This is a genomic window from Granulicoccus phenolivorans DSM 17626 = NBRC 107789 = JCM 15570 (genome assembly GCF_000423085.1).
Classification (GTDB): domain Bacteria; phylum Actinomycetota; class Actinomycetes; order Propionibacteriales; family Propionibacteriaceae; genus Granulicoccus; species Granulicoccus phenolivorans.
The window spans coordinates 114,476-171,779 of the sequence record NZ_AUHH01000009.1 but is presented as its reverse complement, the minus strand read 5'-3'; the positions used below and the strand labels follow the sequence as shown (position 1 = coordinate 171,779).

The 57,304-nt window shown below is 69.5% G+C and carries 51 protein-coding genes and 1 tRNA gene (1 of these 52 only partly in view); 24 read left to right on the top strand and 28 right to left on the bottom strand.

Annotated elements, in window-relative coordinates:
* Nucleotides 1-233: 233 nt before the first annotated feature.
* Nucleotides 234-932 carry a Fic family protein gene (locus G531_RS20555; protein WP_211221769.1) on the bottom strand — a complete coding sequence of 233 codons (699 nt, stop codon included), beginning with the start codon at nt 930-932 and terminating at the stop codon, nt 234-236.
* 16 nt (nt 933-948) lie between these two features.
* Between G531_RS20555 and G531_RS0105015 the strand changes: the two genes are divergently transcribed.
* Together G531_RS0105015 and G531_RS0105010 are read left to right on the top strand one after the other, a co-directional pair.
* The gene (locus tag G531_RS0105015; RefSeq protein WP_051215060.1) at nt 949-1,707 is read left to right on the top strand and encodes a class I SAM-dependent methyltransferase; all 759 of its coding nucleotides are present in this window, start codon (nt 949-951) and stop codon (nt 1,705-1,707) included.
* Between the two features lie 29 nt (nt 1,708-1,736).
* Complete coding sequence (locus G531_RS0105010) at nt 1,737-2,288, top strand: DinB family protein (RefSeq protein WP_026926406.1); 552 nt, start codon at nt 1,737-1,739, stop codon at nt 2,286-2,288.
* A gap of 10 nt (nt 2,289-2,298) precedes the next feature.
* On the opposite strand, the gene G531_RS0105005 is transcribed toward G531_RS0105010, so the two are convergent.
* From G531_RS0105005 to G531_RS20540, 5 genes are read right to left on the bottom strand one after another with little or no spacing between them, the layout of a single operon-like run.
* Entirely contained in the window at nt 2,299-3,522 is a 1,224-nt protein-coding gene (locus G531_RS0105005) for a VWA domain-containing protein (RefSeq protein ID WP_051215059.1), read from the bottom strand.
* Nucleotides 3,519-5,951, bottom strand: a complete 2,433-nt coding sequence (locus G531_RS20550) for a DUF5682 family protein (RefSeq protein WP_245630424.1) — start codon at nt 5,949-5,951, stop codon at nt 3,519-3,521. The genes G531_RS0105005 and G531_RS20550 overlap by 4 nt, the downstream gene beginning before the upstream one ends.
* Nucleotides 5,948-7,051 (bottom strand): ATP-binding protein, encoded by a 1,104-nt coding sequence (locus G531_RS0104995; RefSeq protein ID WP_026926404.1) that lies wholly within the window; start codon nt 7,049-7,051, stop codon nt 5,948-5,950. Before G531_RS0104995 ends, G531_RS20550 begins: the two co-directional genes overlap by 4 nt.
* Nucleotides 7,048-8,562, bottom strand: coding sequence for a DUF5691 domain-containing protein (locus G531_RS24390; RefSeq protein ID WP_026926403.1), 1,515 nt, complete (start codon nt 8,560-8,562; stop codon nt 7,048-7,050). Before G531_RS24390 ends, G531_RS0104995 begins: the two co-directional genes overlap by 4 nt.
* Entirely contained in the window at nt 8,562-9,872 is a 1,311-nt protein-coding gene (locus G531_RS20540; RefSeq protein WP_145978584.1) for an SWIM zinc finger family protein, read from the bottom strand. Before G531_RS20540 ends, G531_RS24390 begins: the two co-directional genes overlap by 1 nt.
* A 156-nt stretch (nt 9,873-10,028) precedes the next feature.
* On the opposite strand from G531_RS20540, the gene acs reads away from it, so the two are divergent.
* From acs to dprE2, 5 genes are all read left to right on the top strand, one after another.
* Nucleotides 10,029-11,954: an acetate--CoA ligase gene (gene acs / locus G531_RS0104980; protein WP_026926402.1), complete on the top strand. Its 1,926-nt coding sequence runs from the start codon at nt 10,029-10,031 to the stop codon at nt 11,952-11,954.
* A 708-nt stretch (nt 11,955-12,662) separates the two neighbouring features.
* Nucleotides 12,663-13,982 (top strand): Na+/H+ antiporter NhaA, encoded by a 1,320-nt coding sequence (nhaA, locus tag G531_RS20535; RefSeq protein WP_081683830.1) that lies wholly within the window; start codon nt 12,663-12,665, stop codon nt 13,980-13,982.
* 148 nt (nt 13,983-14,130) lie between these two features.
* Complete coding sequence (locus G531_RS20530; RefSeq protein WP_051215057.1) at nt 14,131-14,583, top strand: phage holin family protein; 453 nt, start codon at nt 14,131-14,133, stop codon at nt 14,581-14,583.
* A 13-nt stretch (nt 14,584-14,596) separates the two neighbouring features.
* Nucleotides 14,597-16,048, top strand: coding sequence for a decaprenylphosphoryl-beta-D-ribose oxidase (gene dprE1 / locus G531_RS0104965; protein ID WP_026926401.1), 1,452 nt, complete (start codon nt 14,597-14,599; stop codon nt 16,046-16,048).
* A gap of 7 nt (nt 16,049-16,055) precedes the next feature.
* Entirely contained in the window at nt 16,056-16,814 is a 759-nt protein-coding gene (gene dprE2, locus G531_RS0104960; protein WP_026926400.1) for a decaprenylphospho-beta-D-erythro-pentofuranosid-2-ulose 2-reductase, read from the top strand.
* A 73-nt stretch (nt 16,815-16,887) separates the two neighbouring features.
* On the opposite strand, the gene G531_RS20525 is transcribed toward dprE2, so the two are convergent.
* The 4 genes from G531_RS20525 to G531_RS26875 form a co-directional block, all read right to left on the bottom strand.
* Nucleotides 16,888-17,319, bottom strand: a complete 432-nt coding sequence (locus G531_RS20525) for a GNAT family N-acetyltransferase (RefSeq protein ID WP_051215056.1) — start codon at nt 17,317-17,319, stop codon at nt 16,888-16,890.
* Between the two features lie 93 nt (nt 17,320-17,412).
* Nucleotides 17,413-18,228: an alpha/beta fold hydrolase gene (locus tag G531_RS24385; RefSeq protein ID WP_051215055.1), complete on the bottom strand. Its 816-nt coding sequence runs from the start codon at nt 18,226-18,228 to the stop codon at nt 17,413-17,415.
* Between the two features lie 137 nt (nt 18,229-18,365).
* Nucleotides 18,366-18,764: an alpha/beta fold hydrolase gene (locus G531_RS0104945; RefSeq protein ID WP_026926399.1), complete on the bottom strand. Its 399-nt coding sequence runs from the start codon at nt 18,762-18,764 to the stop codon at nt 18,366-18,368.
* Nucleotides 18,765-18,871: 107 nt separating this feature from the next.
* Nucleotides 18,872-20,470: an HD domain-containing phosphohydrolase gene (locus tag G531_RS26875; RefSeq protein ID WP_035757464.1), complete on the bottom strand. Its 1,599-nt coding sequence runs from the start codon at nt 20,468-20,470 to the stop codon at nt 18,872-18,874.
* A 317-nt stretch (nt 20,471-20,787) separates the two neighbouring features.
* Between G531_RS26875 and G531_RS26390 the strand changes: the two genes are divergently transcribed.
* Together G531_RS26390 and G531_RS0104930 are read left to right on the top strand one after the other, a co-directional pair.
* Complete coding sequence (locus tag G531_RS26390) at nt 20,788-21,936, top strand: GmrSD restriction endonuclease domain-containing protein (protein WP_051215053.1); 1,149 nt, start codon at nt 20,788-20,790, stop codon at nt 21,934-21,936.
* 64 nt (nt 21,937-22,000) lie between these two features.
* Nucleotides 22,001-24,166, top strand: coding sequence for a RecQ family ATP-dependent DNA helicase (locus G531_RS0104930; RefSeq protein WP_026926398.1), 2,166 nt, complete (start codon nt 22,001-22,003; stop codon nt 24,164-24,166).
* Between the two features lie 10 nt (nt 24,167-24,176).
* On the opposite strand, the gene G531_RS0104925 is transcribed toward G531_RS0104930, so the two are convergent.
* The 4 genes from G531_RS0104925 to nth form a co-directional block, all read right to left on the bottom strand.
* Complete coding sequence (locus G531_RS0104925; RefSeq protein ID WP_026926397.1) at nt 24,177-25,916, bottom strand: glycerol-3-phosphate dehydrogenase/oxidase; 1,740 nt, start codon at nt 25,914-25,916, stop codon at nt 24,177-24,179.
* Between the two features lie 126 nt (nt 25,917-26,042).
* Complete coding sequence (locus G531_RS20505; RefSeq protein WP_081683828.1) at nt 26,043-26,744, bottom strand: NUDIX hydrolase; 702 nt, start codon at nt 26,742-26,744, stop codon at nt 26,043-26,045.
* Nucleotides 26,741-27,388: a TlpA family protein disulfide reductase gene (locus G531_RS20500; RefSeq protein WP_026926396.1), complete on the bottom strand. Its 648-nt coding sequence runs from the start codon at nt 27,386-27,388 to the stop codon at nt 26,741-26,743. Before G531_RS20500 ends, G531_RS20505 begins: the two co-directional genes overlap by 4 nt.
* Nucleotides 27,385-28,113 carry an endonuclease III gene (nth, locus tag G531_RS0104910; protein ID WP_026926395.1) on the bottom strand — a complete coding sequence of 243 codons (729 nt, stop codon included), beginning with the start codon at nt 28,111-28,113 and terminating at the stop codon, nt 27,385-27,387. Before nth ends, G531_RS20500 begins: the two co-directional genes overlap by 4 nt.
* 123 nt (nt 28,114-28,236) lie before the next feature.
* Between nth and G531_RS0104905 the strand changes: the two genes are divergently transcribed.
* A complete protein-coding gene (locus G531_RS0104905; protein ID WP_373277282.1) occupies nt 28,237-28,920 on the top strand; it encodes a Crp/Fnr family transcriptional regulator in 684 nt (227 codons plus the stop codon).
* Nucleotides 28,921-28,942: 22 nt separating this feature from the next.
* Here G531_RS0104905 and G531_RS20495 read toward each other — a convergent pair whose 3' ends face one another.
* The 3 genes from G531_RS20495 to sp36 are packed head-to-tail and all read right to left on the bottom strand — an operon-like array spanning nt 28,943 to nt 30,403.
* Complete coding sequence (locus tag G531_RS20495) at nt 28,943-29,785, bottom strand: MBL fold metallo-hydrolase (protein ID WP_051215052.1); 843 nt, start codon at nt 29,783-29,785, stop codon at nt 28,943-28,945.
* A complete protein-coding gene (locus G531_RS0104895; protein WP_026926393.1) occupies nt 29,778-30,248 on the bottom strand; it encodes a RidA family protein in 471 nt (156 codons plus the stop codon). The genes G531_RS20495 and G531_RS0104895 overlap by 8 nt, the downstream gene beginning before the upstream one ends.
* Nucleotides 30,245-30,403, bottom strand: coding sequence for a Sp36 family protein (sp36, locus tag G531_RS26090; RefSeq protein WP_145978582.1), 159 nt, complete (start codon nt 30,401-30,403; stop codon nt 30,245-30,247). Before sp36 ends, G531_RS0104895 begins: the two co-directional genes overlap by 4 nt.
* Before the next feature lie 122 nt (nt 30,404-30,525).
* Between sp36 and G531_RS0104885 the strand changes: the two genes are divergently transcribed.
* Both G531_RS0104885 and G531_RS0104880 read left to right on the top strand, forming a co-directional pair.
* Complete coding sequence (locus G531_RS0104885) at nt 30,526-31,500, top strand: ArsA-related P-loop ATPase (protein WP_026926392.1); 975 nt, start codon at nt 30,526-30,528, stop codon at nt 31,498-31,500.
* Nucleotides 31,497-32,648, top strand: a complete 1,152-nt coding sequence (locus G531_RS0104880) for an ArsA family ATPase (protein ID WP_035757462.1) — start codon at nt 31,497-31,499, stop codon at nt 32,646-32,648. The genes G531_RS0104885 and G531_RS0104880 overlap by 4 nt, the downstream gene beginning before the upstream one ends.
* On the opposite strand, the gene G531_RS0104875 is transcribed toward G531_RS0104880, so the two are convergent.
* Entirely contained in the window at nt 32,607-32,906 is a 300-nt protein-coding gene (locus G531_RS0104875; RefSeq protein WP_026926390.1) for a WhiB family transcriptional regulator, read from the bottom strand. The two genes, G531_RS0104880 and G531_RS0104875, sit on opposite strands and share 42 nt — an antisense overlap.
* A gap of 238 nt (nt 32,907-33,144) precedes the next feature.
* On the opposite strand from G531_RS0104875, the gene G531_RS20490 reads away from it, so the two are divergent.
* From G531_RS20490 to G531_RS0104860, 3 genes are all read left to right on the top strand, one after another.
* Nucleotides 33,145-35,805, top strand: coding sequence for a transglycosylase domain-containing protein (locus G531_RS20490; protein WP_081683825.1), 2,661 nt, complete (start codon nt 33,145-33,147; stop codon nt 35,803-35,805).
* Nucleotides 35,802-36,731: a metallophosphoesterase gene (locus G531_RS0104865; RefSeq protein WP_026926389.1), complete on the top strand. Its 930-nt coding sequence runs from the start codon at nt 35,802-35,804 to the stop codon at nt 36,729-36,731. Before G531_RS20490 ends, G531_RS0104865 begins: the two co-directional genes overlap by 4 nt.
* A gap of 707 nt (nt 36,732-37,438) precedes the next feature.
* Nucleotides 37,439-37,515 (top strand) — tRNA-Pro (locus G531_RS0104860).
* Between the two features lie 280 nt (nt 37,516-37,795).
* Here the strand turns inward: G531_RS0104860 and G531_RS0104855 are convergent.
* The gene (locus tag G531_RS0104855) at nt 37,796-39,226 is read right to left on the bottom strand and encodes an aldehyde dehydrogenase family protein (protein ID WP_026926388.1); all 1,431 of its coding nucleotides are present in this window, start codon (nt 39,224-39,226) and stop codon (nt 37,796-37,798) included.
* Nucleotides 39,223-40,437 carry a CaiB/BaiF CoA transferase family protein gene (locus tag G531_RS20485; RefSeq protein WP_051215051.1) on the bottom strand — a complete coding sequence of 405 codons (1,215 nt, stop codon included), beginning with the start codon at nt 40,435-40,437 and terminating at the stop codon, nt 39,223-39,225. The genes G531_RS0104855 and G531_RS20485 overlap by 4 nt, the downstream gene beginning before the upstream one ends.
* A gap of 149 nt (nt 40,438-40,586) precedes the next feature.
* Between G531_RS20485 and G531_RS0104845 the strand changes: the two genes are divergently transcribed.
* The 7 genes from G531_RS0104845 (at nt 40,587) to G531_RS0104815 (ending at nt 46,790) form a co-directional block, all read left to right on the top strand.
* A complete protein-coding gene (locus tag G531_RS0104845) occupies nt 40,587-41,444 on the top strand; it encodes a fumarylacetoacetate hydrolase family protein (protein WP_026926387.1) in 858 nt (285 codons plus the stop codon).
* The gene (locus G531_RS0104840) at nt 41,441-42,052 is read left to right on the top strand and encodes an amino acid synthesis family protein (RefSeq protein ID WP_051215050.1); all 612 of its coding nucleotides are present in this window, start codon (nt 41,441-41,443) and stop codon (nt 42,050-42,052) included. The genes G531_RS0104845 and G531_RS0104840 overlap by 4 nt, the downstream gene beginning before the upstream one ends.
* Nucleotides 42,053-42,098: 46 nt before the next feature.
* Complete coding sequence (locus G531_RS0104835) at nt 42,099-42,629, top strand: VOC family protein (RefSeq protein ID WP_026926385.1); 531 nt, start codon at nt 42,099-42,101, stop codon at nt 42,627-42,629.
* Nucleotides 42,626-44,248, top strand: a complete 1,623-nt coding sequence (locus tag G531_RS0104830; RefSeq protein ID WP_026926384.1) for a bifunctional 3-(3-hydroxy-phenyl)propionate/3-hydroxycinnamic acid hydroxylase — start codon at nt 42,626-42,628, stop codon at nt 44,246-44,248. Before G531_RS0104835 ends, G531_RS0104830 begins: the two co-directional genes overlap by 4 nt.
* Before the next feature lie 109 nt (nt 44,249-44,357).
* Nucleotides 44,358-44,867: a cupin domain-containing protein gene (locus G531_RS0104825; RefSeq protein ID WP_026926383.1), complete on the top strand. Its 510-nt coding sequence runs from the start codon at nt 44,358-44,360 to the stop codon at nt 44,865-44,867.
* A gap of 46 nt (nt 44,868-44,913) precedes the next feature.
* On the top strand, nt 44,914-46,029 hold the full coding sequence (locus tag G531_RS0104820; protein ID WP_026926382.1) for an alcohol dehydrogenase catalytic domain-containing protein: 1,116 nt from the start codon (nt 44,914-44,916) through the stop codon (nt 46,027-46,029).
* Nucleotides 46,030-46,094: 65 nt separating this feature from the next.
* Nucleotides 46,095-46,790: a GntR family transcriptional regulator gene (locus G531_RS0104815; RefSeq protein WP_035757452.1), complete on the top strand. Its 696-nt coding sequence runs from the start codon at nt 46,095-46,097 to the stop codon at nt 46,788-46,790.
* A 15-nt stretch (nt 46,791-46,805) separates the two neighbouring features.
* Here G531_RS0104815 and G531_RS0104810 read toward each other — a convergent pair whose 3' ends face one another.
* A complete protein-coding gene (locus G531_RS0104810) occupies nt 46,806-47,378 on the bottom strand; it encodes a YdeI/OmpD-associated family protein (RefSeq protein ID WP_026926380.1) in 573 nt (190 codons plus the stop codon).
* 150 nt (nt 47,379-47,528) lie between these two features.
* Between G531_RS0104810 and G531_RS0104805 the strand changes: the two genes are divergently transcribed.
* A complete protein-coding gene (locus G531_RS0104805; protein WP_081683823.1) occupies nt 47,529-48,212 on the top strand; it encodes a Crp/Fnr family transcriptional regulator in 684 nt (227 codons plus the stop codon).
* On the opposite strand, the gene G531_RS20480 is transcribed toward G531_RS0104805, so the two are convergent.
* Nucleotides 48,152-50,107 (bottom strand): heavy metal translocating P-type ATPase, encoded by a 1,956-nt coding sequence (locus G531_RS20480; protein WP_035757450.1) that lies wholly within the window; start codon nt 50,105-50,107, stop codon nt 48,152-48,154. The genes G531_RS0104805 and G531_RS20480 overlap by 61 nt on opposite strands.
* Before the next feature lie 53 nt (nt 50,108-50,160).
* Complete coding sequence (locus G531_RS0104795) at nt 50,161-50,397, bottom strand: heavy-metal-associated domain-containing protein (RefSeq protein ID WP_026926378.1); 237 nt, start codon at nt 50,395-50,397, stop codon at nt 50,161-50,163.
* A gap of 158 nt (nt 50,398-50,555) precedes the next feature.
* On the opposite strand from G531_RS0104795, the gene G531_RS0104790 reads away from it, so the two are divergent.
* Complete coding sequence (locus G531_RS0104790; protein WP_026926377.1) at nt 50,556-51,038, top strand: hypothetical protein; 483 nt, start codon at nt 50,556-50,558, stop codon at nt 51,036-51,038.
* A gap of 88 nt (nt 51,039-51,126) precedes the next feature.
* Here G531_RS0104790 and G531_RS0104785 read toward each other — a convergent pair whose 3' ends face one another.
* From G531_RS0104785 to ileS, 5 genes are all read right to left on the bottom strand, one after another.
* The gene (locus G531_RS0104785) at nt 51,127-52,404 is read right to left on the bottom strand and encodes an aspartate kinase (protein ID WP_026926376.1); all 1,278 of its coding nucleotides are present in this window, start codon (nt 52,402-52,404) and stop codon (nt 51,127-51,129) included.
* A 139-nt stretch (nt 52,405-52,543) separates the two neighbouring features.
* Nucleotides 52,544-52,906 carry a VOC family protein gene (locus tag G531_RS0104780; RefSeq protein ID WP_026926375.1) on the bottom strand — a complete coding sequence of 121 codons (363 nt, stop codon included), beginning with the start codon at nt 52,904-52,906 and terminating at the stop codon, nt 52,544-52,546.
* A 51-nt stretch (nt 52,907-52,957) separates the two neighbouring features.
* Complete coding sequence (locus tag G531_RS0104775) at nt 52,958-53,707, bottom strand: hypothetical protein (RefSeq protein ID WP_026926374.1); 750 nt, start codon at nt 53,705-53,707, stop codon at nt 52,958-52,960.
* 2 nt (nt 53,708-53,709) lie between these two features.
* A complete protein-coding gene (locus G531_RS0104770; RefSeq protein ID WP_060929981.1) occupies nt 53,710-54,651 on the bottom strand; it encodes a glycerophosphoryl diester phosphodiesterase membrane domain-containing protein in 942 nt (313 codons plus the stop codon).
* 191 nt (nt 54,652-54,842) lie between these two features.
* On the bottom strand, nt 54,843-57,304 hold the 3' portion of the coding sequence (gene ileS / locus G531_RS0104765) for an isoleucine--tRNA ligase (protein WP_026926372.1). The gene runs 682 nt beyond the window's last position; only the last 2,462 of its 3,144 coding nucleotides appear in the window; its start codon lies beyond the right edge, outside the window; it ends in the stop codon at nt 54,843-54,845.

Genomic DNA, 57,304 nt, shown 5'->3' with positions numbered 1-57,304 from the left:
GCTCGCAGGTCCGGATCCGGCCCGCGGCCCCTGCAGCACCCGCGCCACCGAACTCAACCCGCGCCACCGAACTCAACCCGCGCGATCGCCGGCAGTGGCGCCATGAGCGCCCCGACCTGATACCCGCCGCCAATGACAGGGAGCCGGCACCAGTTTGCACAACAGCCCCATTTCGGCCCCGCGTCGGCAACGATGCCGAATGCGACGGATCAGGTCCGGTCAGGTGACCGCGCTCAGCCGGCCAGCGGGGAAACCTCCACGCCATAGGTGAGCGCCTGCGCACAGTGCAGGATCCAGCCCCGCACCCCGTTCACGTCGCCGGTCGCGTAGCCCTGCAGTGCCCGGGCGTACCCGCGTCCGGCCGCCCGGTGTCCGGCCTCGGGGACCAGGATCGCCCGCGGGTCGATCCCCCCGGCGATCAGCACCGCATGCTCGACGGCCCGCGCGATGATCCCGTCCCCGGCCCCGAACGGTTCGATCGTGGCCACCTCGGCGTGCGCGATCGCAGCCACCACCACCGGCGACGCCTGGGTCGATCCGCTCAGCAGCTGGTTCAGTCCCGAGATCCGGGCGGCGGCCTCCGGGCGTACCCGACCCAACTCCGGATCGGGCACCCAGCCCTGCCCGAGCAGGGCATGCATCCGGGCCAGCGCCTGTCCCGGCGCGGTCCGGATCAACCCGGCCAGGTCGAACAACTCGGTGGACAGCCGGATCGCCGCGGCCTGCCAGCCGCCCTCGGGCGCCGGCGCGGCAAGATCGTCCTCGATGGCGGCGCTGGCCCGGGCCCCGGCCAGCAGGGCCTTGGCGGAGATCTCGGCCGGGATCACCTTGCGCCCCCGGTCGCGCTGGATCACATCGGCGGCATCGCGGGCGGCGGTCACCGCCGAGGGCACGCCCTCCAGAGTGGCCAACGCGGAAAGTGGGTCATTCACACCTAGAGTGTGCCGCATGAGTTTCCACCAGCCCGCCGCCTCGGTATATCCGGTACGCGCGGTCGACTGGCTGGTGGAGGAGCCGGACCGGGTCTGCGATGTCGGATCCGGCTCCGGTCAACTGGCGGCCATGCTGGCCGGACGTGGCCACCTGGTGCACACCGTCGATGCCGATCCCGCCCGGGCCCCGCGCCTGGCCGCCCGGCTCGGTCACGACACGCATGTGATCGCCCGCGCCGAGGCGCTGCCGTTCGCCAGTGGCACCTTCGGGGCCGTCACGGTGCAGCACGCCCTCCGCGGTTTCGCCCCCGGGCTGGCTCTGGCCGAGTTCTCCCGGGTGCTGCGACCCGGTGGCCGGATCGGGGTCATCTTCCACAGCCGCGACGACTCGGTGCCGTGGGTGAAACGGCTCGCCGAGCGGTTGCAGCGCGCCGATCCGACCGCGATGCGCGGCGACTACGGACAGGACGCCTGGCCACTGCTGGCCGAATCTCCCTACTTCACCGACGCCGAGGAACGGATCTTCCGGGACTGGAAGCCGATCACCCGCGCCGGACTGCAGCACCTGGTCGCCCACCGGCCGGCCGTCGGCGCCCTGCGCAACGCCGAGCGGAGCGAGCTGTTGGCCGATATCGGCGACGTGTACGACTCGGTGTCCCGCGGCGGGCAGCCGTTGCTGTTGCCCTTCCAGGCGGTCTGCTGGCGCGCGGTCGCCGACCACCGCGAGCTGGACTTCCCGGTCCCCGACTCCGACGGCCTGCGCATCCACGTCTGACCGGCCGCGCCCGGGGCTACTATCGGCAGATGACCGACCCGGAAGCGACCACCCCCGCCCGCCACGACGCCAAGGACTGGACGGTGGTGATCAGCGACGGCTGTGCCGAGTGCGGCTTCGACGCAGATTTCGAGCGCGCCGGGACCGGTGCCTTCCTGCGGGCGTCCATCGAGCGGTTGGCCGGTGCCCTGCGCCGCGACGACCTGCGCCCCGATGACCTGCGCCGGCGGCCCGCTCTCGGCATCTGGTCGCCGCTGGAGTACGCCGGGCACATCCTCGGGGTGGCCGAGGTGTTCACCGCCCGGGTCGAGCGGATGCTGACCGAGGACGACCCCGTCTTCGCCGACTGGGACGGGGAGGCAGCCGCGGTCGCCGACAACTACAACGGCCAGGATCCGGCCGAGGTGGCCCGGCGCTTCGCCGCGGTGGCCGCCCGGGCAGCCGACCGCTACGACACCGTGGCGCCCGATCAGTGGGACCGACCCGCACGGCGCAGCGACGGGATGGTCTTCACCCTGGCGACGTTCACCGCCTACTTCCGGCACGAGATCGAGCACCACCTGCACGACCTCGGCGCCTGAGCAGGCCCGTTCAGTTCAGGCCGTGCTCGCGATCGGACTCGTACCGATCGGCCCAGGCCATCAGGTTGTCCCCGTTCAGCGCCGCCGCCAGCAGGTCCGGGAACGCGTCCGGCGTACAGGCGAAGGAGGGGACGCCGAGTTCGACCAGCTGGGCCGCCAGTTCCCGGTCGTACGCCGGGGCGCCGGAGTCACTCAGCGCGAGCAGTGTCACCGCCTGGACGCCGGCGGCGCGCAGTTCGGCCATCCGGGCCAGCAACTGCTCGGCCACCCCGCCCTCGTACAGGTCGGAGATGAGCACGAACACCGTGTCGCGGGGGCTGGTGATCAGCCCCTGGCAGTACGCGACCGCGGCATTGATGTCGGTCCCGCCACCCAACTGCGTACTGAACAACACCTCGATCGGGTCGACCAGTTGCTCGGTCAGGTCCGCCACCTGGGTGTCGAAGACCACCATTGAGGTCCGCGCGGCCCGGATCGAGGCGAGCACCGCCCCGAAGATCGCGGAGTAGACCACCGAATCGGCCATCGACCCGGACTGGTCGACGGCGAGCACGAAATGTTTGCGGACCGCGGGGACGCGCCGGCCGTAGCCGATCAGGCGCTGCGGGACCACGGTCCGGTACTCGGGCAGGTAGTTCTTCAGATTGGCCGCGATCGTCCGGTTCCAGTCGATATCGCCGGGCCGTGGCCGGGTGACCCGGGCCGCCCGGTGCAGGGCCCCGCGGACCGCGGCCCGGGTCTGCTCCCCGATCCGCTTCTCCACCTGGGCGACGACCTTGCCGACCACCATCCGCGCGGTCTGCCGACTGGTCTCCGACAGGGTCGAGGACAGGCCGATCAGGGCGCTGACCAGCGCAACGTCGGGCTCGATGGTGTCGGCGACCTCGGGTTCCAGCAGCAACTGGGTCAGATTGTGTCGCTTGATGGCATCGGTCTGCAGCACATTGACTACCGTCGAGGGGAAGTAGGTCCGGATGTCCCCGAGCCAACGGCTCAGCCGCGGCGCCGAACTGCCCAGGCCGCCGCGGCCCTTGGTGGCCCGGGCATCGCTGTCGTAGAGATCGCCGAGCGCCCGGTTCATCGTCGCGTCGGCCGGGTTCAGGCTCACCCCGGTCCCGTCGGCGTCGTCGGAGGCCGAGCCGAGCAGCAGCTTCCACCGGCGCAGCCGCTCCGCAGTCGCATCGGACGCGGCGGGATCGGACGCAGGCTGATCGGAGGCAGGGTGATCGCTCATGGGTTCTCCTCACCGGTACCGGCGGTCTGCAGCAGGCGTACGGTCGCCAGCGCGGCCGCGGCCAGGTCGAAATCGAGGTGCTCGGCGAGCGTCGGTGCCGCCGGGGCGCCGATGCTGCGTACCCGGTCGATGATGTTGTTGCGTTCGGCTCGCTCGAAGGCCCCGAAGGTACGCCGCAGCAGGGCGACGATGTCGAGGAAGTCCTCCTCGGCCAGGCCGGCGACCCACCGGTCCAGCACCGGCAGCAGTTCCTGGTGGTGGATCAACAGCAGGGCCCCACCGGAGAGGAACCCTTCGATCCAGTGCGCCTTCGCCAGCGGACTCGGCCCGTGGGACAGCGCTCGGGAGAGCCGGTCCGCCGCGTCCTGGACGTCGATCCGGCCACTGTCCAACAGGATCCGAGTCAACCGGCCGCTGAGCAGCCCGTGCACATCGGCGCGCTCGGACAGGGCCAGGAGTTGATCGCTCCACTCCTGTTCGGCACCGTCGGCGGGCAGCAGCGCGAGCACCGCCTGAACCCCGTCGATGCTCTGCTTCGCCGCGGCGGCGGCCTCGTCGCCCAGGCCGCCGACCGCCGCCGGCAGGCCCGCGCACACCCGCAGCAGCAGGGCCCGGGCCACCGCACCCAGGGCGGTGGTATCGGTGCCGCGGACGTCGCCGTAGCGCTGGGCGCGCACCAGCGGCGGGATCGCGTCCATCAGCTGGTAGACGTCGCTCTGGTGGGCGGCCAGCTCATCGAGGGTACGCAGCAGCGGATCCAGCGCGTCGGGCAGGTCGGCGGTCAGCGCCTCCTCGATCCGGCCGGTCACCGCGGCCAGGGAGTCCGCGCTCCGGACCAGTTTCGCGGTGGCGGCATCGGCCACGGTCGCGCCCCACACCGAGGCGGTGATCACGTCGACGCTGAAGGCGGGGTCCCAGGCGAGCACCCAGCCCTCCTTGAAGGTGCCCAGGCCGCCGGTCTCCTCCGGGTTGCCCCAGGCGATCCCGAGGATGCGCAGCCGGCGCAGCAGTTGCGACTTGCCCCGGTCGTTCTCCTTGCGCAGGTCGAGTTGGATCGAGCGCGGCGTCGGGTCCTGCTTGAGCCGCAGCCGTTTGATCGTGGCCCGCAGATCGGCCTCCAGCGGGACGGCGGTCGCGGTTTCGGGGACCGTTCCCAGGGCCTCGCCGCGGACCAGGTCGGTGGTGACCAGACCGAGGACCTCCGCCGATCCGTCGCACATCACCGATCGGGTCGCCTCGGTGACCTCGTCCAGCCCGGGCAGCGGGCGTCCGCGCAGCGTGGCGAGGGTATTGGTGAGCCGGACGGCCTCGATCACGTGCGCGGAGGAGATCGGCAGATCGTGCGCGCGCAGGGTTCCCGCGACCCGGATCAGCCAGCGTTCGATCACCCGGTCGCCGGCGCCGAACAGGTGGGCGTACCACCCCGGTGACTCGATCCCGGCGCCGTACCCGGACTGCAGCCGCAGCCGGCCGTGGGTCCACGGCACCCAGGTGGTCGCGATCTTGCGCTTGGGCAGGCCCTTGAGCAGGGCGTTGTCCGCGCCGACCTTCGGGAGTTTGCCGGTGAGGGCCGGTGCGTGCCAGGCGCCGCAGATCACCGCGATCCGGGCCGCGTCGGTCTTCAGGGCGGTCCGCAGCACCTTCCGCATGTATGCCTCCCGGCGGGCCTCCTCCGCCTCGGCGTACGCATCCCGCTCCCGGATCCCGGCGGCGCGCAGTTCGGCCATCGCCTCGGTGATCGCCTCGAAGGGATCCCCGTCGGTGCGGGATTCGATCACGTCGTCCCACCAGCGTTCGGGGTCGTCGTACCCGGCGGCCCGGGCCAGCACCGCGATCGGGTCGGTCCGGATCGGGGCGCCGGGTTCGGGGGCGCCGGGTTCGGGGGTGTCGGCCGCCGGCGTGGTCGGCGCCGGCTCGGCCCCCGCTTCAGCGTCACCCGCTTCCGCGTCGCCCGATTCCGCGTCGTCGTCCCCGTCGCCGGATTCCTCGCCCCCGGACTCCCCGTCCTCGCCGAGGAAGGCCGCCAACAGCTCCTGTTTGCGCTCGGCCTGCAGGGCCAGGGTGTGCGTGGCCGGCAGATCCATGAATCGCACCGGGACCGCGGCCTCGACCGCCCAGCGCAGGGCCTGCCACTCCGGGGAGAACTCCGCGAAGGGCCAGAACGCCGAGAGCCGGGGCTGGTCGGCGGCATACGCCAGCAGCGCGACCGGCGGGCGCAGGTCGGGGTCGGCGACCAGCGGCACCAGGGCGTCGGCCTCCGGCGGTCCCTCGATCAGGACCAGTTCGGGCCGATATTCGGCCAGGGCGGCGCGGACCGCACGCGCCGAGCCCGGACCGTGGTGCCGGATGCCGAGGACGCGCACCCGCGCCACCTCCGCTGCGCCGGGCGGAGCGGCGTCCCCGGGCAGGGTGGGGTTCGGCTCGCTCACCCGGAGACCTCGCGGGAGGCGCGATAGAAGTCCTTCCAGTCCGGCCGCTGCCGCACCACGGCCTCCAGATATTCCTTCCAGACCACCTGATCGGCGACCGGGTCCTTGACCACCGAGCCGACGATGCCGGCGGCGACATCGGCGGCGCGCAGGGTGCCGTCCCCGAAGTGGGTGGCCAGCGCGATCCCGTTGGTGATCACCGAGATCGCCTCGGCGGTGGACAGCGTGCCCGAGGGTGACTTCAGCGAGGTCCGCCCGTCGGTGGTCACCCCGCTGCGCAGTTCCCGGAAGATGGTGACCACCCGCCGGATCTCATCGGCGGCCCGGTCGGCCGGGGGCAGTTCCAGCGAGCGGCCCAGGTCGGCCACCCGTCCGGCGACGATGCGGACCTCGTCCTCGTAGCTGTCGGGCAGCGGGAGCACCACCGTGTTGAACCGGCGGCGCAACGCCGAGGACAGTTCGTTCACGCCGCGGTCCCGGTCGTTCGCGGTCGCGATCAGGTTGAACCCGCGCTCGGCCTGTACCTCGGTGTTCAGTTCCGGGATCGGGAGAGTCTTCTCCGACAGGACCGTGATCAGCGCGTCCTGGACATCGGAGGGGATCCGGGTGAGCTCCTCCAGCCGAGCGATCCGACCCTCGGCCATCGCGGTCATGATCGGGGAGGCCACCAGGGCCGCCGTCGACGGCCCCTCGGCCAGCAGCCGGGCGTAGTTCCAGCCGTAGCGCACCGCCTCCTCCGGGGTACCCGCGGTGCCCTGCACCAGCAGCGTGGAATCACCGGAAATCGCGGCGGCCAGATGTTCGGAGACCCACGACTTCGCGGTGCCCGGCACGCCCAGCAGCAGCAGCGCCCGATCGGTCGCCAGGGTCGCCACCGCGACCTCGATCAGGCGTCGGTTGCCGACATATTTGGTGCTCACCTCGAACCCGTCGGGCAGCGTACCGCCGACCAGATAGGTGACCACCGCCCACGGGGACAGCTTCCAGTTCGTGGGTCGGGGCCGGTCGTCGACGGTGGCCAGTCGGGCCAGTTCGGTGGCGTACGCCTGCTCGGCGTGCGGGCGCAGCAACTGATCGGTACCGGACGAGGTGGCGGTCATGGCAACTCCTTGAGCAGGGCAACACGTAATTCCAGGGTGGTGGCGGTGTCCAACAGGACCGCGGCCGAGTGGGTGTCCACCGCGGCGATCCGGCGCAGCGCGGCGGCATAGGTGGCTGCTTCGCCGATCGGGAAGCGGGTCTGCCCGGTGTGGGCGAGCTGGGTCACCAGCGGGCTGTGCCGCCCGTTGGGGGCGCGGACCAGCTGATCCAGAAAGCGCAGCATGCCGACGGCGAACTCGTCGTCCCACTGCTTCGGGATCATCGACAGCACCGACGTCGGACGGGAGCCGGCCAGCCGGATGTCCCAGCGCCGCAGCAGGACCGCACTCGGGACCAGGTCGGCCAGGCCCTCGGTCGGGGCCTCGGCCTCCAGCAGTGCGGCGGCCACGGTGGCATCGCGGTAGCGCAGGGCGGCCCTGGCCAGCGGGGCCCGCTGCGGCCCGGTGCCGGTCATCGCGGCCCCCCAGTCGGCGCGGACCAGATCGGTGGCGGTGTAGCCGAGCGCGGGCCAGGCGGCCGGCGGGATCCAGCCCAGGAGTCGGCGTACCTGTTGGCCGGCCGGATCCGAGCCGCGGGCCGGTTTCAGCCCGTCGCGGGCCAGCCGCTGCCGGTCCTCCTCGGTGTCGGCGGTGATTTCGGTGATCGTCACGGAGCCCGGCTGTCGCCGCAGGAAGCTGGTGGGGGTGTAGGTGATCGCGACCCGGGCCCGGGCCAGTAGCCGTCCAACGAAGGCCGAGTCCGGCAGCCCGGCGAGCAGCTCGCGCGCGACGTCGGCCACCGTCGTGGAGCCGCCGTCCAGGACGGACTCGAGAAAGGCCTCGTCGGCGGGGCCGAGCCCGGTCGCGAGCGCCCCGAGCAGTCGGGCCCGCTCCTCGGTTCCGTGCGTGTCGAAGTCGGCCTGCAGCAGGTCCCGGGCCGCGCCCGGATCCCGGCTGCGCAGCGCGGTGAGGTACGCCACCCGTTGGCTCGGCGTGCCGTACTCCCACACCGCGGGATCGGCCGCCTGCTCCGGCGGCGTTACCGGCACCCAGGCGGGGTTCAGCGCGACCAGGTGATGTCCGGCCTCCCCTAGCACCGGGGCCAGGTGTTCGCGCAGCGTTCGGTCGAAGATGGCGCGATCGAGCAGGGCGGGCAGCAGGGCCGGGGGCAGCCGATAGCCACGCTCCCCCAGCCGGGACAGCGCCTCCACCAGCAACTCGTTCACGATCCCGGCCCGCTGCCGGAAGAGTTGCCGGAACGCCCCCAGGTAGCGCGGCGAGGGCAGCGACCGGGTCTCGGCGGCAACCGGCGGCGGATCCGGTAGCTCATTGGCCGGCAGGGTGTGCCCGGTGGCTCGTCGGGCCACCGTGTACGCCGCCGCGGCCGCCAGCAGCGCCGGCCCGGGATCGGCACCGGTAGGGGCACTGCCGAACTCGGCCGGCAGCCGGTCCAGCGCCACCGGCCGATTGCCCGGGCCGACGGTCGCTGCCGCGGTCAGGTCCGCGAAGGTGGTCACCCGGTCGGGGTTCATCACGGCGCCGCCTCCTCGGTGTCCTCGGCCGGGATTGCTGTGACGCCCAGCGGACGCAGCCCGTCGGGGCTCCACTCCCCCGAGACGCCGGCCTCCCGGCCGAGGGTATGGGCGTACAGACTCCACAGTTCGGCGTCCTCGCCGAGCAGTTCGATCCCGGCGCCGCTGTGATCGCGCAGCACCCAGGCGTCCTCGGCCCGCAGGATCCGGCCGCGGACGGCAACCGGCCACAGGTCCAGCCACGGATCCTGCGCCAGGGCCGCGGCATACCCCGCTCGGGCGCCGGCCAGATCGGTCAGGACCGGCGGCAGCGGCGGCACCCGGGGCGCCTCGTCGTAGCTCTGCCCGATCAGCGCCCGCAGGGCCGGCCGCGCAGGATAGAAGTGCAGGTCGGCCACGAACACCAGCCCGGGATACAGCGTGGTGTCGAAGGAATTGCCGGGGCTGAAGATCAGCACCAGCGCGTACCGGCCGGTGTGCTGACCGCGGATCCAGACCCGACGGGTGTTGATCCGATCCCCGGCCAGATCGTGCAGCCCGAAGACCACCCAGTGGTCGCGTACGCCGGGGGTGGCCAGCACCGATTCCTTGTCGACGGTCAGCCCGACCCGGGCGTCCAGGGTGGCGCGCAGTTCCGCGGAGAGCCGGTCGCGGCCCCGCCAGGCGCCGGCGAGCAGGTGCAGCAGGGAGAGTTCCTCCAGCAGGCGCTCCTCGCGCTGCGGGCCGGGCAGGATCTGCTGGGGCAGGTCGCGCAGCCGGTTCGCCACCGCGGGCGCCTGGGCGTCGACCATCCGGGCGGCCACCAGTTCGAGCCGGCGATCGGTCAGCGTGGCCAGGCCCGCGGTGATCTGGTCGCCCAGCCAGCGTTCGAGTTCGAGCATTCCGTCCCCGATGCGCTCCAGTCGCTGCCGGGTCCGCCGGGCTGCCGCCGCCATCTGGGCCTCGGTCCGCTCGGCCGGCGCGGCGGCCGCCGGCTCGGCGGACGTGCGGCGCCGGGCGTGCTCGGCGGCGAACCCGGTCACCTCACCGGTTTCGGAGATCTGTCCCTGGGCCCACAGGACCAGCAGCCCGATCGCATGCTTGCAGGGGACCTTCCGCGACGGGCAGGAACACCGGTAGTCCGGCTTCCGGGTGTCGATCATCACCTGGTACGGCGTACGCCCGGACCCCCGGCACTCTCCCCAGACCAGCGCGTCGGAACTGCCCAGGTTGCTCCACGGCCCCGGCGTGGCCAGCTTCCGCCCGTCCACCTGCACCTGGGAATCGGGGGCCGCGGCCAGCACGCGATCGACGCTCCATCGCTCGGCCACGGTCAGTGTTCAGCGCTCCCCATGCCGGCCACCCTACAAGCGCCCGGGTTCCGGCCAGCGCCTGCGACGGGGGGATCCCTTGGGCACTTCTCCCGCACCGCTGGGACCCGGCCGATAAAGTGACGCCCACCAGGCAGCTGACACGAAGGAGTGACCATGGCTGACGACTCGACGACATTCCCGCCCCCCGCGGAGCTTGCCGCCAATGCGAACTTCACCAAGGACATGTACGACCGCGCCCAGGCCGATCCGCTGGCGTTCTGGACCGAGCAGGCGAACCGGCTCAGTTGGGCCACCGCGCCGACCCAGACGCTGGATGAGTCCAATCCGCCCTTCTACAAGTGGTACGCCGACGGCACCCTGAACGCGGCGTACAACTGCCTGGATCGCCATGTCGAGGCCGGCAACGGGGACCGGGTCGCCTTCTACTGGGAGGGCGACCCCGGCGACACCCGGACGATCACCTATGCCCAGCTGACCGAGGAGGTCTGCAAGGCGGCGAATGCGCTGACCGAACTGGGCGTGAAGTCCGGCGACCGGGTGGCGCTCTACCTGCCGATGATCCCCGAAGCGGTGGTGGCGATGCTGGCCTGCGCCCGGCTCGGGGCGATGCATGTGGTCGTGTTCGCCGGCTTCTCCGCCGATGCGCTCGCGGCCCGGATCAACGACTGTGACTGCCAGGTGGTCATCACCGCCGACGGTCAGTACCGCCGTGGCAAGCCCGCCCCGCTGAAGGCCGCGGTCGACAAGGCCCTGGAGCACACCCCCGGCGTCCGCAGCACGATCGTGGTGCAGCGCACCGGCGAGGACGTCGCGATGGCCGAGGGCCGCGACGTGTGGTGGCACGACGTGGTCGGCCGCCAGTCCGGCGAGCACAAGTACGAGGTCTTCCCCGCCGAGCACCCGCTGTACGTCATGTACACCTCCGGGTCCACCGGCAAGCCCAAGGGCATCCTGCACACCACCGGTGGCTACCTGGTCGGCACGTCGTTCACCCACTGGGCCAGCTTCGACCTCAAGGCCGAGACCGACGTGTTCTGGACCGCCGCGGACATCGGCTGGGTGACCGGGCACTCGTACCTGGTCTATGCGCCGCTGGTCAACGGGGCCACCTCGGTGATGTACGAGGGCACCCCGGATTCGCCGCATCAGGGTCGCTGGTGGGAGCTGATCGACAAGTACAAGGTGAGCATCCTGTACTGCGCGCCGACCGCGATCCGTACCTTCATGAAGTGGGGCGAACAGGTTCCGGCCAAGTACGACCTCTCCTCGCTGCGGGTGCTCGGATCGGTCGGTGAGCCGATCAACCCCGAGGCGTACCTGTGGTACCGGCACAACATCGGCCACGACAACTGCCCGGTGGTCGACACCTGGTGGCAAACCGAGACCGGCATGCACATGATCGCGCCGCTGCCCGGCATCGAGAACGGCAAGCCCGGCGCCGCGATGCGGCCGATCCCGGGTACCTCGATCAAGGTCGTCAACGACGAGGGCCACGAGCTCACCGACGATTCCACCGGCTACCTGATCATCGACAAGCCGTGGCCGGCGATGCTGCGTACGCTGTGGGGCGACGATCAGCGCTACGTCGATACCTACTGGTCGCGGTTCCCGGGCAAGTACTTTGCCGGCGACGGCGCCAAGGTGGACGCCGACGGGGACATCTGGCTGCTCGGGCGCGTCGACGACGTGATGAACGTGTCGGGTCACCGGCTGTCGACCACCGAGATCGAATCGGCGCTGGTCGGGCACCCGTGGGTGGCCGAGTCGGCGGTCGTGGGTGCCGCCGATGAGACCACCGGCCAGGCCATCGTGGCGTTCGTGATCCTGCGCGGCGGGGCCGCCGACGGGATCGACGCCGACGAGGTGATCCAGACCCTGCGTACCCATGTCGCCCAGGAGATCTCCCCGATCGCCCGGCCGCGGCAGCTGATGGTGGTCCCCGAACTCCCGAAGACCCGTTCGGGCAAGATCATGCGGCGGTTGCTGCGCGACCTGGCCGAGAACCGGGAACTGGGTGACGTCACCACGCTGACCGACGCCACCGTGGTCACCCTGATCCAGGACAACATGCGCAAGTGACCCCGGCGTCACCCGGGCGCGGACGGACGAGGCCGGTCACCACCTGTGGTGACCGGCCTCGCGGTGTCCCGGGGCTGCGCGCGTCGGAAGTGCCTGTCCTGTCTCTTCCCGCGACGGAATCCGGCGGCCAGTTGCTTCCTGCGATGGAATCCCGCGCCCGAACGCTTCCCGCGACGGGAAACTTCACGAAGCACCCGTTCTGGTCATCCCGCACGTGGTGCAGCAGGTGCAGGAACTCAATGTCATCGCTGGATGGGCCCAAGAGTCGCGGGTAGCCCCCGGCCACCGGGTAAGGGTCACTCGCCGCGGCAGGAGCCGTCGTCCGAGCCGCGTACCGCCGCAGCGCCACAGGTCACCGAGGGCAGCCACGCACGCGGCGCCGCTCACTCAGCGTCGCCCCACACGACTCAGCGATGCTCACCTTCTCCCGCACCCGCAGCACCACCCGCGAGTTGACGCGGCCCGCCGCTGAATGGCGCGAAGCATCGCGGGACGGGCACCCGGCACGGAAGCTGTCGCAGGAAGCGCTGCGGACCCCCAACCGCCACCCTCATCCGACACCCCGGAACACTCGGCGACATTTCGCAAAAAGGGTCTCCCGGCCCTGCCCGGACCGGCTAGCATGACCCTCGCAGCGCTGCAGTGGCGCGATGGTGTGCCGGGAAGCCTGGTCGGCGAAGAATGTTGCCTGCCCTGAGGGAGTCCCGAATGAACGACACGTCCGACCCGCGCACCCCGGAGGAAACCCCCGGTCCGGACCAGCACCCCGGCGCCCCCAACCCCGCCGGCCAGCCTCCCGCAGCCGCGCCGCAAAGCGGTCCGCGGACCTCCCGGGCCAGGGTTGTCGAGGTCTTCCGGCTGGATCCGGAGACCCGCTACCTGCTGCCGGACATTCTGCGCCAGGAAACCGTCGGCGGCCTGATCATGCTCGCCGCGACGGTGGTGGCGCTGCTGTGGGCCAATCTCGGCGGCAGTTCGTACGAGGCGGTGCGTACCTTCCAGATCGGCCCGCTGGACATCCAGCACTGGGCCGCCGACGGGCTGTTGGCGGTCTTCTTCTTCGTCTCCGGCCTGGAGCTCAAACGCGAGTTCGTGTCGGGGTCCCTGTCCCGGCCGGCGGAGGCGCTGGTCCCGATCATCTCCGCGGTGTGCGGGATGATCGTCCCGGCGATCATCTACGTGAGCATCAACAGCGCCCTGCCCGGCGGCAACACCCACGGCTGGGCCATTCCGATGGCCACCGACATCGCCTTCGCGGTCGCGATCCTGGCCGCGGTGGGCTCCGGACTCCCGGCCAGCCTCCGCGCGTTCCTGCTGACCCTGGCGATCGTCGACGACCTGGGGGCGATCGTGGTGATTGCGGTGGTGTTCACCACTGACCTCAACTTCGTCTGGCTCGGCCTCGCCGCCGCCGGTGCGCTGATCTGGTGGGGGTTGCAGCGTCGCCGGATCGAGGGCTGGTGGTGGTACGTCCCGCTGTTCATCCTCACCTGGTGGGCCCTGCACCAGTCCGGCGTCCATGCCACGATCGCCGGCGTGGCGCTGGGTCTGCTGTCCCGCTCCGACAAGGCGGATCCGGCCGATCCGGTGGACCGGTGGGAGCACTTCATGCGACCGATCTCGGCCGGGTTCGTGGTCCCGGTCTTCGCGCTGACCGCCGCCGGGGTCGCGATCAATCCGGCCGCCCTGCAGCTCATCTTCACCACTCCGATCGGGCTGGGGATCGTCTGCGGCCTGGTGTTCGGCAAGCCGATCGGGATCTTCTTCGGCGCCCGGCTGACCACGCTGCTGACCAGAGCCCGACTGGCCGCCGATCTGCGCTGGAGTGAACTGTTCTCGATGAGTGTGCTCGCCGGGGTCGGCTTCACGGTGTCCCTGTTCGTCTCCGAGCTCGCGTTCGTCGGGCATCCCGAGATCATCGAGGAAGCGAAGGCAGCGGTGCTCACCGGGTCGGTGATCGCCGCCTGCCTGGCCACCGTCGGGCTGCGGCGCCGGTTGCGTACGCGCCGCCGGGAGACCCCGAACTGAGCGGATCCATAATCTGATCGTGACCATCCCCCGGGTTGCATGCGTGTCCCCGGCGCGGTTGGCTAGGCTCAGCACGGATGGGCGAAGTCCACCAGCAGACGCGCGGAGTCCACCAGCAGACGCTCAGGGCAGCAAAGAGGAGACCACGATGGCTCAGATGGCCAGTGTGAACGAGATCATCAAACTCATCACCGAGGACGTCAAGGTTCTGGTTCGTGACGAGGTCGAGCTGGCCAAGGCCGATCTGATCCCCTCGGCGAAGAAGGCCGGGATCGGCGCGGGCATGTTCGGCGCGGCCGGCTACTTCGCCATGTGCGGGCTGGCCCTGTGGGGGATGGCCGGGGGCTTCGGGTTCGGCCAGTTGTTCGGTGGCGCCAGCGGCGGCATCGCGCTGGGCTTCCTGATCATGGGCCTGGTGCTGTTCGTGATCGCCGGCCTGCTCGCCTTCCTCGGCAAGACGTCGATCTCGAAGGCCAAGGGCCCTCAGGCCGCGATCGATCAGGGCAAGGGCACCGTCGAGGACGTCAAGCTCGCCGTCACCCGCGCCAATGTGAACGCCCAGTCCCACGAGTTGGAGCTGCGGAACTTCGATCAGAACTGATCGGGCGCCCGCGATGTCCGATCATTCCCAGGACGTGGTGAAGTCTCCGGCCGGCCTGCCCTACACCCGCGAAGTGCGGCGGCTCAGTGGCTGGGGTCGGGCCGGGGGTACCACCGCCGAGGTGCTGACGACCCCGAGTGTGGAGTTGATCGCCGACGCGGTGGCCCGGGTCGCCGATCAGAACTCCGACAAGCCCGCCCACCTGCGTCGTGGCGTGATCGCGCGCGGCCTGGGCCGCTCCTACGGCGATGTCGCGCAGAACTCCGGCGGCCTGGTCATCGACATGACGGCCCTGCGCCGGATCCACCGGATCGATGCCGAGAGTGCCCTGGTCGATCTGGATGCCGGGGTCGATCTGGAGACGCTGATGAAGGCGGCGCTGCCGTTCGGGCTGTGGGTACCGGTGCTGCCGGGCACCCGGCAGGTCACCATCGGCGGGGCGATCGCCAACGACATCCACGGCAAGAACCACCACAGCGCGGGATCCTTCGGCAACCACGTCCGCGAACTGGACCTGCTGGTCGCCGACGGCCGGGTGCTGACGCTGCGGCCCGACGGCTCCCCCGATGACCCGGACGGGTCGATCTTCTGGAGCACCATCGGCGGGATGGGTCTGACCGGGATCATCCTGCGGGCCACGATCGCGATGACCCGCACCGAAACGGCGTACTTCATTGCCGACGGGGTGCAGACCGCCACCCTGGACGAGACGATCGCGGTGCACAGCGACGGCTCGGAGGCGAACTACACCTATTCCAGTGCCTGGTTCGATGCGATCTCCCCGGAGCCCAAACTGGGCCGGGCCTCGATCTCCCGCGGCCGGCTGGCGACCTTCGACGAGTTGCCGGCGAAGCTGAAGCAGAACCCGCTGGGGTTCAATGCACCGACCCTGGTCACCCTGCCGGACATCTTCCCGGAGGGGCTGGCGAACAAGTTCACCTTCTCCGCGATCGGCGAGGTCTATTACCGGATGGGCGGCAACTACACCGGCAAGGTGCAGAATTTGTCGCAGTTCTACCACATGCTCGATCTGTTCGGGGAGTGGAACCGGGCGTACGGGCGCACCGGCGGGTTCGTGCAGTATCAGACCGTCGTGCCCCGCGATGCCGTGGAGCCGTTCAAGGATGTGATCCGGGCGATCCAGGCCTCGGGACACTATTCCTTCCTGAATGTGTTCAAGCTCTTCGGCGAAGGCAATCGCGCCCCGCTCAGCTTCCCGATGGAGGGCTGGAACGTCTGCGTGGACTTCCCGATCAAGCCGGGGCTGGGCGAGTTCTGCAACGAACTCGACCGCCGGATCATGGAGTTCGGCGGCCGGGTCTACAGCGCCAAGGACTCCCGGGTCAGTGCCGCGAACTTCCACCAGATGTATCCGCGGATCGATGAATTCCTCGCGGTTCGGCGCCGGATCGATCCGCACGCGGTGTTCGCCTCGGACATGGCCCGCCGCCTCGAACTGATTTAGGAGCAGTGTGATCAACGCCGTCGGAACCCCGCAGAAGATCCTGGTCCTGGGCGGATCCTCCGAGATCGGTCTGGCCATCGCCGCCGAGTTCTGCAAGCAGCAACCGATGACCGTCCTGCTGGCGGGCCTGCCCACCGATCCGGCCCGGGCGGCGTCGATCGCCGCGTTGGAGGCGGCCGGGGCGAGCGTACGCTGGCTCGACTTCGACGCCACCGCCTTCGACACCCATCCGGCGGTGATCGACGCGGCCTGGGCGGACGGCGATGTCGACGTGGCCATCGTGGCGTTCGGGATCATGGGCGAGCAGGACAAGGTCTGGCAGGATCAGCGCAGCGCGGTGCTGGAGGCGCAGGTCAACTACACCGGGGCGGTCTCGGTCGGTGTCCTGCTCGGTCAGCGGATGAAGGACCAGGGCTTCGGGCAGATCATTGCGATGAGTTCGGCCGCCGGTGAGCGGGTGCGCCGGTCCAACTTCGTGTACGGCTCCACCAAGGCCGGGTTGGACGGTTTCTACCGCAATCTCGGGGAGGCGCTGGCCGAGTACGGCCCGCGGGTGTTGGTGATCCGGCCGGGGCAGGTGCGTACGCGCATGTCGGCCGGGGTCAAGGAGGCGCCGCTGACCGTCGACAAGGAAGAGGTCGCCCGGCTGGCGGTCGACGCGGTGGCGAAGAAGAAGTCGCTGATCTGGGCGCCACCGGCGTTCCAGTGGGTGATGGTCGCGCTCAAGCTGATTCCGCAGCCGATCTTCCGCAAGCTGCCGATCTGACCGTCGTTCCGGGTGCAGCAGAACGCTGCCGGCACCCCCGAAACCTTGGCTGACTGAGCCGGGTCGATTTCTGCTACACCGGAAACGACGGTGCCGGGTCGATCAGGTCCCGGTGCTCGGCCGCGAGTCGGGAACCGGCGGTGATCTCGGTGATCGAGCGCCGCCGCGCCCAGTCCCGAACCCCGGCCAGCAGGGCCGCCTCGATCCCCTGATCCCGGGACTCCGACGGCACGAACAGCAGTTGCACGATCAGCGCCGAGCTGTCCTCCCGGCCGGGCCACGGCAGGGCGCGGACCCGAGAGCCGTGCACGATCCCGGCATGCCGACCGGCGTACTCGGCGAACCAGATCGGGGACTGGTCACGCCGCAGCTTCCATTCGTCGGCGAATCGATCGAGGAAGCGTGGCTCGTGGGGGGCGTTCTGGTCGCGGGCTGCCTGCAGCGTCAGCGCGGCCACCAGCAGCGCGTCGGCCGGGGCGGCCAACTTGATCACCGGCTTGGTCACACGGCCTCCTGTTTGCTCCCCACCATTGTGCGCGATTCCGGCGGCCGGCGGGCGCCGCAGCCCGAACCGGCCGCACCGGTGTCGCGCCGGGCCTCAGCGGTTGCTCTCCGTCCTCGCTCGGCAGGCGGCCCGGACGGCGGTCTCGAACGTGTCCGGCTGGTCGAAATGCAGAGCATGACCGGCTCCCGGGATCGGGACCAGTTCGGCCTGCGGGAGCAGCCGCATGAGCCGGTCGGTCCCGCCGACGATGTCCGGATGGGTCAGCTCGCCGAGCAGGCAGGTGACCGGGCAGGCGATGGCCCCGATCATCTCCGGGGTGAGGTACTCACCGGTGCCGCCCTGGAGGTCGGCCATCACCGCCGGCGCCGAGTCCCGCATCGCGACCTGCACGGCCGGAGCCATGTCGTCGTAGGCGTTGCCGCCGGTGGTCCGGCTGGACGCCCAGCGGAAGAAGTGCTCGCCCGCCTCGGTGACCCGCCCGCTCCCGGCCAGCTCTTGCACGGTGCCGAACACCGCTCCGGTCGCCGGGGTCAGTGGGTTGGACATCAGGTACAGGGGCGGCTCGGCAAACACGAGCGTACGCACCAACTCCGGGTCGAATATAGCCAGATCCAGGGCGACGATGCCACCCCCGCTCCAGCCGAGGACCGCGGCCGGAGAGGCATCCAGCGCCCGCAGCAGCCCGGCCGCGTCCCGACCGTCGCGATGGAAGTCCGACGCCGGCGGACCGGCCGAGCGCCCGAACCCCCGCCGGTCGTACGCGATCACCCGGAACTCCGGAGCCAGCCGCTCGACCATGTCCTCCCAGGCGATCCCGCCTCCACCGCTCCCGTGGATCAGGAGCAGTGTCGGCCCGTCCCCGGACTCCTCGTAGTGAATGTCTGTGTCGTCGATGTGTACGGTAGGCATCGTTGCCACCCTCTTCGTGGTGATTGTGTCCTGCTGTGTGGTGAATGTGTCCTGGAATCCAGCGTAGAAATCGGGCCCTTCCCCGCGCATCGGGCGAACGCCCTATTCCGGCGGCCGGTTGGCAGATGGTGACTCGGTCAGCGTGGGCTTTCCTCGCGCGGGCGGCAGGCCGCGCGAACGGCAGCCGCGAACTTCTCCGGCTGATCGAACGGCAACGCATGGCCCGCACCCGCGATCGGGACCAGTTCCGCCTGCGGGAGCACTCCAACGATGCGGTCGGTCCCCCCGGCCAGTACCGGGTTGGTGAGATCGCCGAGCAGGCAGGTCACCGGGCATTCGACCTTCCCGATCAGCTCCGGGGTGAGGTACGCCCCGGTGCCACCCCGGCGTTCACCCAGCAGGGCCGGAGCCGAGTCCCGCAACGCCGCCTGCAGGGCCGGACCGAACCCGTCATAGGCATTCCCGCCGGAGGTCCGGCTGCTGGCCCAGCGGAAGAAGTGCTCGACCGCATCGGTGATTCGGCCCGCTACAGCCAACTGCTGCAGGGGCGGCCCGTCGCCGAATTCCTCATAGTGAATGTCCGTGTCGTTGCCACCCTCTTCGTGATGATTGGGTCCGGAAATTGAGCGTAGAAATCGGGCGCTCACCCGCGCATCGGGCGAACGCCGTATTCCGGCGGCCGATCCAACAGGTGGTGCTCCATGGCGAACAGGGCAGCACCCGGCCGGGTGGTCACCCCGATCTTGGTGTAGATGTGCGCGACGTGGTGGCCCACGGTCTTGGGTGAAATGGACAGCTGCGCGGCCACGTCCCGGTTGCGCGCTCCACGAGCGATCAGCCGAAGCACTTCGACCTCCCGGTCCGACAAGCCACCCGGATGCGCCTCCCGGCGCCGATGATCGGCCGCTCCCGCGGCGGCAAGGACCGCCGCCAGGATGGAGTCGTCCATCCGGCCCGCGGAAACCTCGGCCCGCAGCAGGTCCCGAGCCGCGCCGGCGGAGCAGGCTCCCTGGCCCGGCCGGTCCTCCCCCAGACTCACCCACGCCTCGGCCGTCGCCAGGAGCCGGGCCACCGGTGACAGCTGGGGTGCGCTGGTGCCGCGGTGATAGCCGGATCCGTCGAGTCGCTCGTGGTGGGTGCCGGCACAAGCGGCGATAGTGCCGAGCCCGGAGCAGCGGGTGAGCACCCGTTCGGACAGATAGGGGTGCAACCGGACCTGTTCATTGCTCTCGGGCCCGAGGGTTCGGGCCTTCGCCCAGTTGCCCTGCGAGACCCCCACTGCCCCGAGGTCGGCCACCAACCCGGCCCGACGCAGGGTGGTCACCTCATCCTCGGCCAGCCCGTACGCCGCCCCGGCGGCTGCCGCCAACGCGCTGAGGCGCGACGAGTGACTCCGGGTCCAGGCAGCGCGCAGATCGGCAAAGTCCCCGACCGCTGCCAGTGCCCGATCGAGGTCGTCCTCCCCCACCCGGCGTACCGGCGCCGGCTCCAGCGCCAGGATCTCGTCCCAGAGGTCGTCGGCCTCGGGAGTGTCCAGCCCGATCGCGAGGATCGCATCGACCACGGCCGGATCGTAGGCATGGCCCCGGCGCCGGGTCAGCACGTCCACCGCGCCCTGGGTTCCCCCCAGCCGTTGCCACAGCACCGCATCACGGGCCACCATGACGACTCGAACCGGAAACGGAATCGCCTCGCCCGCCTGCCGATCCGGAACGCCGTAGCCGTCCCACCGCTCGTAAGCGTGGGCCAGCGCCTCGACCACCCCCTCCCCCAGGCCGAGCCTGGTCGCCAGCCGCGCTCCCACCTCACAGTGCGCCGACAGCGAGCGGGCCCCGGCCCGGGGGTCGGCAAGCGCGCCAGCGACCAGGCGTACCCGGCGCAGCGGCGGCTGGTCCCGGCCCAGGCTGCGCACCAGCGTCCGCATCATCTCGGCGTTGCTGCCATTGGTCACCGGCGCCATCGCGGCGAAGAATCCGACGTTGTCACCGCCGGCAAGGCGGGCCACGTCCGGTCCGTCGGCGGTACAGCCGAGGAATCGCAGCAGGGCGGTGTAATGGATGTCGGAAGCAATCCCGGAGTCCACCCCCAGGTGGCCGGCCACTGCGGCCGACAATCGGCAGGTACGCAGGGCCAACTCCAGTGGCTGACCGGTCCCCAGATCGGTGGCCAGCGAGATCGCCGCCATCAGCTCGGTCAGCCGTACGCCCGAGCGTGCCCCTCGGTCAGTCCCGAGGCTGGGCACCGGTCCACCCCGGGGCTGCGTAAAGGTGATTACCGATGCTACGAATTTCGGTCATCGGGGCCTCCCGGATCAATCACATTGCTGGGTTCAATAGTTCTCCTGCTCGGCTGGATACGGCAATGGTTCATTCCGAAAGAATTGTCCGCAAAAGCGTGGACAGATGGCTCGAGTACGTCGACGCCGGCAAGCCACGACGCTTTTTGGGCTGTCCCTGTCGGCTCGATTACCCGGAACCGGGCCGCGCGGGATAGTGTGCAGAACTTAACCAATCAACATGCCCGGGATTTCCGGTGGCACATTCTCGACGGGTAGGGGTCATGAACAAGCTGAAGGGCTGCGGCTGCCTGGTTGTGGTGATCGTGATCGTCGTGCTGCTGCTGGCCAGTTGCACGGGACGCTCCGCCGAGACCAGCGCGGAACCGAGCGCCGACACCGATCGGGCCGGCGCGGCCGCCACCGCCTCCGGCGCGGCCGCCACCCCCCGGAGCACCTCGTCCCGGGGTGGGGTGTCCGCCCCCGATGCGACTACCACCGCCACCGCAACGCCGCGGACCGCCCGACCCGGTTCCGCCCTGGCGATGCTCTATCAGCTCACCATCACCGATCGTGCCTCCGGGGCCGGGTACGACTCCGCGCTGTTCAAGTGGCGCGAGGATGTCGACCGCAATGGCTGCGACACCCGCAATGATGTCTTGCGCCGAGACCTCACCCAGATCACCGTACGCTCGAACGGGTGCGTGGTCCTGACCGGAAATCTCACCTCACCCTATTCCGGAAATTCCTTCGATTTCATTCGTGGAAACGGCAATAATATCGAGATCGATCATGTCGTGTCCCTGTCGAATTCCTGGCAGACCGGGGCCCAGGGATTTTCGTCGGATCGCCGGGTGGAGTTCGGCAACGACCCGCTGAACCTGCTGGCGGTGGAGACGAGCCTGAACCAGCAGAAGGGTGACGGGGACGCCGCGACCTGGCTCCCTCCGAAGACCTCCTACCGGTGCGAGTACGTGGCGCGGCAGGTCGCGGTCAAGCACAAGTACGGCCTGTGGGTCACCCAGCCCGAGTTCGACGCGATGGAACGGTTGCTGCTCGACTGCAATCAGCCCGCGGCGTCGGCCGACCCGTGGCCGGGCGTGGGCGCCGGCGATGTGGCCCCGACCCCCAGTCCCACCGGGAATCCGCAGCCGCAGCCCGCCCCGCAACCCGACAGCAACTCCGGGACCGGATCCACCACCGGGAAGTCCGGTGCGCCGCCCAGCAAGCGGGCCCTGTCCGACTCCGACTCCACGCAGTCCGGCAGCAGGACCGGGGGCGGCTCGGGTCCGGGTACCGGGGCCGGCGGGGCGTACAAGAACTGCACCGAGGCCCGCAACCGTGGCGGTGCCCCGGTTCGGATCGGTCAGCCCGGCTACGGCCCGCACCTGGATCGCGACGGCGACGGCGTCGGCTGCGAGGCCAAGAAGTAGCCGCCGGCCCAGTTATCCACAGGCAGACTGATTTTTTGTCGGTCCCATCGGGTTGACTGGAGCCATGACCCCAGAGCACACCCCTGACCTGCGGGAAGCCGCGACCGCCATCCTGCGGGATCTCACCCGCGTGCCCGACGCCGAGTTCCGCGACGGCCAGTTCGAAGCGATCGAAGCGCTGGTGGCCCATCGGCAGCGGGCCCTGGTGGTCCAGCGGACCGGCTGGGGCAAGTCGGCGGTGTATTTCGTCGCCTGTCGGCTGCGCCGGAGCCTGCACGGCGCGGGCCCGACGCTGATCGTGTCCCCGCTGCTGTCGCTGATGCGTGATCAGACCGAGGCCGCGGCGCGGGCGGGCGTACGCACGGCGGCGATCAACTCCAGCAACCCGACCGAGTGGGACGACATCATCGCCGAGTTGCGCAGTGGGGACATCGATCTGCTGCTGGTCTCCCCCGAACGGCTGACCAACCCCGCTTTCCGGGAGCACGTCCTGCCGCATCTGGTGGCCGACCTGGGGCTGTTGGTGATCGACGAGGCGCACTGCATCTCCGACTGGGGGCACGATTTCCGCCCCGACTATCGACGCATCCGGGACCTGATCGCCGATCTGCCGGACGGGGTTCCGGTGCTGGCGACGACCGCGACGGCCAACTTCCGGGTGATCGCCGACATCGAGGAACAGCTCGGGGTGCGGCTGGACGGCACCAGCCAGCAGGTGTTCACCGTACGCGGGGCGCTGGCCCGCGATTCGCTGCGGCTGGGGGTGCTGCAGTTGCAGACCTCGCGGCAGCGGCTGGGCTGGCTGCTGGCCCACCTGAACGAGCTGCCCGGCTCCGGCATCATCTATGCGCTGACGATCTCCGCGGCCGAGGACACCGCGCGGCTGCTGGCCGAGCACGGGCACGCGGTCCGCGCCTACACCGGTCGGACCGACCCGCAGGATCGCGAACGGCTGGAGGACGATCTCAAGCAGAACCGGGTCAAGGCGCTGGTGGCCACCAGTGCCCTGGGCATGGGATTCGACAAACCCGACCTGGGTTTCGTCGTGCATCTGGGCGCCCCCTCCTCACCGGTGGCCTATTACCAGCAAGTGGGTCGGGCCGGGCGCGCCACCGCGAGCGCCGATGTGCTGCTCCTGCCGGGCACCGAGGATCGCGACATCTGGCGCTACTTCGCCACCGCGTCGATGCCGAGTCAGGCCAAGGCCGATGCCGTGCTGGCCGCGTTGCGCGACGCCCCCGGCCCGTTGAGCGTCCCGGCGCTGGAGACCCGGGTGGATCTGCGCCGCAGCCCGCTGGAGCTGCTGCTGAAGGTGCTGGCGGTCGACGATGCGGTGGAGAAGGTCAAGGGCGGCTGGGTGGCGACCGGCAAGCCCTGGGTCTACGACGCCGAGCGGTACGCCCGGATCGCCGCCGCCCGCGAGGCCGAGCAGCGGGCGATGCTGGAGTTCGAACGCACCGACGGCTGTCGGATGGAGTTCCTCACCCGCCAGCTGGACGATCCCGCGGCCGCCCCCTGCGGTCGCTGCGACAACTGCCTGCGGGCGGCCGGGCGGCCGGTCTGGTACGCCACCGACGTGCCGACCGACTGGGCCGAGACCGCCGATGAGGGTCTGCACCGGCCGGGGGTGGAGGTCGAACCGCGGACCAGCTGGCCCACCGGGATGGACCGGCTCGGGGTTGCGCTGAAGGGCCGTCTCAAGTCGACCGAGTCGGTCGGGTCGGGGCGGGCGATCTCCCGGCTGACCGACCTCGGCTACGGCCCGGCCCTGCGGGAGTTGCTGACCACCGATGCCGACGGCCGGCCCGTCGACACCGAGCTGACCCCGGCCCTGGCCCGGGCGTGTATCGAGGTGCTCTCGGCCTGGGGCTGGTCCACCCGACCGGTCGCGGTGGCCGGCATCGGGTCGCGGTCCCGCCCGGGGCTGATCCGCTCCACGGTGGAGGGATTGGCCCGGGTGGGCCGGCTGACCGATCTCGGCGACCTCGAGGTTGCCCCGGACGCCCCGGGGATCCCGGCCCGGGGCAACAGTGCCTACCGGCTCGCGGCCGTGGTCGACCGGTTCCTCGTGCCCGCCCCGATGGCCCAGCAGTTGCCGAGCCTGGCCGGGCCGGTGCTGCTGGTCGACGACCTGATCGACTCCCGCTGGACGATGACCGTGGCGGGCCGGGCACTGCGCCGGGCCGGAGCGGCCGAGGTGCTGCCGTTCGCCCTGGCCGTGGCCGGCTGAGCCGCGCGGGTCAGGGAATCGGCACGTGCACCGGGATCAGGTCCGGCGCCTGCAGCCGCGCCCGTGCGGCGGCGGCGTCGTTGTCGGTCGCCTCCGCCGCCTGCTCGGCGGCCACCTGGTCGCGCCAATTCTGCTGTTCGGCCTGCGCGGTGGCGGCATCCCAGCCGAGCAGCGGGGCGGCGATCTCGGCGATGTCGGCCAGCGCCGAGACGCCCCGGTCGCGGTGTTCCTGGTCGAGCCGGATCCGGTGCATCAGGATGTCCTCCAGGTGCAGCGCCCCCTCCATCCGGATGGCCCAGGCCACCTCGGCGCGCAGATAGGGCGGTGCGCTGGGGATCGGTTCGGCCAGACTCGGATCCTCCTCGATCAGGCGCAGCAGTTCGAATACTTCGCTGCCGTAGCGGCTCAACAGATGATCGACCAGGTCGTCGGACCAGCCGCGCTCGGTGGCCACCCGGGCGAACGCCCGGCGGGCCGCGGGGTAGCCCTCAGCGCCGACCAGCGGCGTACGGGCGGTGACCGAGGGCAGTTCCTTGCTGGTCTCCGGGCCGAGGGCGAAGTCGACGGCGTCCTGGGCCATCGCCCGATAGGTGGTCAGCTTGCCGCCCGCGATCGAGATCAGCCCGGGCGCCACCTCCAGCACGGTGTGTTCCCGGGAGACCTTCGCCGAGGAGCCCTTCGCGGCCGTCGGCTGCAGCAGCGGGCGCAGCCCGGCGTAGGTTCCGATGATGTCCGCGCGGGTCAGGTCGGAGGAGAGCACCGCGTTGGCGTGCTCCAGCACATAGTCGATGTCGGCGCTGGTCGGCACGGGGTGGCGGACCGGCTCGTCCCACGGCGTGTCGGTGGTGCCGATCACCCAGTAGCGCTGCCACGGAATGATGAACAGCACCGACTTCTCGGTGCGCAGGAACAGGCCAGTGGAGCCCTTGATCCGGTCCTTCGGGAACAGCAGGTGAATCCCCTTGGAGGCCAGCACCGACAGGCCCTGCTCGCCGGCCAGGGCCTGAGTCTCCTCGGTCCACACACCGGTGGCCAGGATCACCCGGCTGGCGCGCACACGGCGCTGTTCGCCAGAGGTCAGATCCTCGATCACCGCGCCGTCCACCCGCCCGTCGGCGCCGCGGGTCACCTCCACCAGCTGGGTCCGCGAGGCGGCGTACGCCCCGTAGCCGGAGGCGGTCCGCACCAGGTCGATCACCAGCCGGGCATCATCGACCCGGGCGTCGTAGAACCGGATCGCGCCGCGCATCCCCTCCGGGCGCACATCGGGGAACAGCCGGGCGACTCCGGCCCGGCCGTAGTGCTTCTGCCGCGGCACCGCGGCCCCGGTCTCCCGCGAGCCGACCGCCGCCAGGGCGTCATAGGCGCCGATCCCGATCGCGGAGTAGGCCCGTTCGATCACCGGCGTATGCAGCGGCCACAGGAACGGCTGGGCCGTCACCAGGTGCGGGGCGATGGTGTGCAGCAGCCGACCACGCTCCTTGAGCGCCTCGGCGACCAACGGGAAATCGAGCTGATAGAGATAGCGCAGTCCGCCGTGGACCAACCGCGAGGACCGGGCCGACGTCCCGGACGCCCAGTCCTGCATCTCGATAATTCCGGTCCGCAGTCCACGGGTCGCGGCGTCCAGCGCGATGCCGGCGCCGGTCACCCCGCCGCCGACCACCAACACGTCCAATCCGGTGGGATCACTCATCGCCTCGAGGGCCATCGCGCGGGTCTCGGAGGTCAACGCAGAGGGGTGGTGCATGGTCTCTCCTGTTCAGGTGCCGCGAGCGAGCCTAGTGGCTGCGCTCCCTCGGCTGCGCCGGGGTGCGGGGAGGGACCGGCGCCGGAATCCGGCGGCCGAAAATCGGGCCGGCGGCGGAGGTGCGAGTCAGTGCGCCGAGGGGTCCCGACTGTCCAGATCCCGGGCGCGTCCGGTCAGGAAGCGGTCCGGGATCGGCACCTCGCGGTGGTGGTCCCAGTCCCGCTGCCACCCGGCCAGGGTCAGGACGCCGTCCAGCAGTCCCGCGGTCAGCCCCCAGATGTAAAGGTGATCGATGAGGAAGGCCGGCCCCCGGAACCCCAGCGGATGGGCCGCGACCGCCCGATTGGCCGGATCGGTCAGCCGGCCGATGTCCACCCGGTGCACTGCGCCGACCTCCTGGCGGTCCACCGCCGCCAGCGGGTGGGGCGTACGCCACCAGCCGACGATGGTGGTCACGTCGAAGCCGCTGACCAGGACGTGCGCCGGGGGCAGCTGGCCCAGGACCTCGACGGTGCCCGGGTCGACGCCGACCTCCTCGGTCGCCTCGCGCAGGGCGGTGAAGGTCAGCGTGGGGTCGGTCGGGTCCTGGGAGCCGCCGGGAAACGCAATCTGCCCGGCATGTTTGCGCAGGGTCGTGGCGCGTTCGATCAGCACGATGTCGGGGTTGTCGCCGCCGACCCCCGGGTCGGCGATCAGCGCGAGGACCGCCGCCTGGCGGCCCCCCTGCCCCGGGCGATCGGCCACCAGCCGGGCGGTCGCCTCTTCGTCCTGCAGTGCCTCGGCCAGTTTCCACAGCGGCTGCGGCAGGCCGGCCGGCAGGTCACTCATAGGTTCACTCCCAGATGCGTCCGGATCAGGTCGACCAGTTGGTCGGTCGAGGTCAGCTGACCGGCATGCCGATACACGATACGCCCCTCGGCATCGACGAAGACCGTGTGCGGGGGGCCGACCACCCGCAGCGACAGGGCCGTGTCCTTGTGCGGATCGGTGACGTGCGGGTAGGTCCACCCCAGTTGGCCGGCCATTTCGACCGCCGCGTCGGGTCGCGGATCGGCGTAGTCGATTCCCAGCAGCATGACCTTGTCCCCGGCCCGCTGCTGGACCTCGGCCAGGTACGGTCCCTCGGCCCGGCAGGGTCCGCACCATTGCGCCCAGACGTTCAACACCATCGGCGTGCCGCGCAGCCCGGCCAGCCGGACCCGGGAATCGCCGCCGAGACAGTCCAGGGTCAGCTCCGGCAACCCGTCCGGCCGGGCCGCCACACTCGGATCGGAGGCCGGACAATCGGCGATGCCGGCCGCCCGGCGCTGCGCCAGCACCCCGGAGGTGTCGCTCGCCCCGACCAGATCGGTCCCGGACGGCTGCCCGGTCGGGCTCAACGCGCCCGTCTGCGGCGTACAGGCGGTGACCGCGAGCAACACCGCCGTCGCGACAACACTGCCGACCCACCGCAGCGCACCGGCCCGCGTCATCGCCGCGGCTCCCGGACAAGCTTCGCCGCCTTGACCGGATCGATCGTCCCCTCCCCGTACGCCGGGCACAGCGCAGCCACCGGGCAGGCGCCGCAGGCCGGGTTGCGGGCATGGCAGCGGCGCCGGCCGTGCCAGATCACATTGTGCGACAACTGCGTCCAGTCCTTGCGCGGAAAGAGCCGTCCGACCGCGGCCTCGATCCGGTCCGGATCCTCCTCGGTGGTCCAGCCGAAACGCCGCACCAGCCGCTTGAAGTGGGTGTCGACGGTGATCCCGGGGACACCGAAGGCGTTGCCGAGAACGACGTTGGCGGTCTTGCGGCCCACCCCGGGCAGTTCGACCAGTTGGTCCAGCTTCCGCGGCACCTGCCCGTCGTACTGCTCCACCAACTGCCGGCTCTGGCGCAGCAGGGTGTCGGTCTTGGCCCGGAAGAAGCCGACGGGGTGGATGATCTCCTCGACCTCGGCGGGGTTCGCCTCGGCCAGGGCCCGGGCATCGGGGTAGCGGGCGAACAGGACCTTGGTCACCTGATTGACCCGGACATCGGTCGACTGGGCCGAGAGCACGGTCGCCACCAGCAACTGCCACGGATTCTCGAAATCGAGTTCGGCCCGGGCGTCCGGGTAGGTCTCGCCGAGGATCCGGTTCATCCGGCGGGCGCGGCGGACCAGGGCGAGCGGCGGCTTGGCGTCCTCGGCCGGGCGGGAATCGGAACCGTCGGTCATGGGGCAAGATTACTGACCGTTGTGACGCCGAGCCGGGGTTGCCCGGGGCCGGATGTCCGCATCGATCGCCCGGAGTGGGCCGGAGCGGATACTGTGAGCAAGACCACAGGTCTAGGAGTGGAAGTGATTGATACGCACGCAGTGTTGAGGCAGGCTCCCCTGTTCCGCGAGTTGGATGAGGAAGCCTTCGCCGCGCTGTCTTCGGCGATGGGAACCATCAAGCTGAACAAGGGCGCCGCGCTGTTTCAGGAAGGCGATGCCGGGGACCAGTTGTACGTCGTCATCTCGGGGAAGATGAAGCTGAGCAAGCACGGTTCGAACGGACGGGAGAACCTGCAGGCCGTGCTCGGCCCGGGCCAGATGTTCGGTGAGTTGTCGGTGTTCGATCCGGGTCCGCGGTCCTCGACCGCCAGCGCCATCACCAAGTCCGAGGTGCGGGTCCTCGAGCACAGCGATCTGGCCACCTGGCTGGAAGGCCGGCCCGAGGTCGCCCGGGGCCTGCTGGCCCAACTGGCCGGTCGGCTGCGGCGGGCGAACGATGTGATGTCGGATCTGGTCTTCTCCGATGTGCCCGGGCGGGTCGCCAAGGCGCTGCTGGATCTGGCCGATCGATTCGGCGAACAGGCCGACGACGGGATCATCGTCCATCACGAACTCACTCAGGAGGAACTGGCCCAGCTGGTCGGCGCCTCCCGCGAAACGGTGAACAAGGCCCTGGCGGACTTCGTCGCCCGGGGCTGGATCCGCCTGGAGCCCCGGTCGGTCCTGTTGATCGAGCGTCAGCGCCTGCAGCGCCGGGCCCGCTGACCGGCGGGGTGCCCGGAGGATCCTAGGAGGACTCCGGGTGCACCCCCGCCGCGCGCAGCCGCGCGGTATCGGCCGGGTCGTACTCGGCCTCGCCCCGGCTGGCCAGATAGTCCAATTGGGCCCGCGCCGAGTGTTGCGCCGCCCAGACCAGTTTCGGGTCCAGATCGGTGTACACCTGCTCGACGACCTCGGCGGCGGTGCGGGCCCCGTTGGCCCACGCCTCCCGAATCTGGTCCAGCCGCTGCATCCGGTGGGCCCACAGGGCGTTCAGGGCCGCGCTCGGGTCCTCGATGATCTCCCCGTGGCCGGGCAGGATGCGATCGATCCCCCGTTCGGTCACGGTGGCCCGCAGCCACTCCAGGCTCTTCAGGTAATCGGTCAGGTTCCCCGACGGACTGGCAATGATCGTGGTGCCGCGGCCGAGGACGGTGTCGCCGGTGAACAGGCGGGTCCCCGACTCCGAGTCCAGCACGAAGCAGATCGAGTCGAAGGAATGGCCGGGGGTGTGATGGACCTGCAGCGTGGCGTACGCCAGGTCCAGGCTCACCCCATCGACCAGCGGGTCGCCGGTGCTCCGCTCGGGTTCGAAGGTACGCACCGGGGCCCCGTACTTCTCCCCCAGCGGGTACGCCGCCTCGATGTGGTCGATGTGATGGTGGGTGACCCAGATCTCGGCGACCCGGCCGCCGGTCCGCTCGTCGATCGCGGCCAAGTGCTGCGGATCGGTCGGCCCCGGATCGACCAGGATCGTGCCACCGATGTGCTGCCCTCCGGCGATCAGCCAGGTGTTGGTGCCGTCCAGTGTCATCGGTCCCGGGTTGTCGGCCAGGATCAGCCCCGGTTCGATCAGCTGTGCCTCACTCATCGACCGCGACCTCCGCGGTCACCTCGATCTCGACCGGCGCATTCAGCGGCAGCACGGCGACGCCGACCGCGCTGCGCGCATGCTGACCGGCCTCGCCGAAGATCTCCGCGACCAGTTCGGAGGCGCCGTTGCCGACCTGCGGCTGCCCGGTGAAGTCCGGGGCCGAGGCGACGTAGATCACCAGCTTCACGATCCGGGTGATGTTGTCGAGGCCGCCGGCCAGACTCGCCACCGCCGCCAGCGCGTTCAGCGCGGCCGTCCGGGCGGCCTCGGTGGCCTGCTCGACACTCACCTCGGCGCCGACCTTCCCGGCGTACGTCAGCGTCCCGGCGACCACCGGCAATTGCCCGGAGGTCACCACCTGGGTGCCCTGGCGTACCGCCGGCACGTACGCCGCCAGCGGGGCCGCGACCGGCGGCAGGCTCAGGCCGAGCTCGGCCAGGCGCTGTCCGGGCGTACTCATGCGGCCAGCGGGCGCTTGAAGTACGCCACCAGCGAATCGGGGTTCGGGCCGGGCACCACACTGACCAGTTCCCAGCCGTCGGCGCCCCAGTTGTCCAGGATCTGCTTGGTTGCGTGCACCAGGAGCGGCGCCGTTGCGTATTCCCACTTGGTCATGGATCAACCCTAGACCAGCGTGCCCAAGCCGAGGCTCGAGCCCGGAGCCCGGCGGGCGGGCCGATTCCCCGACTTCGCGCAGGGGGCTCCCGCGGCGCGACGTGGCGCACTAGCCTGTGTCCATGACTGAGGCGGACGGACCGGCCCATCTCCTGCACGTGGTGACGGGCAAGGGCGGCACGGGCAAGACGACGGTGGCCGCGGGCCTGGCCTGGGCCCTGGCCACCGAGGGCCGCCGCGTGTTGTTGTGCGAGGTCGAGCAGCGGCACGGGATCAGCGAGTTGCTCCAGATCGAGCCGCTGACCAAGAGCCAGGAGCGCAAACTGGATCGCACCGCGGCCGGCGGCCATGTCTTCGGCCTGTCGATCAACGCCGAGGACGCGCTGATGGAGTACCTCGAGACCTTCTATCACCTGGGCCTGGCGGGCCGGGCGATGGACCGGTTCGGCTTTGTCGACTTCGCCACCTCGATCGCCCCGGGCCTCAAGGACATCCTGCTGACCGGCAAGGTGTACGAGGCGGCCCGCCGCAAACTCAAGGGGATGCGCAACGCCTACGACGCGGTCGTCCTGGACGCCCCGCCCACCGGCCGGATCATCCCCTTCCTCAATGTCGCCGACGCGGTGTCGGACCTGGCGAAGGTGGGCCCGATCCGGCGGCAGGCGGACTCGATCACCGCGGTGTTCAAATCCCGGCACACCGTGGTGCATGTGGTGACCCTGCTGGAGGACATGCCGGTCACCGAGACCTTGGAGGCGGTGGCGGACCTGCGGAAAACCGGCTTCGCGCTCGGTTCGGTGGTCTGCAACCGGGTGACCCGGACCCCGTTCACCGACGCCGAGCTGGAGTTGGCGGTCAAGCAGGAACTGCCGCTGAACGTGCCGGGCTTCACCGACGAACAGACCGCGGGCGTCAAGTACGAGCTGGCCGGCGAGGCGAACCAGATCAAGGACGAGCGGCTGTGCCGCCAGCAGTTGGTCGACCACGAGCTGCCGCTGGTCGATATCCCCGAGATCGCTGCCGGGATCGACCACACCACCATCAACCACGTGGCCCGGGTGCTCGCGAAGGCCCTGGCGCAGGAGGTAAACCCGTGACCGACCAGACCGACTCCCCCGCCCGGTCGACCCGGCTGGACATCGACCGGCTGCTCGCCGACACCTCGATCCAGGTGATCCTGTGCTGCGGGTCCGGCGGGGTGGGCAAGACCACCACGTCGGCGGCCTTGGCCCTGCGGGCCGCCGAGCAGGGCCGCAAGGTGGTCGTCCTCACCATCGACCCGGCCCGGCGCCTGGCGCAGTCCCTGGGGGTGGAACACCTGGACAACACCCCGCAGGCGGTGACCCGGATCGAGGCGGCCAACGGTGGCTCGCTCGACGCGATGATGCTGGACATGAAGCGGACCTTCGACGACGTGGTGTCCTCCCACGCCACCCCGGAGAACGCCCAGCAGATCCTGCAGAACCAGTTCTATCAAGCGCTGTCGACCTCGTTCTCCGGAACGCAGGAGTACATGGCGATGGAACGGGTCGGCCAGCTGCGCAAGCAGGCCGAGGAGACCGGGCGCTGGGACCTGATCATCGTCGACACCCCGCCCTCGCGCTCGGCCCTGGATTTCCTCGACGCGCCGGAGCACCTGAGTTCGCTGCTCGACGGGAAGGTGCTGCGCCTGCTGCTCACCCCCACCCGCGGCCCGATGCGGCTGATGGGATTCGGGGTGAAGATGATGACCGATGTGATGAACAAGGTCCTCGGCAGCCAGTTGCTCACCGATGTGCAGACCTTCGTGACCGCCTTCGAGGCCCTGTTCGGCGGCTTCCGGGAGCGGGCCAACAAGACCCTGCAGGCCTTTTCCTCCGCGCAGACCCAGTTCGTCGTGGTCTCCGCACCGGAGCGGGATTCGCTGCGGGAGGCGAACTACTTCATCGATCGACTGCTGGACACCAAGATGCCGCTGGCCGGCACCGTGATCAACCGGGTCCACGGCAGCCGGCTGGATCTGTCGATCTCCCGGACGCAGGTGCTGATCGACGAATTGGACCCCGAGACACAGCGGGTCGAGCGGCTGACCCTGGGCCGCCACCTGAACCGGATGACGATCATCGAACGCGAGCAGCGAATGATCGCGTCCTTTGCCGACCGACTGCCGCAGGTACCGCTGCAGCAGGTGCCGGCGCTGGCCACCGATGTGACCGACCTGACGTCACTTCGGCTGGTCGGAACCCTCCTTGCCGCACAGCAGTGAGCGCCACGACGACACATCGGTGCGGACGCGCAGCAGGTGCCGGCGCTCTCGCTCGGTCATCCCGCCCCACACCCCCCATTCGATGCGGTTGTCCAGCGCTTCGGCCAGACATTCGGTGCGCACCGGGCAATCCCGACAGACCACGCGGGCTTTCTTCTGGTGGGCACCCTCGGCGAAAAGCGCGTCCTGCATCCCCTGACACTTTGCATCCAGGGTCCAGTCGTCACGAGTGAGCGACAATGCTCTCTCCTTCCCCATCAGCCACGCGAGCGGCTTGGCCACCAACCCTGCGTACCTCTCCCGGCCCGGCCAAGGGCCGCGACCGAGAGCGCACGAGGGCGACACTCCTTTTGGTCAGTTGCACCATACAACGTCTCGATCGTTGAAATCTGCCAAGGTCCACCTACCCTAGCCAGTCGTGACCGGGATCACTGATACCACGCCGCGCCCGTTTCGGCGTTTCTGAGGATCGCAACCGTCACGTAATCTGTGCCCCATGTCAAAACTTCCGAAGCCGGGTGGCAGCCTGCTCTACCGCTTCTTCATGTTCATTCTGGTGAGCGTGTTCGCGGGTGTGCTGGTTGCCGGGCTGTTCATTCCGTTCGCCGGAATGGCCGGTCAGCTCGCCGGTACCGTCGCCCGGGGTGTGGAAAGCATCCCGGCCGATCTGGAGACCCCGCCGCAATCGGAGAAGTCGACGGTCTACCTGGCCAACGGCGAAGTTCTGGCGCAGTTCTACGACGAGAACCGTACCTATGTCCCGATCGACCAGATCGCCCCGGTGATGCGGCAGGCACAGGTCGCGATCGAGGATCACCGCTTCTACGAGCACGGCGCGCTGGATGCCCGCGCCACGATGCGTGCACTGGTCCGCAACACCTCCTCCTCCGGCGGCACCCAGGGCGGTTCCTCGATCACCCAGCAGTACGTCAAGATGGTCCAGATCGAGACCGCGGCCCAGCGGGGTGACAAGGACGGCGTGGCAAAGGCCCAGGAGCAGAGCCTGTCCCGCAAGATCCAGGAGCTGCGGTACGCCGTGGCGGTGGAGAACCGGTTCGTGAAGGATCCCAACGGCGGCGGCAAGGACGCCATCCTGGAGCGGTACCTGAACCTGGCGTACTACGGCGACGGCGCCTACGGGGTCGAGTCGGCGGCCCATCACTACTTCAACACCACCGCGAAGGACCTCACCCTCGACCAGGCCGCCATGCTGGCCGGCATGGTGCAGAACCCGGTGGCCACCGACCCGGTGAACAATCCCCGGGCCGCGATCGAGCGACGCAACGTGGTGCTGAACCGGATGGCCGAGTTGAACCTGGCCCCCGCCGATCAGGTCGAGGCGGCCAAGCAGACCTCCTTCGACGATTCCAAGGTCCAGCGCAATGTGAACGGCTGTATCTCCACCCGCTATCCGTTCCTGTGCGACTACGTGAAGCGGTCGATCGAGAAGCTGCCGGCGCTGGGGGCGACCGCGTCGGAGCGGGCGAACACCCTGAAGCGGGGCGGCCTGCAGATCCAGACCCAGATCGACCCGAAGACCCAGGACGCCGCCCAGAAGGCGATCGACGACAAGCTGGATCCCAAGGATCCGGTGATCTCGACGATGGTGATGCTGCAGCCGGGCACCGGCCAGATCCTGGCGATGGCCCAGAACCGACCGGTGATGGGCAACAACGCCGCCGCCGGGGAGACCTATTACAACTACGCCGTCGGCGGCGCCCAGAGCGAGGACGACATGGGCGGCGCGGAGGGCTACCAGGCCGGGTCGACCTTCAAGGTGTTCACCGCGGCGGCCGCGCTGGAGGGCGGCATCCCGCTGGGCAAGAGCTACGACGCCTCGCAGACGGTGAACTTCCAGGGTCAGACGTTCAAGGGCTGTGCGGGCAACTTCAAGTCCCCGGACTACAAGGTGAGCAACTCCACCGGGGTCAGTGGGCAGATGGACATGCACAAGGCCGCGGCGTACTCGGTGAACACGTATTTCATCATGCTGGAGCGGGACGCGGGCATCTGCGAGACCGCCCGGATGGCGGAGAAGACCGGCGTGAAGCTCGCCTCGAAGGGTTCGCTGACCGGGGACTACTCGAACTTCCCCTCCTTCACCCTGGGCACCCCCGAGGTCACCCCGATCTCGATGGCCGAGGCGTACGCCACCTTCGCCTCCGGCGGCATCCACTGCGACCCGGTCGTGCTGGAGAAGGTGACCACCAAGGCCGGCCAGGAGATCCCGCTGCCCAGCGACACCTGCAAGCGGGTGATCGACCAGAAGTACGCCGACGCGGTCAACGACCTGCTGGTCGGGGTGATGAGCGGTACCGGCAAGCCCGCGACGATCCCGGGCGGATACCCGCAGGGCGGCAAGACCGGCACCATCGACGACAACCAGGCCGTGTGGTTCGCCGGGTCCACCCCGGAGGTGACCGGCGTGGCGATGATCGCGATCGACAAGACCCATCCGTACTGGAAGTCCCCGCAGTGGGGGCGCGGGAAGCCGACCCTGAAGGGCGTGACGCTGCCGTCCTCGAAGTACGCCATGTCCGGTTCGGGTGGCGGTGACGCCGGCCAGGACATCTACAAGCCGTCGATGACGGTGGCACTGGAGGGCAAGCCGAAGACGAAGTTCGGGGCGGTGGACAAGACCGTCCGCGAGGGAGTCCCGGTCCAGGTGCCGGATGTGTCGGGCATGACGCCGGATCAGGCCCGGGCCGCGCTGGAGGCAGCCGGTTTCAGCGTCGGGCAGACCACGCGATTCGACAAGTCGGCCCCCGGCACCTACCTCGGGATCTCCGCCTCCGGCGCGGTCCCCAAGGGAACGATGATCTTCCTGGTCTACTCCAAGGGCCCCGAGCCCAAGGCGGACCCGACCCCGGCGCCGAGCCAGTCCCAGCAGCAGCCGACCAACCCGCAGTCGTCGCAGCCGCCGGCCCAGCAGCCGCAGACCCAGCAGCCGCCGACCCAACAGCAGCCCCAGCAGCCGCCGACCCAGCAGCAGCCCCAACCGCCGCAGACCCAGCAGGCGCCGCCGGAGCAGACCCAATCGCAGCAGCCGGCCCAGCCGGTCGAGCCGAACACCGGCACCACCGGCAATGGGAATGGGAATGGCAACCCGGGTAACGGGGTCGGCAACGGCGGCACTCCCCCGGGTCAGGGCGGATGAGCGGTTCTCGGGTGCGTCGGGTTCCGTGGCCGGCGCGGGCCGCCGGCGTACTCGGGGCGATCGGGGCCGGGTGCGTGGCGTACGGGATCCTGGTCGAGGGCAAGGACTATCAGGTACGCCGCTTCGAGTTGCCGCTGCTGCCGCCGGGTGCCGAACCGGTCCGGATCCTGCACCTGTCCGACATCCACCTGATGCCCGGGCAGCGGGCGAAGCGTCGGTTCCTCGCCGGGCTGGCGCAACTGGAACCCGATCTGGTGGTCAATACCGGCGACAACTGCGCGCACCTGGAATCGTGGCCCCTGCTGATCCAGGAATTCGGGGACCTGATGCAGGTGCCGGGGGTGTACGTGTGGGGGTCGAACGACTACAAGACGCCACGGTTGAAGATCCCGACTGCGTACCTCATCGGGCCGAGCAAACCCCACCAGCAGGAGGGGAAACAGGTCGAACTGCCCTGGCGCAATCTGGGGGCCGCGTTCGGTGCGGCCGGTTGGCTGGACCTCAATCATCACCGGGCGGAGCTGGAGATCCGGGGCACCCGGTTCGCCTTCCGCGGCACCGATGATGCGCATCTGCACAAGGACGACTATTCGCTGGTGGCCGGGCCGGCCGTTCCCGGCGCGGTGAACATCGGGGTCACCCATGCCCCGTACCTGCGGTTGCTGGACGGGATGACCGCCGACGGGCTCGATCTGATCCTGGCCGGACACTGCCACGGCGGGCAGGTGTGCGTACCGGGCTATGGCGCCCTGGTGACCAACTGCGATCTGGATACCCGACGGGTGAAGGGGGTCAGTACGCATACCGCCGGCGGGCACACCGCGGCCCTGCACGTCTCGGCCGGGGTGGGGATGTCGCCGTTCGCGCCGTACCGCTTCGCCTGCAAACCCGAAGTGAGCCTGTTGACCCTGACCCCGCGGGGCTGAGTTCCGGCCTTGGGGTGCCCGACCCGGATCGGGCGCTGAACACTGACTCGCTCCGGTGGGAGCCTGCGATCGTTTGGGGCGGCCCCTTCCCGCGACGGCTAGTGTCGGTCTGCCCCTTCCCGCGACAGCTCGTGCCGGGCGGCCCCTTCCCGCGACAGCTTCTGCCGGGCTGCCCCTTCCCGCGACGGCTTGTGCCGGTCTGCCCCTTCCCGCGACAGCTTCTGCCGGGCGGCCCCTTCCCGCGACCGATTGTCCAGCTCAGCGACACAAACAACGTCGCGCATCTGCTGCAGCAGATGCGCGACGCGTTTGGGCGAGCGTGATGGTCAAATGCGGCGCGGGAAGCCAGGTGCGCACCGAACCTGTCGCTGGGTCGCGGCACGACCCCACCGGGCACTCCGAGGTGAGGCAATGAAGCACGCCGCCCGAGCGTGGCGGCTGAGTCCCGCGCCGGCCGGATCGAGCTTCACCCACACCCACCCAGCGTCACCATCGGCAACCCGGCGTCACGGCGCACCGAAGCTGCCCACCCAAAGGTGACGCTGCCTGACCGGACCGACGCTCGACCCTCCCGAACAGACCGGGCGCCCCTCCGGCGGGCACTTCGAGATGAGGCAACGAAGCACCCCGGGCACGGTGGCTGAGACGAACCGCGATTTGGCAGTTGGCTCGGGGTGCACTAACATTCATCGGGTGCCCACGGGCATCGGGGTGTGGCGCAGCTTGGTAGCGCGCTTCGTTCGGGACGAAGAGGTCGCAGGTTCAAATCCTGTCACCCCGACCATTGTCCTGAGTCGCGGCATCGTTTACACGGTGTCGCGGCTCAGGACTTTTTTGTAGGTTCAGGTGGGCTGTCAACGATGCCCCGACTCATCGGTCAACGATCATGACCATACCGCTGGTCAGACCTGTCAACGATGTCGTGACCCCAGACACTGTCACCCCGACCACGTGGAACTGGCTCCGATCCGCACATCGTGCGGGTCGGAGCCAGTTTTTTGTCCCTCCCCCAGCCGCCAAGGTCCGCTCCCGAAGAGCGGCAGAGCTTGGTTCAGGGGCGCCGGTCAGGGGTGCACATAGGCGGTCTTGGTCGTGGTGTAGAAGTCCCGAGCATGGGTCCCCTGCTCCTTCGGGCCGTACGACGAGGCCCCCCGTCCACCGAACGGGACGTGGTAGTCCACGCCCGCCGTCGGCAGATTCACCATGACCATGCCCGCGGTGGACTCACGGCGGAACTTCATCGAACTCGCCAGCGAACTGGTGTAGATACCCGAGGTGAGGCCGAACTCGGTGTCGTTGGCGACCTCGAGAGCGTGGTCGAGGTCCCGCACCCGGATCACCGACGCCACCGGACCGAACACCTCCTCCCGGTTCACCGTGTCGGTGGCCTGCGTGTCGGTGAGCAGTGCCGGGGTCAGGAAGTGCCCCCGCGTGGGGCGCTCGACCAGCTCTCCGCCATGCCGAGTGGCGCCCTCCCCGACCGCGATGTCGAGGTAGCGCAGGTCCTGGGCCAGCTGCGACTCATCCACCACCGGCCCCATCCGCGTGGCCGGGTCGAGGGCGTGCCCCACAGTAAGGTCCGCCATGGCTGCGGCCAGGCGATCCACGAAGGCATCGTGGATGCCGTTGCTGACGATCAGCCGTGACGAGGCGGTACACCGCTGCCCGGTGGAGCCGAAGGAACCGTCCATGGCTCCGGCCACCGCTGCCGAGAGGTCCGCGTCGTCCAGGATGACCAGCGGGTTCTTGCCGCCCATCTCCAACTGGACGCGGGCGCCGTGCGCCTGGGCCGACTTCAGCACGCGCTGACCGGTGGCTTCGGAGCCGGTGAAGGAGACCCCCTTGACGCGCCGATCCCCGGTCAGGGTGTCGCCGATGTCCCGCCCTCTGCCCATCACCAGATTCAGGACTCCGTGGGGCAGACCCGCGCGGTTGAGGATGTCCACCAGGTGCCACGCGGACGCCGGCACCAGATCCGCAGGTTTGAACACGACCGTGTTTCCGTTTGCCAGTGCGGGGCCGATCTTCCATGCCGGAATGGCCAGGGGAAAGTTCCACGGGGTGATGATCGAGATGATGCCGAGCGGCTCACGGCTGACGGTGACCTCGACGCCGGGGCGTACCGACGGCTGAAACTCGCCCGGATTGCGAACCGCCTCCCCCGCGTGGAACTTCAGAATCTGGGCGGCGCGCCGGGCCTCGGCGATCCCCTCGGCCCGGGTCTTGCCCTCCTCGCGGGCCAGCAGTTCACCGAGTTCCTCGGCCCGCGCCAGCATCTCCGCGGCTGCGGCGTCGATGATCTCGGCGCGGTCGCCGCACGCGCGGGCGGCCCAGCCCGGCTGGGCCGCCGCTGCGGCCGCGATCGCCTCTTCTGCCTGGGCAGTATCGGCCATGGCGAACTCACCGATGACATCGGTCAGATCCGAGGGGTTGATGTTCACGCTGACGGCGTGGCCCTCGCGCCACGTCCCGTCGATGTAGTTGAGATGCTTCATTGACGTTCCTTATCTCCGAGAATTGCGTCGAGTTGGGACAGTGGTGCGTTGGATCCCAGCCACTCCCGCACCTGGGAGTCGTCCTGACCCAGCGTCGGGGGTGGGCTGGGCGGTCGGACGGGGCTTCGGGAGTACCGGATCGGGTGCCGAACCTGGGGCGCATGCGGGCCCGGCAGGGCGACCACCGGGTCGAGCCCAAGATTCTCGGCCCGCGCGAAGCCCGACGCAATCGTCCCGACCTGACCACTGGGTACGCCGATAGCGTTCAACTCCCGTTCCCAGTCGGCGGCATCGCGTCCGGCAAGCCGGCTCTCCAGCAGTTCCACCAGGGCAGCGCGATGCTCCACCCGTGCCTTGTTGGAGCAGAACCGTGGATCGCGCGCCGCATCCGGGATCCCCAGCGCCTCGGTGAGCTTGCGGAACTGGCCGTTGTTGCCGCACGCCACCGCGAGCAGGTCACTGCGGCACCGCAGGGTCTCGTACGGCGCGATCGAGGGATGCCGGTTCCCCATCCGGGTCGGGGCGGTGCCGGTGGCGAGGTAGCTGCTGGCCTGATTGGCGAGCGACCCCAGGAGGCTGGAGAGCAGGTTGACCTCGACATGCTGGCCCAGCCCATCACGGTCGCGGGCGTACAACGCGGACAGCACCCCGATGGCGGCATCCTTGGCGGTGAGCACGTCGACCAACGCCACTCCCGCTTTGGTCGGCTCACCCTCGGGATCGCCGGTGATGCTCATCAGGCCCCCCATGGCCTGGACGACGAAGTCGTAGCCCGGCAGGTCTGCGCCGCCGGTGCTCCCGAACCCGGTCACCGAGGCGTAGACAATGCGGGGATTGGTGGCCGCCACCGCTGCGTAATCCAGGCCGAAGCGGTCGAGCACGCCGGTTCGGAAGTTCTCCACGAGGACGTCCGCCCGAGCGGCCAACTGCTGGGCCAGCGACCGGTCCGTGGGATCGGTGAGGTCCAGGGCGAGGCTCAGTTTGGAGCGGTTGGCAGCGGTGAAGTAGGCGCTGGTGTTGTGCGCCCAGGGTGGCCCCCAGTGCCGCGTCTCATCGCCGTACTCGGAGCGCTCCACCTTGACCACGGTCGCGCCCAGGTCGGCCAACCACATACTGGTCAAAGGGCCGGCCAGCACCCGGCTGAAGTCCGCGACCAGGATCCCGGACAGCGGCCCGTTCCTCGCCTCGTCACCTGTGGTGTCGATCTTCATGTCCCTACCTTCATCAAACGCGGAGTGCCCGGTACGGAGTTGCCCCGTTCGGACTACAACGAACTTTTTTGTGCATGGATCTTTATTTTACGCACATTTTTGGCTAGCGTAAGCAGGGCAAGCACACAGCCGTGAAACCAAGGAGTGCCATGAAGCTCGCGTCCTACCGCCACCAGAACCGTGATCGATTCGGAGCCGTCGACGGCGACTCCGTCGTCGACCTCACCGAAGCCAGTGGCCACGCCACCCTCGCCTCCTTTGTCGGAAGCCCGGAGTACGCCGATCGTGACGCCCTCGTCGCTCGGGGCACCCGGACGCCGCTGAGCGAGGTGACCCTGCTCCCGGTGATCCCGCAGCCGGAGAAGATCGTCTGCTCGGTCCGCAACTACATGGACCACCACCAGGAGGCACTCGCTGCCGGCCTGAAGCGTGAACTCTCCGACTTCCCGCCCATCTTCATCCGGGTCTGGCGTTCGCAGGTCGCCCACGAGGCCCCCATCGTGCGCCCGCACGTGTCCGACAGCCTCGACTGGGAAGGCGAGCTGGCCGTGATCATCGGCAAGGGCGGTCGGGACATCCCGGTGGAGAGCGCCTGGGAGCACGTCGCCGGCTACAGCTGCTACAACGATGGTTCGGTGCGCGACTTCCAGTTCCATGCCAAGCAGATCGCCGCCGGCAAGAACTTCGAATCCACCGGAGGGTTCGGCCCCTGGATGGTCACCAGCGACGAGATCGAGCCCGGCCGGCAACTCAAGATCGAGACCCGACTGAACGACGAAGTGGTCCAGTCCGGGAACACCGGCATGATGATCTTCGACATCCCGCAGCTGATCAACTACGCGTCGACGATCTTCACCCTGACCGCGGGCGACGTCATCGTCACCGGCACCCCCGCCGGGGTCGGCTTCAGCCGGAAGCCGCCGCGCTTCATGGTGCCGGGCGACACCGTCGAGGTCGAGATCGAGGGCATCGGCATCCTGCGCAACCCGGTGGTTCAGCAGGCATGAGCGCACAGACGAACACCGAAGCCGACACCGACCTGGTCCGGGTGCGCCGACGCGGCCTGACCGTCGAGACGATCTTCCACGAGTTCGGCCCGGCACCTGAGGTGCCTGTCCGCCTCGCCTGCGCGACCGCAGTGGTCGCCAACCCGTACGCCGGCCGCTACGTCGCCGACCTCTCGGACTTCATGACGGCACTGCGGCCCCTCGGAACCGCGTTGGCCGAGGAACTGGTCGAGGCCCTGGGTGGCATCGATCGGGTGGAATCCTATGGCAAGGCCGCCATCGTCGGGGTGAACGGAGAACTGGAGCACGGAGCGGTCTGGCACGAGGCCGGCGGCTGGGCCATGCGCAGTGCGCTCGGTGAGCCGAAGGCGATCGTCCCCTCGGCCAAGGCGGTCGCGGCCACCGGGTACCGGCTGATGGTGCCGCTTCATCACGTGCACGCCGCCTATGTACGCAGCCACTACTCGGTCATGGAAATGGGCGTCCAGGACGGCCCCCGCCCCGACGAAATCGTCTTCGGCCTGGTGATGTCCGACGGCGGCCGGATCCACGCCCGTCTGGGCGGTCTGGCCAAAGAGGACGTCTCGGTCCACGACGGGCAGCGCTGACGCCGCCACCATCCCTGGAGGAAACCTTATGCCGGTTCACAATGCTGTGAACGCACCAGTCCTGTCCCACTTCGGAGTTTTCTGTCGCGATCTCGACACCATGGTCGAGTTCTACCGCAGCACCTTCGATCTGGTCCTCACCGACCGCGGGGAGGGGCACACCATGCCCTTCACCCTCGCCTTCCTGAGCGCCGACCCGGCTCAGCACCACCAACTCGTCCTGGCATCCGGCCGCGGGGCGGACTCTCCCAGTACCGTGATGCAGATTTCGTTCAAGGTGCAGTCCCTTGACGCGCTGCGGAACAGCTGGCAGCGCGCGGAGACCGCCGGGGCCACCAAGCTCCGCGGCCTCAACCACGGCAACGCCCTGTCGATCTACTTCCTCGACCTGGAGGAGAACACCGTCGAGGTGTACCTCGACACCCCGTGGTACGTCGCCCAGCCGCACGGCGATCCCCTCGACCTGAGCCGACCCGACGCGGAGATCTGGGCCGAGACCGAGCGGATGTGCCGCCAGGACCCCACCTTCCTGCCGGTGGAGGAATGGCAGCGCAAGTTCCGGGAGGGCGGAGCATGACCGCCCCACAGACGTCCGACACCGACGTCATCATCGTCGGGATGGGCCCGGTGGGCATCACGCTGGCCGGGCTCCTCGCCAAGAGAAACATCCGGGTGGCGATCTTCGACAAGCTACCCGGTCTCTACCCGCTGCCTCGGGCCGCCGGGATGGATCACGAAGTCATGCGCATCGCCCAGGAACTGGGCCTGTCCGAAGAGCTCTCCCAGTACGTCGCCCCCTACCGCCCCAGCCAGTACCGCGGCGCCCGCGGCCAGGTGATCAAGCGGTTGGACTCACCGCCACCGCCCTATCGGCTGGGCTGGGATCCCATGCTGGTCTTCGATCAGCCGGCGTTCGAGGGAGTCGTCCGCGACCATGTCAGCCGGATGCCGACGGTGTCGGCGTCGGTGAACACCGATGTGGTCGCCTTCGGCCAGGACTCCGATGGCGTGTGGGCCGATCTCACGCGCAGCGGTGGCCCGGCCGAGCGCGTCCGGGGCCGCTATCTGGTCGCGTGCGACGGTGGCGGCAGCCCGGTCCGGCGCCGCTTGGGCATCTCGATGACCGATCTGGGCTTCCACGAGAACTGGCTGGTGGTGGATGCCATCGTCGAGGATGACGCCACCCTGGCGCGGCTGCCCGAGACGCAGGTCCAGTACTGCGAGCCCACGCGACCGGCGACCTTCATCAATCTCGTGGGGCGTCGACGGCGTTGGGAGATTGCCCTGGACCCGGGCGAACTTCCCGTGGGCCCGGTCGCCACCGAGGACGTCTGGGCCTGGCTCGAGCGATGGATCGCGCCGGGTGAGGCCCGGATCGAGCGGGCGGCGGCGTACATGTTCCACGGCCTGGTGGCCGACCGCTGGAGACAGGGGCGGATTCTGCTGGCCGGGGACGCGGCGCATATGACGCCGCCGTTCATGGCCCAGGGGATGGCGCAGGGAATGCGGGACGCGCAGAATCTCGCGTGGAAGCTCGAGGCGGTGCTCGACGGCTCGTCTCCCGACGACCTGCTGGACAGCTACCAGGTGGAGCGTCGTCCGCATGTCATCGAGACCACGCAGCACACCATCGCCCTGGGGCGGATGATCTGCGAACGCGACGAAGCTGCCGCCGCCGCCCGGGACGCGCAACTGGTCGGCACCGACGGGGCCGAGGTCCCGGTGACCTTCCGCTCGGTGTTCCTTCCCCCGCTCACCGAGGGGCTGATCGCCGAGACACCCGGCGCCGGGGAGATCATGCCGCAACCGTTCGTGTACGCGGACGGAGAAGTTCGCCTGCTCGACGACATCATCGGGTCGGGCTTCCTGGTGGTCGTCTCACCGGCGGTTGATTCCGCCGACCTGGCGCGGCTGAAGCAGCCGACCGAGGATCTGCGGGGACGGTTGCTCAGGATCCACCCGCCCGCAGACCACGGCGCGGTGACCGACTCGACGGCAGTTGTCGAGCGGGACGGGCTGATGACGGCCTGGCTGGAGAGCCTCGGCGCCACCATCGTCATCGCGCGACCCGACCACTACGTCTATGCGACCACGTCTTCACCAGAGGAAGCAGTGACGCTCCTGCGCCGACTGTACGCCGCACTTCGGACGCCGGCGGCCGACTGCCGTTCGGACCGGAGCCCGCACAAGAACTGACCGGCGTTGCCCTGGGGTGCCTTTGTCTCGAAGGCGCCCCCGGGCACTCATTTCAAGCAGAAAAATCCAGACAGTGCACAAAGATGTGTACCAACCGAGAGGAACGACTATGGTTCGCCGAGTCGTCACAGCCGTGGAGCCGTCCGGGCGCTCCGTCATCCACCAGGATGCGGAACTCGACATCATCAACCGCGATCACACGCCGCAATTCCAGCATTCGGTGGTGTGGACCACCGGAACCGATGCCCTTGGCGGAGAGCCGCCGAGCAACTATGTGCCCGGTCCGGGAGGCACCGTGGCCATGATGGTCACCTTCCCACCCGACAGCGTCTTCGCCGATCCGAGCTTCGACGGTGCGGCGGCGGCCGCCGAGAACCTGGCGAAGACGCCCGGACTGGCCGATCTGTTCGAACCCGACAACCCGGGGATGCACACCACGCCCACCGTGGACTACGCCGTGGTGATCAGCGGCAGCGTCGTCCTCGAAGTCGACGAGGGCGCAGCCGTGCGCCTGGAGCCCGGCGATGTGGTCGTCCAGAACGGGACCCGCCACGCCTGGCGCGTCCCCTCGGACGAACCGGCGACCATCTTCGTCATCCTGATGGGCGCGGCCGGCTGAGCCGCCGCACACACATCCCCACACCTACCTTCAGAAAGACCGTGAAATGACTGACACGATGCTGGCAGCTCGGATGCACCACGTTGCCGAAGAGATGCGCCTGGAGCAGATTCCGGTGCCGAGCCTGGGGCCGGGCGAAGTCCGCGTACGCGTCCATGCCGTCAATATCGTTCCGAACCTGGCCAATATTCTGCGCATGTGGACCACCTGGTTCCCGCAGGATCCGCTGCCGACGCTCCCGGCCATCTTCGGCCTGGACCCCGCCGGCGAAATCGAAGCGATCGGGGAAGGGGTGCTGGGCTGGAACGTCGGCGACCGGGTCTACGTCAATCCCGGCCGCTACTGCCTGGCGTGTCGGGCCTGCCGCCAGGGGGACCTGATCAACTGCTCCAGCTATGCCTTTGCCGGATATTTCGGGTTCAGCCCGACCTCCGTCGAACTGCTGGACCGCTATCCCGGAGGGCTCGCGGAGCAGATGATTGCCCCCGCGTACAGTCTCGTTCTCCTGCCCGACAACCTCGACTACTACTCCGCCGCACGCATGGGCTACCTGGGCACCATGTATTCCGCGCTGAAGAAGGTGGGGGCCGGGCCGGGCAAGACGATCCTGGTCAATGGGATCAGCGGAACCCTCGGACTGGGAGCGGTGCTGCTGGCCCCGGCGCTGGGCCTGACCACGGTGTACGGGACGGCGCGGGACAAGAAGCTCCTGAAGACCGTGGCCGATCTGGCGCCCAACGTCGTTCAGGTGCACTCGTTGCTGGATGGACCGGTCGATGAGTGGATCCATCAGCAGACCGGAGGCCGGGGAGTCGACATCTACGTCGACGCGCTCGGCCCCGGCGCGGCACCCGAGACCTTCCAGCAAGGCATGCGCGCCCTGGCGCGGGGCGGTACGTGCGTGAATATCGGGGCGCTGATGGGAGATATCCCGGTGGATCTGCACAACCTGATGGATCAGCAGAAGACGATCCTGGGATCGGCGTGGTCCACGGCCGCCGAATGCCAGGAGATGGCCGACATGGTCGCCGCGGGCGTCCTGGACCTGAGCCCGCTCGAGCATTCGGTCCGCCCCCTGACCGAGGTAAACGAGGCGATCAGCGACATCAGTTCGCGCAACGGCGGCTTCACGAACTTCATCGTGTCGCCGAGCGCACGCTGACCAACCGGAGGCGGGCTTGTCGTGGCAGTTCGATGGATCTCTGATTTGTGCATAGAATCAGCTTCATGAGCACGGTCACGCAAGCACCGCCCCTGGTAGATCAGGCAGTGGAGCGGCTGCGCCAGGATCTGCTGTCCGGGGTGCACCAGCCCGGAGGCAAGCTGAAGATTGATGCGCTCAGGGGCATGTACGGCTTCTCGAGCAGTCCTCTGCGCGAGGCGCTGAGCAGGTTGACGCAGGAAGGTCTGGTGGTCGCCGACCAGCGCAGAGGTTTTCGTGCCGCACCGCTGTCCGTCGACGATTTCGCCGACATCACCCGCCTTCGGCTGCTGCTCGATCTCGAAGCCCTGCAGGAATCCATGGAGCTCGGTGACGACGAGTGGGAGGCCCGCGCGGTCGCCGCGTTCTACCGCTTGCAGAAGATCGAGGAACGCTTCCCCAGTGGTCCGCTCGCGCTCAACGCCGAGTGGAGCGTCCAGCACAAGGAGTTCCACATGAGCCTGATTTCGGCGACGCGGTCGGTGCGGCTGATGGAACTGTGCTCGACGCTGTTCGATCAGGCCGAACGCTATCGGCGCTTCTCGGCGTCGCATCGCGCGACACCTCGGTTCAAGTCGGCCGAGCACGAGGCCATCCTGGACGCAACGATCCGGCGGGACACCGAAGCGGCGACCCTGCTGTTGTCGCGTCACATCACCCGCACCAAGGACGGCGTGGTGGAAGCGCTCTGCCGGATGGAAGCAGTCGACGCCGAGGCCTGATTGCCGGCCGAGGGCTCACTGCGCAGCCTGGAGCCGTTCGATCAGCGCCCTGATCCGACGTTCCCGGGTGGCCTCGCCGGCGGCGATGAGAATCGGATGCAAGGCGCTGTACCGGGCGCTGCGGCCGAGTGCGGCGAAGGCGGCTGCCGCGTCCGGGTGGGCCCGCAGGGCTGCCGCCAGTTCATCGGGGACTTCCGCCGTCGCCGGGCCGGCGTACGCCCGGTCCCAGCGGCCGTCGCGGCGGGCCCGTTCCACCTCTGCTGCCCCACGTTCCCGCAGCCGCCCCGCCGCGGTGAGCCGGCCGATCAGCTCGACATTGCGGCGCGACCACACCGACCGGGATCGGCGCGGGGTGAAGCGCTGCAGGAGGGTGGTCGCGTCGTACGATCGGCGCTGCCCGTCGATCCACCCGCTGCACAGCGCCTCCTCCACTGCCTCCGGATAGGTCAGCGAGGTAGGGACGGTGACGCCCTTCCGGGCGAGTCGCAACCACACGCCGTCGGAGGTCGCCTCGTGCTCGATCAGCCATTCCCGCCAGGCGTCCGGCCCGGCGAGAGTCATCGGTTCGGGTTCCTGCTGCTCGGTCATGCAACCAGTCTGCTCGGTGATCCGGACAGAATCTGTCCGCTGTCCCACCGGGTCCGGGACAGGTTGAAGCCGGCTCAAGCGCGCCGCACCTGCACACATCGCCACGACCCGGCCGGGATATCGTCGGGGGAAGCGTTGCAAAGGATGGTCATGCCTCAGTCCCAGGACCTGTGTGTCGCGCGGGTGCCGCTGTTCCAGGGGCTCTCCCCCGCCGAACAGGTTCAGGTGGCCGGATTGGCCCGGCCGGTTCAGGTGGTCCGGGACCAACAGGTATCCGGTCCCGGCACCGGGAACGCGCAGCTGATGGTGGTGCACACCGGCGCGATCAAGGTGGCCCGGATCGATGCCGAGGGCCGCGAGCAGATTCTTCGGGTGGTCCGGCCCGGCGATTTCCTGGGTGAGTCGGCCTTCCTGACCGGACGCCCGCCCGAACACTTCGCCACCAGCCTGGGGCCCGGCAGCATGTGTGTGTTCCGCCATCGGGACCTGGACCGGCTGATGCGCGAGTTTCCCTCGATCGGGTTCCGGATGCTGCGTACGGTCAGTGGCCGGCTCGCCGACACCGAACACCGGCTGGCCTCGGTGATCTCCGGCGACGTCAGCTCGCGGCTGGCCGCGTACCTGCTCTCGCTGCCGGCGATCACCGACGCGGATCGGATGGCGGTGAAGCTGCCACTGCCGAAGAAGGACATCGCGTCCCTGCTGGACACCACCCCGGAGTCCCTCAGCCGGCAGTTGCGCCGACTTCAGGACTCCGGGGTGATCATGGTGGATCAGGAGTTGATCAGGCTCCTGGATCCCGATGCGTTGACCGAGCTCGCCGCGACCGGCTGACTCCCCCGCCGGGTGCGTCGCCGCTCGCGGGGGCGGCGCAGCAGTCGCATTGCGTTCCCGATCACCACGAGCACCGACGCCTCGTGGACCAGCATGCCGATCGCCATCGTCACCCCACCGAAGAGCACCCCGGCCAGCAGGGCCGCCACGGTGACCAGCGCGACCGCGATGTTCTGCCGCATGTTGTGCACCGTACGCCGGGCCAGCGAGATCGCCTGCGGGAGCTTGCGCAGGTCGTCGGCCATCAGGGCGATATCGGCGGTCTCGATCGCGACCGCGGTTCCGGCCGCGCCCATCGCCACCCCGATATCGGCGGCCGCCAGGGCCGGGGCGTCGTTCACGCCGTCACCGACCATCGCGACCACGTGCCCCTCGGCCTGGAGTTCGCGGACCGCGTCCAGCTTGTCCTCCGGCAGCAGGCCGGCGCGGACCTCGTCCACTCCGACCGCGTCCCCGACCGCCCGGGCGACCGGTTCGATGTCGCCGGTCAGCATGACCACCCGGCGTACGCCGGCGGCATGCAGTCCTTCGACCATCTCGGCGGCATCGGCCCGGATCTGATCGGCGACCGCGACCACGCCGAGCAGCCGTCCGTCGCGGGCGACCGCCATCGGCGTCCGGCCCGCCGCGGCCAGTTCGGTGACCACGGCATCGAGGCGGTCGACCTCAGGCCCGGGGACCCCTTCGGCGGTGAGCAGGGCCCGGTTCCCGACCGCGATCCGTTGCCCGTCGACGACGGCCACGATGCCCTTGCCGGCCACCGGCTCGGTGTGCTCGGGCAGTCCGGGAACCGTCAGGCCGCGTTCGGCGGCGGCCTCCAGGATCGGGCGGGCCAGCGGGTGCTCGGAGCCGGCCTCCGCGCGGGCGGCCAGCGCCAGCACGTCGTCGGCCGACAGGTCCGGGTCGAGCGGGATCACGTCGGTGGTCCGTGGGCGGCCCTCGGTGATCGTGCCGGTCTTGTCGACGGCGACCACGTCGATCCGGGCCGCGGTCTCCAGGTACTCCCCGCCCTTGATCAGGATGCCGTCGCGGGCGCCGCGGCCGATTCCGGCGACGATCGCGACCGGGATCGAGATGACCAGCGCACCGGGGCAGCCGATCACCAGCAGCGTCAGCGCGAGCGTGACATCGCGGGTGATCAGGCCGACCACGACGGCCAGCACCATGATCGCCGGGGTGTACCAGGTGGAGAACCGTTCCATGAAGGTCTGGGTCTTCGCCTTGGCGTCCTGGGCCTCCTCGACCCGGTGAATGATCCGGGCCAGGGTGGTGTCGGCCCCGACGCCGGTGGCGCGGACCTGCAGCAGCCCGCCGGTGGCGACGGTGCCGGCGTACACGGGATCGTCGGTGGTCTTCTCCACCGGGATCGATTCCCCGGTGATGGACGCCTCGTCCACCGCCCCGGCGCCCCCGATCACGACGCCATCGACCGGTACGCGGGCCCCGTTCTTCACCAGGACCGTCTCCCCCGGGGCCACCGCACCGGCGGCGACCTCGACCTGTTCCCCGTCCCGCAGCACGATCGCGGTATCGGGGGCGACAGCGACCAGTTCGGCGAGCGCGGAGCGGGTCTTGTTGAGGGTGGCCGTTTCCAGCGCATGGCCGATTGCGAACAGGAAGGTGACCGCGGCCGCCTCCCAGTAGTTGCCGATGATGATGGCGCCGATCGCGGCGATCGAGACCAACAGGTCGATCCCGATCACCCGATTCAGCAGCGCCCGCACCGCCTTGATCAGTACCGGCGTACCGGCCACGACGGCCGCCGCGATCATCGTCAGGTCGCCCCACCCGGGCAGGTTCAGGGCCCGGGTCAGGAGGAGGGAGACGACGATCAATCCGCCGGCCAGGCCGGGCACGGTCCAGCGACCGTGCCACACAGCCTTGACCCTGTTCATGATGTCCTTCTTTCTGGTTCTTCGAATGTCTTGCGGGTTGGGTCGAATGTGCGTCAGAACGCGGACGGACGGGCGGTGTAGCCCGCCTTGGCGACCGCGGCCACCAGGTCCTCGACCGAGGCGACGGCCGGATCGTGGGTGACCTCGATCCGGGCGGAGGCGAAGTGCACCTTCACCGAGTCCACCCCGGCCAGGCGGCCGACCTGCTTCTCGATCTTGGCGACACAGGAGGGGCAGGAGAATCCCTCCGCCCGCAGGATCGTGGTGGTGAGGGTGGTCGGGGCAGTCATGGTTTCGTTCCTTTCGTGTCGCTGCACCGGATTGGTGAAGCGTTGCTATGAAGGTACGAAAATGGCGCCCGGTACGCCTTGACGCAGATCAAGCCGGAACCGGGCGGGGCTGACACGCCGCCCGACTAGGCTGACCGCAACCCACGAGCGGAGGCAACATGTCCTGGAGCACACTCGGCGTGATCAGCGCGGTCTTCAGCGTCGTCATCCTGATCGGCCTGCTGGCCGGCGGTGTGTTGGTGGGAATCCGGGCGACCGGGCGACGGCGGGTGTACGCCGTGGCGGGGATCGCTGCCCTGGTGCTGCGCATGATGATCGGATTCGTGCTGAGCCTGAGCGGCACCGGCCTCTCCCAGGACACCTACTTCACCCTGTTCACGCTTCGCTCGGTGTTCGACATGCTGCTGTTCCTCGGCGGAATCGCGTTGCTGCTGATGGCCGTGTTGACGCCGGCGGAGGCCGACCGGGCCGTACTGTCGACGCCTGCCGCCGGAGTGCAGTTCGGGGACGGCGGGCCCGCGTACTGGACCCAGGCGCCGGGTCATTCCGCGCCGGGCGGGTACCCGGCCGTACCGCAGGGGGAGCCGTACGGTCAGGCCGCTGCCCCGGCGCAGGAGTGGGGCAGCTCGCCCCAGTACTGATCCGGGCTTACGCCCTGATCCGGGCATGCGCGAGGGGGATCTCCGAACCGGAGATCCCCCTCGTTGGTCGTCGGTTACCGCTCGGGGCTCAGCGGCCGGTCCCGGCGTACACCACGGCCTCGCCCTCGGCGTCCAGGCCGAACGCGGTGTGTGCGGCGCGGACGGCGGTGTCGACATCCTCGGCGGAGACCACGACCGAGATCCGGATCTCCGAGGTCGAGATCATGTGGATGTTCACGTTGGCCTCGGCCAGGGCCGAGAAGAACTTGGCGGTGACCCCCGGGTGCGACTTCATGCCGACCCCCACCACCGAGACCTTGCCGATCTGGTCGTCGAACAGCAGTTCGCTGTAGCCGATCTTGTCCTTCAGCGCGTCCAGGGTCTCCATCGCCCGGCGGCCGTCGCCCATGGGCAGGCTGAAGGAGATGTCGGTACGCGAGGTCTCGGTGACCGACTGGTTCTGCACGATCATGTCGATGTTGATGTCCGCCTGGGCGATCGCGCTGAAGATCCGCGCGGCCATGCCCACCTTGTCAGGGACCCCGACGATGGTGATCTTCGCCTCGTTGCGATCATGGGCCACCCCGGAGATGAGTGCCTGCTCCATGCTGGATTCCTTCCGATTGGTGAGGTTGATGTCGCGGACCCAGGTGCCGGGACGGGTGGAGAACGAGGATCGGACATGGACCGGGACGTTCTCGCGACGGGCGTACTCCACACAGCGCAGGTGCAGCACCTTCGCCCCGGAGGCGGCCATCTCCATCATTTCCTCGTAGCTGATCTCGGGGACCTGACGGGCACTGGGCACGATGCGCGGGTCGGCAGTGAAGATGCCGTCCACGTCGGTGTAGATCTCGCAGTACTCCGCGCCGAGAGCGGCGGCCAGGGCCACCGCGGTGGTGTCGGAGGCGCCCCGGCCCAGCGTGGTGATGTCCTTGGTGTCCTGGGCGACGCCCTGGAAGCCGGCCACGATCACGACATGGCCCGCGGCCAGCGCGGACTCGATCCGGCCCGGGGTGATGTCAATGATGCGGGCGTCCCCGTGCTTGCCGGTGGTGATGACGCCGGCCTGCGACCCGGTGTAGGAGCGGGCCTCCGAGCCCAGATCGGACAGCGCCATCGCCAACAGCGCGGCGCTCTGCCGCTCCCCGGTGGTCAGCAGCATGTCCAACTCCCGCGGCGCCGGCAGCGGTGAGACCTGCAGTGCAAGGTCCATCAGCTCGTCGGTGGTGTCCCCCATCGCGGAGATGACGACAACGACGTCGTGGCCCTCCTGTTTGGTGGCCAGCACCCGCCTGGCGACACGCTTGATGCTCTCGGCATCGGCCACTGACGAGCCACCGAACTTCTGAACTACCCGGGTCACGTGGTCCCCTTCCGGCTGCGGAAACTTCGCCAGTCACTCTAGTCTGCCGCGCTGGCACAATGCTCGTCCGCACTGGGGCAAGACATCGCGACCGGCCGGACCGGCACGAGCCCACTCGACCGGCCGGACCGCCGCGGGCCTACGCGTCCGGGTCGTGGTGCTGGGCGATGTTGAGCACGATCCCACCCGGTGCCCGGACGAAGAATCGGCGGATCCCCCACGCTTCGGTGGTCAGCGGGTGGACGATCTCGTAACCGCGGCGCTGGGCGATCGCCCAGGCCTCCTCGACGTCATCGACCTTGATCGTGAGCAGCGGATTCTCCGGGCCCGTCGCATCCCGCCGGAGCAACTGGATGTGCTCGCCGGTGGCCGGGGCGACGACGCGTGTCACCCAGTCCAGGCCCATGTCCTCCAGTTCCAGCCCCAGGAACTCGGTGTAGAAGGCGGTGGCCTCGGCCAGGTCGGGCACCGTCAGGTCGGCAGTCACGCGGACAACTCGCATCGTTGGCTCCTGTTCTCCTCGGTCGACAGTTCAGCACCACTGCACGCAGGTTCAGCGACGGCCCAGGTGCCGCGCGAAGAACCGGGCAGCGTCCGCCCCGGCGAAGGCCGGGACACCGGTGTGGCCGCCCATGTTGGCGTACAGCGTCTTCTCCGGCGAACCGAACGCATCGAACAGCTCGAGCGCCCGTCCCCGGTCGTTTCCTTCATCGTCCCACTGCAGCAGCACGTGCAGCGGAATCCTCACCCGGCGGGCCTCGGCCAGGGTCGTCCGGGGCACGAAGCTGCCGGCGAACAGACCCGCCGCCGCGATCCGCGAATCGACCAGCGCCAGGCGTACGCCCATGGCGATCACACCACCGGACACCCCGACCCGCCCGCCGATCTCGGGGAGGCCGAGCACCGCGTCGAGGGTCCGTTGCCATTCCGGCACACCGGCCTCGACCAGTGGGAGGATCAGCCGATCGATCACCTCTTCGGTCGGCTGCTCACCCGCCGCCAGTGCCTGACGCAGCTCCGCGCGGACCGCGTCCGCTCCCGGCAACGGGGGCCGCTGGCCCGCGCCGGGCAGCTCGAGGGTGACCGTGGCGATACCGTCGGCAGCCGCGCTGCGGGCCCGGGCGGCCAGCGCGGGATACATCCGGCGCAGCCCGATCCCGCCCGGTTGGCCCAGCAGGATGAGCGGCACCGGTGCGCTCGCTGACGCCCGGGCCGGCGTCCACAGGATGCCGGGGACCGCGTCGAGGGTGAACTCGCGTTCGGTGATGCCGCCGGCGAGTGGCCGCGCAGCGCTGAGGTCCATGGCTAGTCCTTCGACGGTTCCGATTCCGGGGCCAGCCAGGGGGCCTGCCCGGTGCGATGGCTGGTGAGCAGCTGATCGGCGTACCCGGGATCGAGTTCGAAGCGCCGTGACTGGTACAGGTAGGTCGTCGACAGCGTCATCGCCGGTACGCCGAAGATCCCGACCAGCAGCGCGAGCACCGTCCCGCCGATGGTGGGCACCAGGAAGGTCGACCCGAAGCCGGTGGTGCTTTCGGCCGCAGTGAGGGTGCTGATCCAGATCAGGGCCACCAGGGCCCAGCCGATGCCGACCAGCGTGCCGCAGATCGCGGCCATCGCGAGTTGGTGCCCGAGCGTGCTCCAGACCTTGCCGCGGGTCAGCAACCAGGACTGCTTGATCGCCGCCGGCAGCGGCAACCGCTCCAGGGTCAGCACGGTCGGGACGAAGGCGAACCGGGTCCCGAAGTAGTAGTTCAGTATCAGCAGCACGGTCCACCAGGCCAGGATCAGCAGCGCCCCGCCCCCGGCGGCCCCGAATCGGATCCCCAGATCGACCAGGATCCCGATGGTGTAGAACAGCCCCGGCCACAGCAGGTGCCACAGAATGTTGCCCAGCGCGACCGGGTTGCTCGCCCGCAGCAGTTCGCTGATCCCGGGGCGGCGTCCGGTGGAGGCCTCGGCGGCCGAGACGGTCAACGGGGGCACCAGGTACGCCTGGGCGATCCCGAGCACCAGAAACGGCACCGCGAGGATCACGAAGGAGGCGATCAGCCGGCCGACGCCGAAGAAGTCCTCGTACGCCAGGGACTCGACCACCAACGCCCCCACCTGGGGCGGCACCACGATCAGGATCGGGCTGAGCGGGATCAGCGCCGCCAGGCACACCACCGCGGCCAGTCCGATGGTGCCGGGGCGGTTGCGGGTCATCGTCTTCCACGTGCCGCCGAAGATCTCCCCGATGCTCAATGGCCCCAGTGGGATGCTGCCGGGCTGTGGCGGCCGGGGCTTGACCCAGCGCGGGACGGGTACCGCCGGTCGAGGTGGTCCGGCCCATCCGGGCGGCGGGGTGGGCTGGGTGGACACCGTGCTCCCTCCTGCTGCTGAGCCTCCAGGTTACTCATCAGCAGGCCGCCTCGTCCGCCGCTCGACGGGACCGGTCACGCCTCGGCGCGCACCACCCGGATGCTCAGGCCCAGGTCGGCGTCGGTGGTCCACTCGCCGTTGGGCGTCCCCTCGACGGTCTCGGTGGCCAGCACCTCATCGGCCACCAGCGCGCCATGGGCCTGCAGCGCCTCGGCCATCTCCCCCTCCGCCGACCAGTGCAGGGTGATCCGGTCCGAGACCTCGAGCCCGGTGTTCTTCCGGGTCTCCTGGATCAGCCGGATCGCTTCCCGGGCCAGCCCGGCCCGGACCAGTTCGGGGGTCAGCTCCAGGTCCAGCGCGATCGTCTCGCCCTGGTCGTTGATCACCGACCAGCCCTCCCGCGGACGCTCGGACAGCAGGACCTCATCGGGCCCGACCTCGACCTCGCCGACCTCGGGCACCTGCACGATCGCCTTCCCGTGCTCGCGCAGCTGATCGTTCAGCGCGGCTGCATCGGCGTCGGCGATCGCCTGCGCCACCAGCGGGGTCTGCTTGCCGAACCGCTTGCCGAGTCTGCGGAAGTTGCCCTTCGCGGAGTAGTCGACCAGGTCGCCCGCCGAGGCGAAGGACTCGATCCGCTCCACGTTCAGCTCTGCGGCGATCTCCTGGCGCAGTTCATCGGTCAGCTGGGCGTACGCCGCGCTCGGCACCAGCGCCCGGGACAGCGGCTGGCGGATCTTCACCTTCGCCTCCGAGCGGGCCGAGCGACCGAGCTCCACGATGCGTTGGGTCAGTTCCATCGCGGCATCGAGGTCCTCGCTGATCAGCGATTCCTCCGCCACCGGCCAGGTCGACAGGTGCACCGACTCCACCTCGGCGGGATCGGCGGCGACGAACAGGTCCTGCCAGACGCGTTCGGTGATGAACGGGATCAGCGGCGCCATCAGCCGGGTCACGGTGTGCAGCACCTCGTGCAGGGTCCACAGAGCAGCCGGGTCGCCGGCCCAGAAGCGCCGGCGGGAGCGCCGGACATACCAGTTGGACAGGTCGTCGACGAACTTCTGCAGCAGGGTGCCGGTGCGCTGGGTGTCGAAGTCCTCCAGCGCCGCGGTCACCTCGCGTACCAGGACCTGGGTCACCGAGACCAGCCAGCGATCCAGCACCGGGCGATCGGCGACCGCGGGGGCCGAACCGGTCGGGGTCCAGTCGTTCACGCCTGCGTACAGCGCATGGAACGCGACGGTGTTCCAGTAGGTCAGCAGGACCTTGCGCACGGTCTCCTGGATCGTGGTGTCCCCGACCCGACGGGCCATCCACGGGGACCCGGAGCAGGCCATGAACCAGCGCACCGCGTCGGCGCCGTGCCGGTCCATCAGCGGCATCGGCTCCAGGATGTTGCCCAGGTGCTTGGACATCTTGCGGCCGTCCTCGGCCATGATGTGACCCAGGCACAGCACATTGCGGTAGTCGTTCTGGTCGAACACCGCGGTGTTGACCGCCATCTGGGAGTAGAACCAGCCGCGGGTCTGGTCGGTCGCCTCACAGATGAAGTCGGCCGGGAAGTGCTTCTCGAACTTCTCCTGCGAGCCCTCGGCGTACGGGTAGCCCCACTGCGCGAACGGCATCGAGCCGGAATCGAACCAGGCGTCGATCACCTCCGGGACGCGGCGGAAGGTGCCCGGCACGCCCGGCTGGGTGAAGGTGACCTCGTCGATGAACGGGCGGTGCGGGTCGAATCCGGTCAGGTCCCGCCCGGCCAGTTCACCGAGTTCGGCCAGGGATCCGACACATACGATCCGGGTCGGGTCGACGTCGTTGCGCCAGATCGGCAGCGGCGTACCCCAGTAGCGGGTGCGCGACAGCGCCCAGTCGACGTTGTTCTTCAGCCAGTCGCCGTAGCGGCCCCATTTGATGGTCTCCGGGTACCAGTTGGTCGCCTCGTTCTCCCGCAGCAGGGCGTCCTTGAACTGGGTGGTGCGGATGTACCAGGACGGCTGGGCGTAGTAGAGCAGCCGGGTGTGGCAGCGCCAGCAGTGCGGGTAGGCGTGCTCGTGCACCACGGTCTTGAAGGCCAGGCCCCGATGCCGCAGGTTCTCCAGGATGATGTCGTCGGCGTCCTTGAAGAAGACTCCCGAGACCAGGCCCAGCCCCTCGTAGAACCGCCCGTCGGGTCCGATCGGGTTGACGAACTCGATCCCGTTGCGCTTGCAGGACTGGTAGTCATCGGCACCGAAGGCCATCGCCTGGTGCACCAGGCCGGTGCCCTCGCCGGTGGTGACGTAGTCCTCGGCGACCACGAAATGGGCCGTTCCGGGCTGCTCCATCACCTCGAAGGGACGCTGGTAGGTCCAGCCGACCATCTCCGCGCCGGTGAACCGGTCCTGGACCGTCCAGCCTTCGCCGAGCAGGTGCTCGACGGCCTCTTCGGCGATGATCAGGGTGGACTCGCCGTCGGTGGCGGTCACGTAGGTCAGCTCCGGCCCGACCGCGACCAGCGCGTTCGCGATCAGCGTCCACGGGGTGGTGGTCCAGATCA

Coding starts and splice junctions, on each gene's coding strand:
- G531_RS0105015 (WP_051215060.1), top strand. CDS start 949: ATGAGTTTCCACCAGCCCGCCGCCTCGGTATATCCGGTACGCGCGGTC.
- G531_RS0105010 (WP_026926406.1), top strand. CDS start 1,737: ATGACCGACCCGGAAGCGACCACCCCCGCCCGCCACGACGCCAAGGAC.
- G531_RS0105005 (WP_051215059.1), bottom strand. CDS start 3,522: ATGAGCGATCACCCTGCCTCCGATCAGCCTGCGTCCGATCCCGCCGCG.
- G531_RS0104995 (WP_026926404.1), bottom strand. CDS start 7,051: ATGACCGCCACCTCGTCCGGTACCGATCAGTTGCTGCGCCCGCACGCC.
- G531_RS24390 (WP_026926403.1), bottom strand. CDS start 8,562: ATGAACCCCGACCGGGTGACCACCTTCGCGGACCTGACCGCGGCAGCG.
- acs (WP_026926402.1), top strand. CDS start 10,029: ATGGCTGACGACTCGACGACATTCCCGCCCCCCGCGGAGCTTGCCGCC.
- nhaA (WP_081683830.1), top strand. CDS start 12,663: ATGAACGACACGTCCGACCCGCGCACCCCGGAGGAAACCCCCGGTCCG.
- G531_RS20530 (WP_051215057.1), top strand. CDS start 14,131: ATGGCTCAGATGGCCAGTGTGAACGAGATCATCAAACTCATCACCGAG.
- dprE1 (WP_026926401.1), top strand. CDS start 14,597: ATGTCCGATCATTCCCAGGACGTGGTGAAGTCTCCGGCCGGCCTGCCC.
- G531_RS24385 (WP_051215055.1), bottom strand. CDS start 18,228: ATGCCTACCGTACACATCGACGACACAGACATTCACTACGAGGAGTCC.
- G531_RS26390 (WP_051215053.1), top strand. CDS start 20,788: ATGAACAAGCTGAAGGGCTGCGGCTGCCTGGTTGTGGTGATCGTGATC.
- G531_RS0104930 (WP_026926398.1), top strand. CDS start 22,001: ATGACCCCAGAGCACACCCCTGACCTGCGGGAAGCCGCGACCGCCATC.
- G531_RS0104925 (WP_026926397.1), bottom strand. CDS start 25,916: ATGCACCACCCCTCTGCGTTGACCTCCGAGACCCGCGCGATGGCCCTC.
- G531_RS20505 (WP_081683828.1), bottom strand. CDS start 26,744: ATGAGTGACCTGCCGGCCGGCCTGCCGCAGCCGCTGTGGAAACTGGCC.
- G531_RS20500 (WP_026926396.1), bottom strand. CDS start 27,388: ATGACGCGGGCCGGTGCGCTGCGGTGGGTCGGCAGTGTTGTCGCGACG.
- nth (WP_026926395.1), bottom strand. CDS start 28,113: ATGACCGACGGTTCCGATTCCCGCCCGGCCGAGGACGCCAAGCCGCCG.
- G531_RS20495 (WP_051215052.1), bottom strand. CDS start 29,785: ATGAGTGAGGCACAGCTGATCGAACCGGGGCTGATCCTGGCCGACAAC.
- G531_RS0104895 (WP_026926393.1), bottom strand. CDS start 30,248: ATGAGTACGCCCGGACAGCGCCTGGCCGAGCTCGGCCTGAGCCTGCCG.
- sp36 (WP_145978582.1), bottom strand. CDS start 30,403: ATGACCAAGTGGGAATACGCAACGGCGCCGCTCCTGGTGCACGCAACC.
- G531_RS0104885 (WP_026926392.1), top strand. CDS start 30,526: ATGACTGAGGCGGACGGACCGGCCCATCTCCTGCACGTGGTGACGGGC.
- G531_RS0104875 (WP_026926390.1), bottom strand. CDS start 32,906: ATGGGGAAGGAGAGAGCATTGTCGCTCACTCGTGACGACTGGACCCTG.
- G531_RS20490 (WP_081683825.1), top strand. CDS start 33,145: ATGTCAAAACTTCCGAAGCCGGGTGGCAGCCTGCTCTACCGCTTCTTC.
- G531_RS0104865 (WP_026926389.1), top strand. CDS start 35,802: ATGAGCGGTTCTCGGGTGCGTCGGGTTCCGTGGCCGGCGCGGGCCGCC.
- G531_RS0104855 (WP_026926388.1), bottom strand. CDS start 39,226: ATGAAGCATCTCAACTACATCGACGGGACGTGGCGCGAGGGCCACGCC.
- G531_RS20485 (WP_051215051.1), bottom strand. CDS start 40,437: ATGAAGATCGACACCACAGGTGACGAGGCGAGGAACGGGCCGCTGTCC.
- G531_RS0104845 (WP_026926387.1), top strand. CDS start 40,587: ATGAAGCTCGCGTCCTACCGCCACCAGAACCGTGATCGATTCGGAGCC.
- G531_RS0104840 (WP_051215050.1), top strand. CDS start 41,441: ATGAGCGCACAGACGAACACCGAAGCCGACACCGACCTGGTCCGGGTG.
- G531_RS0104830 (WP_026926384.1), top strand. CDS start 42,626: ATGACCGCCCCACAGACGTCCGACACCGACGTCATCATCGTCGGGATG.
- G531_RS0104825 (WP_026926383.1), top strand. CDS start 44,358: ATGGTTCGCCGAGTCGTCACAGCCGTGGAGCCGTCCGGGCGCTCCGTC.
- G531_RS0104820 (WP_026926382.1), top strand. CDS start 44,914: ATGACTGACACGATGCTGGCAGCTCGGATGCACCACGTTGCCGAAGAG.
- G531_RS0104815 (WP_035757452.1), top strand. CDS start 46,095: ATGAGCACGGTCACGCAAGCACCGCCCCTGGTAGATCAGGCAGTGGAG.
- G531_RS0104810 (WP_026926380.1), bottom strand. CDS start 47,378: ATGACCGAGCAGCAGGAACCCGAACCGATGACTCTCGCCGGGCCGGAC.
- G531_RS0104805 (WP_081683823.1), top strand. CDS start 47,529: ATGCCTCAGTCCCAGGACCTGTGTGTCGCGCGGGTGCCGCTGTTCCAG.
- G531_RS20480 (WP_035757450.1), bottom strand. CDS start 50,107: ATGAACAGGGTCAAGGCTGTGTGGCACGGTCGCTGGACCGTGCCCGGC.
- G531_RS0104795 (WP_026926378.1), bottom strand. CDS start 50,397: ATGACTGCCCCGACCACCCTCACCACCACGATCCTGCGGGCGGAGGGA.
- G531_RS0104790 (WP_026926377.1), top strand. CDS start 50,556: ATGTCCTGGAGCACACTCGGCGTGATCAGCGCGGTCTTCAGCGTCGTC.
- G531_RS0104780 (WP_026926375.1), bottom strand. CDS start 52,906: ATGCGAGTTGTCCGCGTGACTGCCGACCTGACGGTGCCCGACCTGGCC.
- G531_RS0104775 (WP_026926374.1), bottom strand. CDS start 53,707: ATGGACCTCAGCGCTGCGCGGCCACTCGCCGGCGGCATCACCGAACGC.